Origin of the sequence: Brevundimonas intermedia (assembly GCF_027922165.1) — a bacterium.
Lineage (GTDB): Bacteria > Pseudomonadota > Alphaproteobacteria > Caulobacterales > Caulobacteraceae > Brevundimonas > Brevundimonas intermedia.
In genome coordinates, this window is sequence record NZ_BSFD01000002.1 from 277962 (window position 1) to 333584 (window position 55623).

Consider the following 55623-nt stretch of genomic DNA (forward strand, 5'->3'; position numbering starts at 1 on the left):
GCCGCTCAGGCCGACACCTATCGGCATGACTCCTCTGGCCAGCACATCCGTCCGCATCGGCCAATCGGTCGCCGTCATCTCGACCTGCATCGGCGCATAGCCGGCATAGGGCACGCCCGGCGGCAACACCCCGCGCCCGCCCGCCCCGAACCGGGCCTGCATCCTGGCGCGCAAAGCGCCGGTGATCCGATCCCCCGCCGTATGGCTGTCGCCGATTTGCAGGATGTGAACCGGCCGGTCCCGCGTCCCCGCCTCGGTCGCCGCCAAGGCTTCGAACACCCCCTCCAGCGCCTCGACGCCGCAGATCCCTTTAGGACAGACCGATGCCCCCGCCTCAGGAGCGGGCATGGGCACATACGGAACCTCGGTCCCGCTCTGCATCCCCAGCATCAGCACCGCCGCCCCCGCGCCCCCCAGATTCATGGTCAGCCGGTCGTCTGCGGTTGAGCCGCCGCCGCATCCAGGCCCGCGTCGCGCTTCAGCCGTTCCGCCACCGGCGCGCCGATGCGGCGATAGCCGGCCATGGTCATGTGAATCCCGTCATTGGCCCGCATCAGCTGCGGCCGCCCGTTGGCGCCCGGCAGATAGGCCGCGTACTCGCCCGCCGCATCGGCGGTGACGCCGGTCGTCTCGATCAGGGGCACGCCCAGGGCCGTCATCCGTTCGCGCACCACGGAGTTGATCACCGCCATCTTGGCGTCGAACCCGGCCCGCTTCATCTTCGGCAGCCCGACCCAATAGACGACCACGTCCCTGGACCTCATCAGACCGACCAGATCGTCGATCCGCTTCCCATAGGCCGCCTTCCAGCCGGGCGTGCCGAAATCATGGATGACCCCGTCCAGGCTGATGCCTTGGGCGTCATTGGTCCCGAACATCACCACCGCCGCATCGACCGGCGTCTCGCTCAACTGCCGCGCTGTCTTGGCCTGGATGTCCACATAGTCATAGCGCGACAGGCCGGTGGAGACCGCGCTGAACTGGGTCACCGCGACCCCCGTCTCGCCATGCAGGTCACGGTACAGGGCGGCCCACAGACCGTCCGCCATCGAATCCCCGAACACCCCGATCCTCAGTTCGCCCCGCGCGAGCCGCGTCTTCAGCGGCGTCACTGTCGCCTTGGCGGCAGGCGCGGGCGTCAGGCTTTCGACCGGGGCCATAGCGGTCGGCGGGCTGGCCGAAGCGTTGGCCGACCCACCCAGCATCAGGGTCGGATGCCGCAGCCAGTCGCGCCCGTCCGGCGTCAGCATCAGGCCAATCACGACCCCGACGACCAGGGCCGCCGTCAATCCGTTGATGCCTGCGCGCAAGACCGCCCCCGTCGAAAACAGGGTTAGCTATAGCTTAACGACCCCGACCTGCGCCATGCCGGTCCCGTGTCAGGCGAAAGACAGCCCGACGACAGCGACCTCAGCCGAAACGCCCCTCGGCCCAACGCGCGGCGAAATAGCCGCCGGTCGCCGACACTGTGGTCAGGACCGTGCCCCAGATCAGATCCACGACCGTCAGCTTGGTCTGCCAAATCTCCAGCGTCGCCTGGTTGGTCAGGTCGTAGGTGGCGTAGGCGACGAAGCCCAACGCCGCCCCATTGATCGCCGCCCGCGTCCAGCTTCCGTCCTTCAGGGCCGGGGCGATGGCCAGGAACACGGTCCCCGCGATGGAGATCAGATAGAAGAGAACCGCCGCCCTCATGTCCGGCTTGTCCGCCAGGATCGGCCCCAGCACGGGCTTGTAGAAGCGGTTGGTCATGGTGGTCAGCCAGACGGCGTCGATCACCGCGAAGGTGATCCCGGCGCCCAGATAGGCGAAGACATATTTGATCACGACAAACTCCTCAGGCGGGTTTCAGGCGATAGTGGCTGACCGCCCAGGTGCGGCCCTCGTCGTTGCCGAACAGACCGGCGGTCGCCAGGTAGAAACGCCGCCAGCGCCGGGTCCAAAGCTTGGCGTCGTCGCCATAGGTCTCGCGCATCAACACCGCGATCCGGGGCGCTTCGCGGTCCATATTGGCCAGCCAGTGATTGGCGGTTCGGGCATAATGGCCGCCGTTCCAGGTCCATTCCTGCTCGACCGCGAACAGGTCGGGAAACTGCCGGATCAGCCCATGGCTAGGCATGATCCCGCCGGTGAAGAAATGCTGGGCGATGAAGTCGCCGCTGTCGGTGTGGTCGAACCGATAGGGGGCGTCGCGGTGGGTGAAGACATGGATGAACATCCGCCCCTCGGGCTTCAGCCAGGACTTCGCCTTGGTCAGCAGGGCGCGCCAGTTGGCCATATGCTCGAACATCTCGACCGAGACGATCCGGTCAAACCTCTGGTCGGTGTCGAACAGGTTCATGTCCTGGGTCACGACCGTCAGATTGCTCAGCCCCCGCGCCCTGGCCTGGCCTTCGATATGTTTGCGCTGGCCATGACTGTTCGATACGGCCGTGATCCGCGCCCGGGGATAGGTCTCGGCCATCCACAGCGACAGCGAGCCCCAGCCGCAGCCCATTTCCAGAATGGTCTGGCCGTCCGCCAGATCGGCGTGGGCGCAGGTCTCCAGCAAGGCGGCCACCTCAGCCTGGTCCAGCGTCTCCGTTCCGGTTGGATACAGGCAGCACGAATATTTCAGCCGCTCGCCCAGACACAGGCGGAAGAACTCGGGCGGCAGTTCGTAATGCTGCCGGTTCGCCGCATCCGCATGTTCGGCGATGACCCGTTCGGCCATCTCGCGTGCGAACGCCGCCTGATCGTGGGGACCGTCGCGGTCCAGCCGCTTGCGCGCCTCCGTGACCAGACTGTCGATCGCCGGGCGGGTCACGAAGTCGGGAAAGGGCGCGTCCTGCAGCTGGCGAATGGCGACATTGGTCAGGCTCATGGGGCGTCCGTGGCTAGGCTTGTTCTCTCAATACGCCCGACCGTCATTTACGGATGCACGGGCCTTGAACGACGGGCGGCAGCGCCCACATCCGGGACAACGAGAACGAGGTTCTATAAGGCAGGCCACACGCAGATTTCCGACACTTCCGTCCCCGGCTCCGCACGTCGGAAAATACACGAAAATAGACTCAAAAATTATCGAGTGGATTCCGTGTAAAATGCAGCGCCTCTTCCTCCTCCCGACTTGCCCCCCGCCCCCCTCCGCGTTACGCGTGGTCAAACGCGCCGATATTCATCAGGCAGTGAAAAGGGAGAGCGATGGGTAAGATCTACGCTGACGTCACATCCGCGCTGGAGGGTTTGACCTTCGACGGCATGACGGTCATGTCCGGCGGCTTCGGCCTGTGCGGCATCCCCGAAAACCTGATCGCCGCCCTGCGCGACAGCGGCGTCAAGGGCCTGACGGTCATCTCCAACAACGCCGGCGTCGACGGCTTCGGCCTGGGCCAGCTGCTCGGCACCCGCCAGATCGCCAAGATGATCTCGTCCTACGTCGGCGAGAATAAGGAGTTCGAGCGCCAGTATCTGGCCGGCGAGCTGGAGCTGGAGTTCAACCCGCAAGGCACCCTGGCCGAGCGTATCCGCGCCGGCGGCGCCGGCATCCCAGCCTTCTTCACCGCCACCGGCGTCGGCACCCTGGTCGCCGAGGGCAAGGAGGTCCGCAACTTCAACGGTCGCGACTACGTCATGGAGACCGGCCTCATCGCCGACCTCTCCATCGTCAAGGCCTGGAAGGCCGACGAGCGCGGCAACCTCGTCTTCCGCAAGACCGCCCGCAACTTCAACCCGATGATGGCCACCGCCGGCAAGGTCACCGTCGTCGAGGTCGAGGAGATCGTCCCCGTCGGCTCGCTGGACCCCGACCACATCCACACGCCCGGCGTCTATGTCGATCGCCTGGTCCAGACGGTGTCCGAGAAGCGCATTGAGCAGCGCACCGTCCGCAGCCGGGAGACCGCATAATGGCTCGTACTCGCGAACAACTGGCCGAGCGCGCCGCTCAGGAGCTGCAAGACGGCTTCTACGTGAACCTGGGCATCGGCATCCCGACCCTGGTCGCCAACTACATCCCCGCCGGCATGACCGTGACCCTCCAGTCCGAGAACGGCATGCTGGGCATGGGCCCCTTCCCCTATGAGGGCGACGAGGATCCCGACCTGATCAACGCCGGCAAACAGACGATCACCGAGATCCCGGAGTCGTCCTACTTCAGCAGCGCCGACAGCTTCGCCATGATCCGCGGCGGCCATATCAACCTGTCCATCCTGGGCGCCATGGAGGTGGCCCAGAACGGCGATATCGCCAACTGGATGATCCCCGGCAAGCTGGTGAAGGGCATGGGCGGCGCCATGGACCTGGTCGCCGGCGTCAAGCGTGTGGTCGTGGTCATGGAACACGCCAACAAGCATGGTCAGTCCAAGGTGTTGAAATCCTGCACCCTTCCCCTGACCGGCACGGGCGTGGTCAGCCGCATCATCACCGATCTGGCCACCTTCGACGTCAAGCCTGACGGCGCGGGGCTGGAGCTGATCGAACTCGCCGACGGCGTCACCCTGGACGAGGTCGCCGCCAAGACCGAGGCCGCCTACACGGTGGCAGAGGGGCTGAAGGCGGCCTGATCTCCACCCGTTCGGGGGGCCGCCTAATCGAACCTTGTTGGGCGACGACGCGCCCGCTAGTGTCGATGACCCGCAGGTCCTTCGTGACCTCCGGGTGCGACCCCGGGGCGCCTTCCCCGTTTCCAACGGTGAACAGGCGACCTTCGTCACATGGCCACTTCGCTCCGGACGCGGCCCGCAGACTCCGACGGCCCTTCCTCGCCAGAAGCCCCGCTCGACCTCGGCGCCCGTCTGATGGCGCGCCAGCCCGGTGACCGCCGCTTCGGCGCCCCGATCCACGCCTGGTACCCCGTACGCGCCGCACGGGTCCGAACCGCCTCGCGGGCCCAGTTGCACGGCGAATGGATCGACCTGCCCGCCACGGTGGCCCCGGCCGCCGTCCAGACGACCGCCTGCGGCGGTTGGCGACTGATCAACCGGCTCGGACTGATCTGGGCCTGCCCCGCCAGCGACGTCGCCCCGCCGGACCTGCCTCCGACGCCCGAGGCGCCCCTGGCCCTGATCGCCTATTCCAAGGCCCCCGCGCGCGCCGACTACGACCAGGCGGTCCTGGGCCTGCTGGACCCGGCCCATGTGCCGATGATCCATAACGCCTGGTGGTGGCGCAGTCAGGCGCGACGCACCAAGACCAAGCGCTACAGCCCCTCGCCCTTCGGCTTCACCGCCGTCGCGGCCGACGCCTTCGCCTCCACCCCCGCCTATGATCTGGTGTCCGAGGACCGCAAGGTCAGTATCGAGTTCCGCCTGCCCTCGATCCGGCTGGAGCGCGTCACCGCGCGCGGGTTCGAACTGATCAACCTGACCACCGTCACCCCCCAGGCGGAAGGCGACGTCGTGATCCGCAACCTGATCCTCTGCTCGGTCGCCGCCCTGCGGTTCGGCAGCCCGCTGCTGTCGGCCTGGGGCCGGACCTTCCTGCGTCAGGACGTGGCCATACTGGAGCGGCTGGAGGGCCGCAGCCCGCACCTGCCGCTGGTCTTCGCCGGCGACCCGGATCGCCCGTCCGCCTTCTACTTCGCCTCAAAGGCCGCCCTTCTCCGCGCCCAGCGCGAAGACGCCGCCTATAGGAACCCGGTCGAAGCCGAGTCCCTCCAGTGGGTCACCTGAGCCTTCACTTCGCCGACTGAATCGTCCAGTCGGCGATCTGGGTATTGATGTCCCGCGTCGCCGTGTCGAAGGCGGCGACGATGGCCGAGACCCGGTTCTCCCCGGCCGGCTGGGTCACCGTGAAGACGCGCTCCACCGACCGCGCCTGTTCGGGACGGATCGCAGCGCCGCCCGCCTGGCGTTCAGGCGTCGACCGCAGCTGTGCGCGGGCCGTGATCACCACATCCGGCGTCGCCCCCGGCGCAGCATAGCGCGCCTCGAACGTCGTCACCGACACCTGAAGCACCAGCGGCGGCGTGCCGGGCTCGCGCCGGCCCAGGACGCGGATCTGGTCCGCCCGATTGGCGAAGGCCGCCTTCAGGCTGTCGTCGAACAGGGTCGAAGCCGGCGACACCCAGCGCGCGCCGCCGATATAGGCCGTCTCGGTCCCGGTGACTCCCAGAATCCGGTCGTCGCCGGTCGCCTCCGGAAACTCGATCCGGCGGATCGACACCGACAGGGGCGCGGGCGTGTCGCCCTCGACCGAGGGGGCGTCCAGCGGCAGGCCGAACCGGTAGTTCTGCACCGGATCCGGCGTGGACAGCAGCGAACAGCCGCTCAGGGAGACCACCACGCCGACGACGGCGCCCAGTTGGACCAGGGAACGGATCACGGCTGCACCTCCAGCTCTTTCGATTGCGGTTTGCCGATGAAGTCGCGCGGGCTGGCGCGGACGTCGTCGATCAGGGCCTGAAGCGACCGGGTCGCCTCCTGCAGTTCCTCTATGGTCCCGCTCAGTTGCGGCAGGCTGGAGGTGGCGAAGTCGCCCAAAGGCCGCTCCAGTCCGGTGATCGAGCGATTGGCCGAGGCGATGGCGACACGCGCCTCCGCCGTCGCCTGGTTGATGTTGGCGATGGCTTCACGGCCGTCTGTGTTGACGACGGCGCGCATGTCGGCCGCCAGTCCCTGATATTCCAGAATGGTGGCGTTGGCGTTCTTCACCGCCGCTTCCAACTCGGCAAAGATGGCCTTGCGCGCCTCAAGTTCGGTCGTCAGGGCCTCGACATTCTTCACGCTGGTCGAGAAGCTGCGGATGTTGTCGTCGGACATGACCCGGTTGATCCGGTTCAGCGCATCCACCGTCTGGGCCAGCACCGTGCCGGACCCGCTCAGCAGCTCGGCGATCGGCGACGGCTGGCTTTGCAGCACCGGCACGACATTGTCGGGATACTGGTCCTTCAGCAGGGCGCTGTTGGGTGAGCCGGCCGTGATCTGGATGTAGTTCAGCCCCGTGATGCCCTGCGGCTCCAGCTGGGCCCGCGAGGTCACGCGGACGGGCGTCGTGCCGTCCACCCGCACCCGGGCGATGACCTGGTCGCCGCGCTTGGTGTCGATGTTCAGGTCGGTCACCTCGCCGACGCGGATGCCGTTGAAGTGCACCTCGCCGCCTTCCGACAGCCCGTTGACCGGTCCGTAGAAGACGATGTCGTACAGGTCATAGTCGCTGTTGAACTGTAACCGGGCCAGCCAGATCGTGAACACCGCCAGAGCCGCCAACAGGGCGACGGTGGCGATGCCGACGGCGGCGTAGTGTGCGTCTCTTTCCATACGTGGCTCTCCTCAAGCCGCCTTGGTGGCCGCGCGACCGCGCGGCCCCAGGAAGTATTCCTTGATCCACGGATGATCGGAGCGTTCCAGCTCCTGCACCGTGGCCTTTTCGACGACCCGCTTGTCCGCCAGCACCGCCACCTTGTCACAGATGGCGTACAGGCTATCGAGGTCGTGTGTGATCATGAAGACGGACAGGCCCAGGTCGTCCGCCAACTGCCGGATCAGTTCGTCAAACGCCGCCGCACCAATGGGGTCCAGGCCCGCCGTCGGTTCGTCCAGGAACACCAGCTCCGGATCCAGCGCCAGCGCCCGCGCCAGCCCGGCGCGCTTCTTCATCCCGCCCGACAGCTCGGCCGGCTTCAGATGATGGTGCTCTGGCTTCAGACCGACCATGGCGATCTTCAGCTCGGCCAGTTCATACATGGTCGACTTGGGCAGTCTGGTATGTTCGACCAGGGGGGACGCCACGTTCTCCAGAACGGTCAGAGACGAGAACAAGGCCCCCTGCTGAAACAGTATCCCCGTCCTCTGTTCGATGTCCGCCGCCTGATCGCCGGTCAGGGTGGCGCGGTCATAGCCCAGCACCTTCACCGACCCGCCCTCGGGCTCCTTCAGGCCGATGATGGTGTTCAGCAGCACCGTCTTGCCCGCGCCGGAACCGCCGACCACCCCCATGACCTCGCCCCGCTTCAGGTCGATGTCCAGGTTCTCGTGAATAGTCCTGTCGCCGAACTGGCTCAGGAGCCCGCGCACCTCGATCAGGTTCTCGATCTGGTCCTCCGGCGCGGCGGCTGACATCGTCGCGTCGGTCATATGTCCAGCTCCAGGAAGACCAGGGCGAAGACGGCGTCCAGCAGGATGATGGCGAAGATCGCCTGCACCACCGCCGCCGTCACCCGCCGTCCCAGGCTTTCCACATCGCCCGCCACCGACATCCCCTGACGGCAGCCGATGGCCGCGATCACCAGGGCGAACACCGGCGCCTTCACCAGCCCCACCATCATGTGCTGGGCCATGTTCCCGTCCTCGACCAACCGCTGGAAGAAGAAGGCCGGTCCCAGGTTCAGCGATGTCCAGCAGACGATGAGCCCGCCCATCAGACCCCCGATCATGCCCATGAAGGTCAGCAACGGCAGCATCAGCACCAGGGCGGCCACGCGCGGGATCACCAGGGCCTGGAACGGATTGACGCCCATCACCTGCATGGCGTCGACCTCCTGGTTCATCCGCATCGACCCGATCTCGGCTGCGAAGGCCGAGGCCGAGCGCCCCGCCAGCAGGACCGAGGCGATCACCACGGCGAACTCGCGGAACATGGCCACGCCGATCAGTTGCACCGCGAACACCTGGGCGCCGAAGTCGGTCAGCAGGTCCACCCCGATAAAGGCCACCACCGCCCCGATGAAGAAGTTCGTCACCATCACGATCGGGATCGCGTCCAGACCCGCCCGCTCGCCCTGACTGACCCAGGCGGGCCAGCGGATGCCGCGGGGATGTTTCGCCGCCTCGACCACGGCCTCCATCAGGCGTCCCAGGAAGGCCAGGGACAGCATGGCCTCTGCCCCGAAATCATAAACCCCGCGCCCGATCTTGGCGAAGCTGCGGGTAAAGGCGTCCGGCTGCGGGGGCGGCGCTGAGCTCTTGCGCTCCAGCGTCTCGATCATCGTGTAGATGCGCCCGGCTTCGGGCCGATCCGTCCACGCCGACTTGGGCACGCCGCAATGCGACGCCTGCACAAGAGCCAGGGCGCCGGCCGTGTCGAACCGGCCCAGGTCTCGGGTGTCTACGCTCGCGATCTTGCGGCCGTCCAGATCCTTGTCCAGTCGCTGAGGCAGCCGCCCCAAGGCGGTCGTCGTCCAGTCGCCGACAAGGCGCAGCTTCGCCGCGCCATCGCCCGCATCCGTGATTTCGTAATCGGTCTGGCTCATCGCGCCCCGGAAGTCAGAACTGGCTTCAGGTGATCCCAACCCACGCAAGGAACAGCCGAAATCCTGAACCGCCTAATGGTCAAGGCTCCAGTTGAAGTCAACGTGCGATGACATTTGTGCGGCGCTTTCCTTTCGCACTGTGTCGAACCTGCGCGCCTCATCTGATCTCCCCTAACCGCCACGCTGGCGACCTATGCAAACGCCGCCGCCCGAAATTCGTTCGGGTCTTCAGCTCATAAGACGCTGCGTCGCGATCAGATCATCAACAAGTCCACGGCGCGCCTCGGCCTTCGCCGCCACATCGGGCAGCCGTAGCAGATAAGACGGGTGAACCGTCACCAGTCCGACCGAGCCGTCGTCCAGCGCCAGCGCCCGCCCCCTCTCCTGCATCACCGCCGGCTTGCGCCCCAGCACAGCCAACCCCGCCGTCGCTCCCAAGGCCAGCACCACCTTGGGCTGGATCAGCCGACGCTCGGCGTCCAGCCACCAACGGCAGGCCTGGACCTCCCCCGCATTCGGCGTCTTGTGCAGTCGCCTCTTGCCTTGCGGCTCGTGCTTGAAATGCTTCACCGCGTTGGTGACATAGACGTCCGACCGATCAATCCCCGCCTCTTCCAGCGCGGCGTCCAGCACCTGGCCCGCCGGCCCGACGAACGGCCGTCCCGCCAGATCCTCCTGATCGCCCGGCTGTTCGCCGACGATCATCAATCGCGCCGTCTTCGGCCCCTCGCCGCACACCCCTTGAGTCGCGTCGCGATAAAGCGGACAGCGCCGACAGGCCTGAACCCCGCGTTCGACATCAGCCAGACTGTCTGCAACCGCCTCCACGTCCGGTCGCGCCGCGTGCAGGTCTCGCGCGACAACGCGGGCGAAACGGACGTTGGGTTCGGGGGCGGGCGTGGCGACCATGACATCGGTCCGAACCGACGACGCCGCCACCAGTTCCGGGATCAGCGCCGCCTCGGGCAGGTTCTTCCAATAGCCCTTGGCCATCTCTGCCTGCATCGTCTTCACCTTCAACCGTGCGGGATTGAAGGTCGAGGCGTAGTAAGTCTTCCAGAATTCCTCAATCTCGTCCTCAGCCGGCGCCATGTCGCGTGTGGCCGGCGGCCCGAAGCTCAGCCGCTCCCTATCCCAGTGGGCCGAACCGTCAGGCGTCAGGATCGACCACCGCATAGTCGTGAACCGCCGCTGGAAGAAGGGGGCGGTCTTCTCCAGCACCCGGTGCGGCGGCTCGAACCAGGCGACCCAGGCTTCGCCCTGCGCGTCCTCGACCTGACGAAACCGGACGAAGGCCTTCATCTTGTGCGAGGCCCGACTGACGTTCTTGGCCCGCTCCAGCGCATCCGCGACATCCCGGTCCGAAATGACCTTGATCAGGTCCGGCTCGTCCCTCAGCCGCCACAGGAGTCGATACAGCAGGTCGAACCGGTCGGCCGACCGATGCAGGATCACCTCACGCGCCAGATCCACGAAGGCTTTCGGAACCGAGAATTCTCGCTCTTTTCGAGGACAACGAAGTGTGGCGGGCGGGTCAGAAAACTTCGCCGCCTCCTCGAACAAGCCACCTTGAACAGCCGCTCCCTCCACCACGAACCGCCCCGCCGCAGGCTCCACCCCCGCCAGCCGCATCTCGCGCGCTGCGGCCCTCCACCCCTCGAAATCCGTCTCCGACGTCAGCACCGCCGTCCGCATCAGAACAGGCTCAACTGTTCCGGCGCCCGCGTCGTCAGCCGCGCCTTCAGGTCCACTGCGTCGGTCAGCCCTCCCGGCGTCCAGTCCAGCGCCGTAATCCACGGCCGCAGCTTCTCCACCGACCGCGTCAGCCGTCCGACATCCTCCAGCCTCAGCGTCCGATATCGGCGCACCGCCACGATCCGGTCCGTCGCCTTCACCCCCAGCCCGGGCACCCGCAGCAGCATCTCGCGCGGAGCCCGGTTCACATCGACGGGAAACTGGGCGCGCTTGTTCAACGCCCAAGCCAGCTTCGGGTCGATCGCCAGGTCCAGCATTCCCCCGTCGGTCGCCTCCCCGATCTCGGGCGCGGAAAAGCCGTAGAAGCGCATTAGCCAGTCGGCCTGATACAGCCGATGCTCCCGCATCAGCGGCGGCTTGGACAGCGGAAGGATCGAGCTGGAATCCGGGATCGGGCTAAAGGCCGAATAATAGACCCGCCTCAATCCATAGCCGCCATACAGGGACGCGCTCCGGTCCAGGATCTCGGTATCCGGCGCGCCGTCGGCGCCCACGATCAGCTGGGTGCTCTGACCGCCCGGCGCGAACTTGGGCGGCTTGATCTTGTCGCGCTTGCCCGGCTTGGCCGCCTCGACACCCAGCCGCACCTGGCTCATCGCCTTCTTGATGACCCCGACGTCCTTCTGGGGCGCCAGCCGCGCCAGCGCCTCGTCGCGCGGCAGTTCGATATTGGCTGACAAGCGGTCGGCGTACAGCCCCGCCATTTCCACCAGTTTCGGATCGGCCTCAGGGATCAGCTTCAGATGGATATAGCCGCGGAAGTCGTGGACCTCCCTCAGCGTCTTGGCCACCAGGACCAGTTGTTCCATCGTATAGTCGCTGGTCCGGATCACGCCGGACGACAGGAACAGCCCCTCGATATAGTTCCGGCGGTAGAAGTTCAGCGTAAGGTCAACCACCTCGTCGACGTCGAACCGCGCCCGCTCCACATTCGACGACGCCCGGTTGATGCAATAGGCGCAGTCGTAGATGCAGAAATTGGTCAGCAATATCTTCAGCAGGCTGACGCATCGCCCATCAGGCGTATAGGCGTGGCAAATGCCCATGCCCTCGGTCGACCCGATCCCCTTGCCCCCGACCGAGTCCCGCTTGGAGGTTCCGGAGGACGAGCAGGAGGCGTCGTATTTGGCTGCATCCGCGAGGATCGACAGCTTTTTCCGAAGATCGAGACGCGCCATATGTTCATGATACGTTCTCGACGCATCATCGTCCAGCTGAGCCGTATCTTTTCCTTCCAGACCGACCGCTTAGCGCAGAAGATCAAGCAGCGACGTATTGCGGAGCGAGTTGATCACCTGGGCCGAGGCTTCGATCGCCACCTGGGCCGCCTGCAGGTCAGTGATCGCCCGGGCCGGGTCATAGCCAGCCTTGTCGGTCATCAGCTTGTCGAGGGCCAGCTTCTGGGATTCGTGCGCATCTAGCGCCGCCTCAACCTGGTTTTGAACCAGTCCGTTCTTGGCGGTCTGATTCGTCAGACCCTCGTTGGCTTTGCTGAATTCGCCCATTTGGGCGGTTAGGAAAGCGACGACGGTCGCACCGGGCTGCCCGGTCAGGGTTCCCGGACCTGTCGGCGTATAGGTGACGCCGCCGATGATGACCGGAGTTCCGTTCTGATAGGCCTGCATGTTGCGGAACACCTCCGTCAGAGGCCCGCCGATTTCATTGGCCAGAAAGCCCGTCTCGACCATGGTGTTTTCGTCGATGCGCGACTTCTGCTTCAGGTCGTCATTGGCGAAGGTCGAGGCGGTCGAAGGCGCGGCGGCCAGGGCCGCCATTGTCGCGGCTGTCGCCGGCGGCGCATCACCGCGCCCGCCGCCGAACAGATAAGCGCCTTGATGCTCGGCGTTCAATCCGCTCTGGACGGTCTGATACTGAAGACCCAGCTCGGTCATCATATTGGTGATGTTGCCCGCCGCGATGCCGTTAGCGATGGCCTCCCGCGCCGCCGAGCCGGCGTCGTAGATGCGGTTCATGGCCAAGTCCTGCGCGCTCAGCCGCGCCGCAGCGCTCTCTCCGGCGCCGATGAACCCGTCCAGCCGCGCCTGTGTCGAGGTCAGACTGGTCAGTTGCTCGGCGCCTCGACCATAGCCGGACATGTCGGTGGCGATGGTCCCGCTGTCGATCCGCTGCTGAGCCTGCTCGGCGCGGTTCTGGGCGCTCATCAGGTTGAGCAGCGCGGACTGATAATTTCCGAAGGTGGCGACACGCGTCATTGCAGGATCCCGATCAGCACGTCGTACATGTCCTTGCTCGCCTGGATCAGGCGAGCGGAGGCGTTGTAGGCCTGTTGGAAGGTGGTCATATTGACCAGCTCCTCGTCCATATTGACCCCCTCGGAGGCGTTGCGACGATTATCGGCTTCCTGGGCGATAGCCGTTGCAGTCTCGCTGGCGGTTTTCGCCGCCGAGGCCTTGCCGCCGATGTCGCCCGCGAAGTCCGCCGCATAGGCCGACAGGCTCTTGGTCCCGCCGCTGTTGCCACCGGCGGCGGCGAAGCTGACGTTCTTGCGGCCAGCGTCCGCCAGCAGCAGTCCGCCGCGACCGTCATTCTTGCTCAGGGCCGAGGTGCCCGCCGCCGCCGACAGGTTCAACTGGGCCAGGGCCAGCTTTTCCGGATCCTTCTGGATGTCGCTGCGGACGGAATAGGCGCCGGCGCGCGTCGCACCCGTCTCGCCCAGGCCGAACAGTTGCGACATCGTCACGCCCGAAGGGGTCTGGGTCGTATTGTCCTTGACGACGCTCAGGGTCGTGGAAGCGGCGTCATAGGCTTTGAAGCTCAACGTCCCAGCAGAATCCAGGCTGAAGGCGCCGTACCGCCCCACGCCCGCAACCGGATCGTTCAGCGCGGTCAGCAGTTCGCCCATCGTGCCCGTTCCCGTCGGCACGGGAATGGTGACATCTCGCAACCGGGCGCCGGAGGCGCTGCCGATGCGGAAAGTCAGGCTTTCCCCAGCGTCAAAGCCATGCTGCGACGTCAGCGTCAGGCCGGTGTCGTAAAAGGTGGGCGTCGTCGTGCTGACCAGATCATTCAGCCCGAACCAGTGGGAGAAGCCGCGTCCGCCCTTGCTGCTGGGCGTGGTCGCATTGTCCGCCACAGCGACGCCGTTGCCGCCCTGGCCCTCGATCCGCAGTTGCCCGTCAAAGAAGCCGACCGTGGCTTCGCCCCCCAGTTGAGCGTTGACCGTGGCCAGGAAGGTCGTCGGATCTGCGGCCACGCCGTTGACGGTCATGGTGGCGCCGGAAAAGACGATCTGGGCCGAGGCCTGGACCACCCCCGCGCTGTCCACCGCCGTGATCGTGGTCGTACCGGTGAAGCCGGTCAGGGCGGTCGTCAGAGACTGACCGGTGTTTCGACCACTCAGCAGGGTCGGAGCGGGCACGCTGCTGTTCGCGTTGTGCGCCCGGTTCAGCTCGTCCGCCAACTTGGCCGTCAGCTCGCCCAGGCGGGCTGCCGCCGCCGGGGCGTCGGTGTCGCGCAGTTCGACAAGGCCGCGGATCTCCCCTGACGACACGCCGTCCAGCAGCGGCCAGCGCGTCCCGTTGGGCTCTGTGACCATAATGTCCGAGAAGGCCGTCATGGAATCGACGGTCCCCGCAGCCTTGTACGACAGCACCGCATGCCCGTCGCCGACCAATGTCATCCCCGTCCCGGTCCGCAGCGTCACCCCGCCGTTCGCCCGCGGCTCGATCTTGACGTCCATATACTGGGACAGCTCGTTGATCAGCGTCTGCTGGGCGTTTTGGGCCCCGGTCACGTCCTGGTTGATGATCGAGCCGGCGGCGATCGTCTTGTTCAGCTTGTCGATCTGCTCCAGCAGCGGATTGACCGCATCGACGGCGCTAAGCAGACGACTGTCCGCCTCCTGCCGCGCCGTCTGGATCTGCGCCGCAATGTTCGCCGCTTCATTGAACATCGCCTGGGTCTTGTAGACCGTGTCCTGCCGCGCCGCCGAAGACGTCGGGCTTTCGCCCAGGGTCGCATAGCTGGCGAACAGCTTGTCGATCTTGGCGAAGAAGCCCCCGTCGCCGCTGGGGTCGCCGAACTGGGTCTGAATCTGGTCGTACAGTTCGTACCGCACATTCTGGCGGGCGGCGTCCGCGTTCGCGCCCATGCCTGCGGCTTGCAGAAAGCGGTTGGTGGCCAGACGAACGCGCGAGACATCGACGCCCGCGCCATAACCCTCGGTGACTGCGGCGGCCTGATCGGCGACCTTGCGGACATAGCCGGCCGTGTTGACGTTGGCGATGTTGTCCGACGTCACCCGCAATTGGGTCTGCGCGGCCTGCAGACCCGTGGTGGCGATGTTCATGATGGACGTCAGCGACATGGAACCATCTCCCTCGCCTCACCCGGCAGGCCCTGCCCTGCGGCGCGCAAATCTTGCCCGGCCACGCGCCGCCCCCGCTCAAACAGAGCGTTGTTTTCACACGACATTGCGGATCGCGCAGTCTTCATGACCCGTGAGGTGCGCAAGCCTCGGGCCAAATGTGTCGATAGCGATACCCAAGGCTCCACCTACTGACGAACTCGACACAGGACCGATGCATTCGATGCCGGGCAAAAAGTAGCGAAGGGACGGCAAGAAACGCCTCTCCGGTCGCCCCGCCCCTCAGCCAAGTTTGATTTTCTCGTGTAATATCAACGTTGACGAAACTGGCCCGCGCCTTGCGACAGGCGGTTCGAATAATCAGGCGCAGCAGGCGCCGCCCAGACCTGAAAGTCGCCTGCACTCCATGTCGTCCGCATTCGCCCTGTTCGCCTCAGCGCCTCCGGCCTCCGCCGGAACGCCCGCTGTTGCGCCCGGCAGTCAGGACAGCGAGGTCGCCGATCTGTTCTCCTCCAAACTCGCAGAGGCCTTCCAAGGTTTGGGTCAGGCCGACGCTACAAAGCTCGAAACGCCGCAACGGGCGCCGGGTCGTCTCTCCCTGCAAACGATCTCGACCACCGACCTGGCGGCGGTAGAAGCAGAAGAAGACGCGCCCGTGGCCCTCGACCTGACCGCCGAAGCTGCGGACCAAGTCGCGGCTTTACCGGCGCCATCAGAGCTCCTTCCGTCAAACGACGATGCGGAAACGGCGGACGCCGCCATCGCGGCTGCGGACGTCGTCGTCGCCGCTCAACCAGTTGCTCCACAAGCCGTCGTCCCAGCGCCCGTCCAAACTCCTGCTCTTGTTTCTGCGCCAGCTCCGGCATCCGACGCGCCCGCCCTCGGCGACGTGACCGAAACCGCCCGCCTGACGCCGGCCGGTCAGATCGGCCAAGACATAAGCATCGCCGACCTGGCTTCAGATCTGAAGGCCGACAGCGCTGCGGCGGCCAGGCCAGCCGCAGCAACGCCGGAACCCTCTCCGGCTCGACAGGCGGCCTCCAAAGACCATACGCCCGCCGTGAGCGCATCGCCGACGGCTACCACGGTCGTCGAGTCGCCCCTGTTCACGCCGAGCGTCGCTCCGGCGCCCCCGCCCCCGCCCGCGACAATGGACACGACGACGACGTCACCACAGTCGCAGCCGAAATCCGCCGAACCGACGCTCGTCAAAGTCGATCGGCCCGCAGCGGCCCCGTCCGGCGTCTCCAGCCCCTCCAATCAGACGGCGACCGAAGCCGCCGTCGCGTCCTTGCTGACTGCACCCGAAAAGCCGGCGGCGAAGCCTGGCTCCAACACAGCCAAGGCCGAGGTCGCCGAGGCGGTTCGCCTGACCGACCCATCCTCGCCCAAGCCTGAGGTGAAGATCGCCGTCCAGGTCGCAACCGCCGCCGCCCAGACCGTCGCGCCGGTTCAGACCGCCGCCGTCGTGTCCAATCTTGTCATCGCCGAAGCGGTCAGAGCGATCGAAACCCAGGTCGAAGCGCCTCAGCAAAACGCTTCCGAAACCGACCTTCCCGTGATTGAGGCCAATCAGTCGTCGCAGACCCCGCCGACCAAGGTCGCAGCGACCACACCCGCGCCCTCGACGCCCTTGCGCTCCGCGCCTGAAAACACAGCACCGACCAATAGCGCTCGGCCGATGCTGAACGGATCGGACGTCCTCGCCACGGATCATGTCGTCATGGCCGACGCCGCACCGAGCACGAGCCAGACCCAACAGGCCAGCCTGGGTCAGATCGCACCGGCGACCGACAGCATCACGCCCACCGCAGCGCCGCTCATAGACGCCTCGGTTCCGCCTCTCGACCCGACCACGCCCGTAGACACGCCGGCGGAAGTCCGTGCGCTCGATGGCGCGACCACCACGACCCAGACCGCCGCCTCGTCCCTGTCCCGCGCCACCATCGAAACGACGGCCCATCTCGCCGCACAGATCGCACGCAAACTGGAAGGCCGCTCGACCCGGTTCGACATGGTCCTGACGCCCGAGGATCTGGGTCGCGTCGACGTCAGCCTCGAGATCGGCGCCGACGGACAGCTGGCCGCCCGTCTGGCCTTCGACAATCCGGCCGCCGCCGCAGAGCTGCGCGGCCGGGCCGACGAGCTGCGCCGTCAGCTTCAGGACGCCGGCTTCCAGGTCGCCAGCGACTCTCTCGACTTCACCCAGCGCGATACGTCGTCCGGCGGCGGTTTCGACCGCGAGCAGCAGCAACGTCAATCCCTGTTCGCCGGCGCCGCGCGCCTGACCAACCAGGCCGATCTTTCCGCCACGCCCCCTCCGGGCGCCTGGACCAACCATTCCCAGACGCGCGACCGCGTCGATGTGAGGGTCTGACCCTATGGCCACCGCCGTTTCATCCGTCGACGCCGCCGGCCGCCTGAACAGCGGCACGACAATGCTGGCCTCGAATTTCGAGACCTTCCTGACCCTGTTGACCACGCAGATGAAGAACCAGGACCCGCTGTCGCCGCTCGATTCCAATGAGTTCACCGCCCAGCTGACCCAGATGGCCGGGGTGGAGCAGCAACTGCTGACCAACGACCTGCTGACCAGCCTGGTCGCCGCCCAGTCGGCCGGCGGCCTGGACAACGCCTCCAACTATATCGGCAAGGAAGTAACCGCAGCCTGGACCGCCACGTCGCTGGAAGACGGCAAGGCGACCTGGAGCTACGAACTGGGCGCCACCGCCGACAAGGTGAAGCTGCAGGTGGTCGACAGCACCGGCAAGGTGGTCTGGGAAGGTGACGCCCCCGAGAAGGGCATCGGCCTGCACGACTTCACCTGGGACGGCAAGATGACCGGCGGCGACACGGCCGAAGACGGCGGCGTCTATACGCTGAAGGTTGCGGCCACCGACGCCAAGAACGCCAAAATCGACAGCCAGGCCCTGATCCGCGGCCGCGTCACCGGCGTCGAGATGTACGACGGCGCCCCCTATCTGGTGATCGGCGATTCCATACTCCCGCTTTCGACGGTGATCTCGCTGAACGAGAAGGCCGCCGACGCAGACAATGACGATACGGAGAATCCGGACGTCCCGACCGAGCAGGCGGCCGCATGATGCGCTCCGCCGCCTTCCCGATGACTTCCATTCAAGGAGCGTATTCATGAGCTTGAACAGCGCAATGCTGGCCGGCGTGTCCGGCCTGGCCGCCAACTCCGCCGCCCTGGCGGCGATTTCCCAGAACATCGCCAACGTCAACACCGTCGGCTACAAGCGCTCGCAGGGCGAGTTCCAGACTCTGGTCAACAGCCAGACCCGCGCCGGCGGTTCCTTCTCGGCAGGCGGCGTCATGTCCGCCACCCGGACGTTCATCAGCCAAGAAGGCCAGCTGCAGCGCACGACCGAGAACACCGATCTCGCCGTCAGCGGCCAGGGCTTCTTCGTCACCACTACCCAGGCCGAAAACGTCGGCGCCACCGATACGCGCCTGTTCACCCGCGCCGGCGCCTTCCGCGTCGACAACCTTGGCTATCTGAAGAACAGCGCCGGTCTTTATCTGCAGGGCTGGCCCGTCGATTCCAACGGCGACATCTCGACCGACCCTTCGGACCTGTCGCGCCTGCGGTCGATCAATATCGGTCAGGTCGGCGGCACGGCGGAGCCCACGACGCGCGTCCAAGTCAACGCCAACCTGCGTTCGACCCAGACGGTCTCGAGTGCGGCGGGCGCAAACAAATACGCCGGCGTCGACGACGCAGCCGTTCCCCCCGTCGAGCATGACGTGGAAGTCTCCTACGTCCGGACCGGCGCCAACACCTACGACGTGACGATCAAAACCGGCATCACCAAGATCACCGGCACCGCGACCTATGCGGCCGGCGCTTTGACTGGCTTCGTTCCCTCAGGAGGAACCAACGGTTCGGCCACCGCCACGGCGACGGCCATCACCATCACGCCGACCAGCGGCACGCCGCCTGTCGCGGGCACGCCGTTCGCCCTGAACTTCGCCGACATCGGCATCACCACGGACGGCATCGCCAAGACCAAGTATGACCCTTCGGTCAACTCGATGGCGATGTACAACGCCGACGATGACAACCCGGTCGGCGTCAAGCCCGACTTCAAGATGAACATCCCGGTGTCGGACTCCAAGGGCGGTCAGCGCAACCTGGAAATCCGCTTCCTGAAGAGCGCCGAACCGAACCAGTGGTACGCCGAAGTGGTCGCGGTCCCCGCCGATGACGTCGTGACCGGTGCGCCCTACTCCAACGGCCAGATCAAAACCGGCCTGATCGCCTTCACCCCGTCAGGCCGTCTCGACATCGAGACGATGCAAGCCTGGCCGGCCGGAACCGGCTTGTTCGACGACCCTGAACAGGCGACGCTGTCCTTCCTCGAGTCCGATCCCAACAACACGATCGACCCCGCTGACCCGACCGACAACGGAAAAGTCAAATGGGCCGACGGCCTGGGCATCGCGGCCCAGACGGTGACCCTTGATCTGAACACCTCGGCTGGGGGCCTCAGCCAGTTGAACACCGCCTCGGTGGTCCAGTCGACGGTCACCAACGGTACAGCCTTCGGCAATCTGAGCGAAATCACCATCGACGAGGGCGGATTCGTCACCGCCATCTTCGACAACGGCGTCATGCGCCGCATCGCCCAGGTCGCCATCGCCACCTTCCCCAGCCCCGACAGCCTGAAGGAAGTTTCCGGCAACGCCTACGCCGTCAGCCTCGAAAGCGGCACCTTCAACCTGAAGGCGGCCGGCACCGGCGGCGCCGGCACGGTGGAGGCCCAACAGCTGGAATCCTCGACGGTCGATTTGTCGGCTGAGTTCACCGGCCTGATCACCACCCAACGAGCCTATTCGGCCTCGTCCAAGATCATCACCACGGCGGACGAAATGCTCGCCGAGCTGATCAACATCAAACGCTGATCGGCGAGTAAGTAAGCGTTAGTTTCAATGAATCGTCGCTCAAGGAAGGTTTACAGAGTCGTTCGGGTCGGGAAGGATTTTATTCGTTCCTTCACCACGACGCTTAAACCGACCTTAGCGGGCCCCGCCTACATTCATGACACTACGGTGTTGGTGAAAGAGGCATAAGCCCATGTTGCAAGAGCGACGCCTGAATAGCAAAGGCGAACAATACGTGGTCGGACCGACTGGCACGCCCCTGACCCTGAACGATCTTCCGCCGTCCAATACGGACCGGTGGGTGATCCGCCGCAAGGCCGAGGTCGTCGCCGCCGTTCGCGGCGGCCTGCTGAGCCTGGACGACGCCCTGGCGAAGTACCGCCTGACGGCGGAAGAATTCCTCGCCTGGCAGAAGGCTATCGACAAATGGGGCATGCAGGGTCTGCGTACGACGCGGATCCAGAGCTACCGCTCCTAAGGGTTCCCCCGAAGACGAGGAGGGCCGCATCCGGCGACGGATGCGGCCCTTTTCGTTGACCGGCCTCGAAATCGCGCCGGTTCCGCACTAAATGGCGGCCATGACCCTGGTCGAAGACATCTGTCCCGTCCCTGACATCCGCCGCACCGACATGGATGCGGCGGTCGAGAGCGCGCGGGCGGCGGTCGGCCTGCCTGTCGGCGCGCGCATTGTTGCAGCCATGTCGGGCGGGGTGGACTCGACCGTCGTCGCCGCCCTGCTGCACAAGGCGGGCTATGACGTCGTCGGCGTGACCCTGCAACTCTACGACCATGGCGCGGCCCTGAAGAAGAAGGGCGCCTGCTGCGCGGGCCAGGACATCCACGACGCCCGTCTGGCCGCGGAGATGATCGGCATTCCGCACTATGTCCTGGACTACGAAAGCCGGTTCAAGGACGCGGTAATCGACCAGTTCGCCGACTCCTATCTGAAGGGCCAGACCCCGGTCCCCTGCATCCGCTGCAATCAGACGGTCAAGTTCCGAGACCTGCTCGACGTCGCTCGCGACCTGGGGGCCGAGGCGATGGCGACCGGCCACTACGTCCGCCGCGCCGCCGTCGGCAATCGCTCGCAGATGCGCAAGGCGATCGACCATTCGCGTGACCAGTCCTATTTCCTGTTCGCCACCACCCAGGACCAGCTCGACTATCTGCGCTTCCCCTTAGCCGATCTGGAAAAGCCCCAGGTGCGCGGCGTCGCCGCCGAACTGGGGCTGAAGATCGCCGCCAAGCCGGACAGCCAGGACATCTGTTTCGTCCCGTCCGGCGACTATCGCACCCTGATCGACCGCCTGCGTCCGCAAGGCCGCGAGGCCGGCGAAATCGTCCATATGGACGGCCGGGTGCTGGGAAGCCACGCCGGCATCACCGACTACACCATCGGCCAGCGCCGGGGCCTGAACGTCGCGGTGGGCGAGCCCCTGTTCGTGGTCAAGCTGGAACCGGAAACCCGCCGTGTCATCGTCGGCCCGCGCGAAGCCCTGCTGACCGCCAGTCTGACGCTGGAAGAAACCAACTGGCTGGGCGACGAAGCCACCGTCGTCGAGGCCGCCGCGTCCGGCCTCCCCGTCCTGGCCCGCGTCCGCTCCACCCGCCAGCCCTCGCCCGCCCGCCTGGCCCTGATCGACGGCGACGTCCGCATCGTCTTCGACCAGGGCGAAGAAGGCGTCGCCCCCGGCCAGGCCTGCGCCCTGTACGACCCCGCGGATCCCGACCGCGTCCTCGGCGGGGGCTTCATCCGCGACACGACGGCGGTCGCGGTCTGACCTTCAGCGCGCGGATCGCCCACCCTCGCGCGGCCGATAATCCAGCCTCACCCGGAACTCGCGGGTGCGCCAGGTCGTATCGGCCGGCGGTCGGGGAAAGGGTTCTGCGGCCCTGATCTGGCTCAGAGTCGCGGCGTCCAGCGCGGCCCGGCCGCTGCCGGTCAATACACGCTCGTTGCTGACCCGCCCCCGCCGATCCAGGGTGAAGGCCACAGTCACCGTGCCGATGACGCCGCCGGGGTGCCGCTTGTGCGTTTCCACCCACCGCAGAACCTGGGCGTAATAGTCGTCCACCTGGGCGCCCGCATTGGCGCCGGACGTCGCCGCCGCGCCGCCGCCCGTCATACCCCGGCGCGAGTCTCGCGCGCCCTCGGCCCCCGCCTCTCCCCGGCCCGTCCCTTCCGTCTGGATCGTCGCGAGAGGTGTGGAGGCGACGGACGCCAGAGCGACGGGCGTCGTCTCCAGCGGAAACACCGGCGTCGGCGTGACCCTCGGCGTCGGCAGCATAGGCGCAGTGCTGGGCGTCAGAGTCTTCCGGGCCGTCGCGGCAGGCGCTTCGGCCTTGGCCGCTGTCGAGTCCGCAGATCCGTTCTCGCTGTCAAAGGCCGCACGCGGCGTCAGCGTCAGCTCGATTACCGGCGCACCGCCCTGGTCCGGCGCAGGCGGTTGGACGGCGTCTACCGCCAGCCCCGCCAGCAGACCCAGTTGGACGACCGCGACGACCAGACCGGTCGCCGCCTTGGCGAGCGGGGAAGCAAACTCGGACGGCATGAGGGTCGCATAGAACCTGATTGTTGAGAACGCAACTGAGAATGAGTTGCATATAGATTTTATCAGGAGTACCTCGCGCCCCCTTCAGCTTGGGTTTGGGTCGCCATCATGCGTATCGTTCTCGTCTCTTCCGCCAGCGCGGCGGCGCTTCTGTTGGCCGGCGCCGCACAGGCCCAAACCACACCCTCAATCGAGGACGCCATTCCAACCGTGGTGGTCGCTGACGAGTCCAAGGCCTCCACCGCCTACAGGTTCGGCTCCGCCGTCGAGTCCGGCACGACAGTCTTCAGCGGCGACTCGGTCCATGACCGGGCTCCCGGCTCGGGCGACGCCAACCAACTCCTGAAGCTGGCGCCGACCGTCCAGTTCAGCGCTGACGAGGGCATGGCTGACGACGAGAGCCTTCAAGACCTGCGGCCCTCGCGCATCTCGATCTCCGGGTCCAGCTACCTGGACAACCTCTTCGTGCTAGACGGCGTCGGCGTGAACTCGCGCCTCGACAGCTTCAACACCAACGCACAGCACTATGACGAAGTCGCCGGCGCGGCCTCGGCCCAGTCCATCTGGGTCGATTCCAGCCTCATCGGCGAGATCAAGCTGATCGATTCAAACGTCTCGGCGGAGTACGGGGGCTTCCTGGGCGGGGTGGTCGATATCAAGACCCGCGCCCCCGCCCATGCCTATGGCGCGACGGCCTATTATGGGTTCACCCAGACGGACATGGCCAGTTACCGGATGACCGACGCCGTCCGCGCCGAGTTGGAAGGCGTCTATCCCGAAAAGCCGGACTACGAGAAATCGCGCTACGGCTTTACCGTCGATTTGCCGATCAATGAGCGTCTGCGACTGCTCGGCGGCTACAACTACTCGGAGTCCACCGTCACCTACTACCGCGGCGCCACTTACGGCGGCGGCCCCTTCGGCCAAACCAGCAAGTCCGAGAACTTCCTTCTGAAGGGCGAATATGATCTGGCGGGGGACCTGACGCTGGAGGGGCAAGTCACCTGGAGCCCCTACGAGAGCATGAACGCCTCGGGCAACGGTATAGACAACCAGATGTACCAGCACGGCGGCGGCCTGGCCTCGAACCTGCGTCTGCGCGGCAAGCATGGAGCCGCCGAATGGACCGTGCAGTTGACCTATGCCGACTCCGACAATGACCGCGACGCGCCTGCCGTGAATCTCAGTCTTCCGTCGTCCGTCGCCAGCGTCAATTGGTGCACCAGCACCAACTGCACCATGGGCAGTTTCGGCGATCTGGAACAGTCGCAGCAGGACTACGGCCTCAAGACCACCTGGTCGCAGCCCCTGGCCGGCGGCAAGCTGACCTCCGGCTTCGACTTCACCCATACGACGGCGGAAAAGAACCGGCCTCAAGACAACTACGCCTATTCGCGCAGCACGGTCAGTTCGGCGATCAGATGCCTCTACCCGGAAGAAGCGGCGGCTCTCACCTGCGTTCCCAGCTCCTATGTTCTTACGCAGTATTCGGTCTACAGGGCTTACCAGACCGAGGTGGATCTCCAGACCTACAGCCTTTGGGCCAATTACGACCTCGACTGGCGCGGCTTCGATGTCCGAGCCGGTCTCCGCTACGACCATGACACCTTCCTCGGCAATCATGACTTCTCGCCGCGCCTGTCGGTCGCCCGCGACCTGCCCTGGTTCGGCATGACCGCGACGCTCGGCGTCAACCGGTACTACAGCCGCGGTTTCCTAGGTTACGCCCTTCGTGAGAACGCCCCGGACAATTACATCTATCGCCGCACGCCCGTCGGCGGCGTCTACGGCGACTGGACACTCTATTCCCACACATCGACGGCCCGCTATTCGGACTCTGATCTTAAGACGCCCTATTCCGACGAACTGACGGCGGCTGTGAGCGGCGGCCTGCTGGGCGGCGAATACCGGATCAAGGGCATTCTGCGCGAAGGCAAGGATCAGTTCTCCCTGACCGAGACGACCGAAACCTACGTCAGCGACACCCTGGGCACGCGCACCCGCACCGTCTCGACAGCCGATAACGACGGCTCGTCCAGCTATCGCGGCCTGTCGGTCGAATGGATGCGGAACTTCGGTCGCCATTCGATCTCGTTCAACAGCAACTTCTCCCACACCGAGTCCTCGATCACGGACTACTACGACGAACTCGAGGATACGGCGTCCGAGATGGTCTATTACAAGGGCGAGGTCGTGTCGCTTTGGACGGCGTTGGCCGACAACCAGCGCCCCGACTACGCCTCTCCCATCATCATCAACGCCGACTGGGGCTCGACCTGGTTGGACGGTCGGATCCGCACCAACGTCAACGCCCGCTTCAAGGACGAGTTCACCCAGATCGAGGACACGGGTGAGAACATCACTGTCGGCGGCTCGTCCTACGACATCTACGGCGAGGTCCAATACGACGCCTCCATAGACGCCAATCTGTCGCTCCAGGCCGAGATCGCCCGCACCCAGTTCGGCACGGCGAGCCTGGACCTGCGAGTCAACAACCTGTTCGACACCATCCGAAACAACAACTCGACCGCGACGACCCAGCCCTATCAACTGGGCCGGAACCTCTGGGTCACGCTGAAGTACAAGTACTGAAGACGTTGAACCCCGCCCGCGACATCACCGCCCTCGTCATCGCCGTCCTCGCGCTCCATCTGGGCGTGGGGGCGGCGGTATCACGGGTTCAGACGCCGTCCTCAGACGGCGAGCTTCGGCTCGCCTACGCCGGCGCGCCCGAGACTTGGCCGCGTCCGGACCTCCTGCCCGGTGCGACCTTCGCCGAGTTCGCCCCCCTGCCCCCGCCGCCCGAACCGGCCGAGAATCCGACTACGCCGGAAAAGGCCGCCCTGGGCCGGCGCCTGTTCGAGGATCCGAAGCTGTCCGCCTCAGGCCAGATCGCCTGCGCATCCTGCCATGCGCAGGAGCTGGGCTTCGCCGACGGTCTCCGCACCTCCTTCGGCCATGACCGCCAGAGAGGCCGGCGCAACGCCCCCTCGGTCGCCACCGCCGCCTGGGCGACCAGTCTGTTCTGGGACGGCCGGGTCAGGACCCTGGAAGAGCAGAGCCTGCACCCCATCGTCGACGCCAAGGAGATGGCCGCCGACCTGCCCGTGGTCACCGCCCGCATCGCCGCCGACCCATCCTACGCCGCCCCCTTCGCCCAGGCCTTCGGCTCGCCTGAGGTCACGACCGACCGCATCGCGAAGGCCCTGGCCGCCTTCCAACGCACCCTGAAGCCCCGCAGCGGCCCCTACGCCCGTTTCTTGGCCGGCCGGGCCGACGCCCTGAACGACCAGCAACTGCGCGGCCTGCACCTGTTTCGCACCAAGGCCGGCTGCGCCAACTGCCACTCCGGCCCCCTGCTCAGCGACCAGAAGTTCCACAATCTGGGCCTCAGCTTCTACGTCCGCGAGCGCCAGGACCTGGGCCGCTACGACGTCACCCGCGACCCCGCCGACGTCGGCGCCTTCCGCACCCCCTCCCTGCTGAACATCAGCCGCACCGGCCCCTGGATGCACAACGGCCTGTTGCCGACCCTCGAGGGCGTGGTCGCCTTCTACGACGCCGGCGGCGCCCGCCCCCGTCCCGACCCGGACCAGAAGGACGACCCCCTGTTCCCGACCACCGATCCCCTGCTGGTCAAACGCGATCTGACGCCCCACGAGCGCGCCGACCTCGTCGCCTTCCTGGGGGCGCTCTAACCCTGCAGGATTAAATCGAAGACAGGCCGCATCCGCCGTGGTCTTCTGACGCCTCTTACGGTCATCATCCCTGACAAGAGGTTCCGATGCGCACCGCCGCCTGCCTGGCTTCCGTACTGGCCCTGATGGCCGCCCTGCCCGCTTCGACGTTCGCCGCCGAGGCTGCGGCCCAGCCCGCCGCCGTCCAGCCGGCGACGCCGACCTATACGGCGGCTCAGTTCTTCGACACGACCAGCTACGGCCTGGCCTACGGCGGGGCCAAGGCCTTCTCGCCCGACGGTAAATCGGTGCTGATCCGGTCGGACAAGACGGGCGTCTTCAACGCCTACGCCCTGCCCGTCGCGGGCGGCGAGCCCGTCGCCCTGACCGCCTCGACCACCAGCGCCGCCGACCCCGTCAGCTATTTCCCCACCGACGCCCGCATCCTGTTCAGCCAGGACGGCGGCGGCGACGAGCTCAATCATCTGTTCGTTCGCGCCGTCGACGGAACCGTCACCGACCTGACGCCGGGCGACAAGCTGAAGGCCGACTTCCTGGGCTGGAGCCGCGACGGCAAGACCTTCTACGTCATGTCCAACGGTCGCGACCCCGCCGCCTTCGACGTCCTCGCCTATGACGCCGCCACCTATGAGCACCGGATGGTGTTCGAGAACACGGGCGGCTTCTCGCCCGCCGCCCTATCGCCGGACGGCCGCTGGCTGGTGCTGGACAAGGCCCTGACCAGCGCCAACAACGACCTCTATCTGGCGGACCTGACCCAGCCGGGCGAACCTAAGCTGCTGACCCCGCATGAAGGCAATGTCGCCTACGCCGCCTACGACTTCACGCCGGATTCCAAGGCCGTCCTGATCGGCACCGACCAGAACGGCGAGTTCCAGCAAGCCTTCCGCCACGACCTGACAACCGGCGCCGTCACGCCCCTGATCCAGGCCGACTGGGACGTCAGCTTCGTCTTCTATTCGCCGAGCGGCCGCTACCGGGTTTCGGGGCTGAACGCCGACGCCAAGACCGAACTGACCCTGCTGGACGCCACCACGAACCGGCCGGTCGCCCTGACCGGCCTGCCCGACGGCGACATCGGCAATGTGCGCTTCAGCGAAGACGAGAAGACCATCGCCTTCACCGTCTCGTCCGACACCTCGCCGGCCGACATCTTCGTCGCCGACCTGACGACCGGCCAGGCCCGCCGCCTGACTCACGCCCTGAACCCCGCGATCAATGAGGATGTCCTGGTCGAGGCGACCATCGTCCGCTACCCCGGCGAAGGCGGCGTGATGATCCCGGCCGTCCTCTACAAGCCCCGGGGCGCCTCGGCCGCCCATCCGGCCCCGGCCATCGTCCTGGTCCACGGCGGCCCCGGCGGCCAGACCCGGCGCGGCTATTCGGCCATGGTCCAGCATCTGGTGAACCACGGCTATGCCGTGCTGGGCGCCAACAACCGGGGCAGTTCCGGTTACGGCAAGACCTTCTTCCACATGGACGACAAGAAGCACGGCGAGGCCGACCTGCGCGACATCGTCGCCGGCGGCGAATGGCTGCGTCAGCAGGACTGGGTCGCCGACGACCAGGTGGCGGTGATGGGCGGGTCTTACGGCGGCTACATGACCGCCGCCGCCCTAGCCTTCCATCCGGACGCCTTCGCCGCAGGCGTCAACATCTTCGGCGTGACCAACTGGGTGCGCACCCTGGAGTCCATCCCCGCCTGGTGGGGCGCCAACCGCATCGCCCTTTATGACGAGATGGGCGACCCCGCGACCGACGCCGAACGCCACCGCCGCATCTCGCCCCTGTTCCATACCGAGGGGATCACCAAGCCCCTGCTGGTCGTCCAGGGCGCCAACGACCCGCGCGTGCTTCAGGTCGAGAGCGACGAACTGGTCGCCGCCGTCCGCGCCAACGGCGTGCCGGTGGAATACGTCCTCTTCCCGAACGAGGGTCACGGCTTCACCCGCCGCGACAACCGCATCACCGCCCAGGACGCCTATCTGGCCTTCTTGGACAAGTATGTGCGCAAATGACCGCTGGGCGGCGCGTGTTCGAACACGCGCCGCCTCACGCCGCCGCGAACACCCTCAGCCGGTTGCCGTCCGGGTCGCGCGCCACAAAGCCGCGCCCGGCCTCCATCTCCGTCGGCGGGATCAGGATGCGCGCGCCCCGGTCCCAGCAGTCGATGTGAGCCTGTTCGACGGCGGCCGGGTCGTCGAGCGGAAACTCCAGCTCGCGCCCCTCGCCCGCCTCAGCGCCGGCCCGCCGCATCAGGCCCAGCGCTCGACCCGAGCGCATCATGAACAGGGCGCGGTCCGGCCCGGCCATCAAGGGCCGGCGCCCCAGAAGGCCGGAATAGAAGCGGGCGCTGGCCTCGGGATCGGCCACCGCCAGAAGAATGTCGTCAATGTCGGTCATGTTCGCCCTCCGCCTTCTACGAGAACAAACCTAGACCGGACTACTGCCAGTTCCTGTCAGCATGATCCCGCCTCCCCCCGTTTTTCCTGCGCCTCGCGCCAGGTCTTCAGCAGGGCTTGGCGTCGGGCGGGATAGCGCGCCTCCGTCACCTCGGCTTCAACGATCCGGTCGGTGCGGAAACTGCGAAAATCCTGCCGCAGCTCGCACCAGGCCAGCAGCAGCCGCACCCGGTCGAAGAAGACCAGGGCGAAGGGCCAGACCACCCGTTCCGACGCCGCCCCCGCCTCGTCGCGATAACACAGCCTCAGCCGCCGCTCGGTGCGGATCGCCTTCCTCAGCAGGGCGGGATCGACCAGATCGGTCGGAAACGGCGCGCCGGGCACGACCAGCAGGGCCGAGGTCTCCATCTCGTCGCGAAGGTCGGGCGGCACCACCGCCGCGATCCGCGCCAGTGCGCCCAGGGCCGCCTCGCGCATCCGCGCATCGGCCCGGTCGGCCACCCAGCGTGACCCCAGCACCAGGGCCTCCACCTCCTCCGGCGTGAACATCAGCGGCGGCAGCAGGAAGCCCGGTTTCAATACATAGCCGACCCCCGGCTCTCCCTCGATCGTCGCCCCCTGAGCCTGCAGGCTGGCGATGTCGCGATACAGGGTGCGTAGACTGACCCCCATCTCCTCCGCCAGCGCACGACCGCTGACCGGCCGGCGACGCCGCCGCAGGGCGTTCAGAAGATCGAGCAGGCGTTCGGACCGGGACACCACGCGAACCTAGCAGACCTGCTGCCAGAAAGCGGCAGCATCCATCCCCCTCAACCTCGTTCTGGACGCCATCTGTCGCACCGGCTTTTCGTCAGTCTGTCATATGGAGCCGCTAGGCCGGGTCGAACCCTTGCCGGACCCCGTCGCATGACCCTTCGCCCTCACGCCGCGATCCTGATCGCCCTGACCGTCGTCGCTACGCCGGCCTTTGCGCACGAGGGGCACGATCACCACCATCCGGCCCGCCTCCAGCCGGTCGCGCCCGCCGCAGCCGCAGCCACGGACGAAGCGCGCACCTGGCTGGCTGGCGACCACCATGTCCACAGCCGCTACAGCGTCGGCTATACGCCCGATCCGGCGAACCCGGACGCCCCGCCCACGGCGATCATCGCCGGCGACGCCGTCTATCCGATCCCCCAGAACGCCCGCATGGCCCATCGTTTCGGCCTGGCCTGGATGGTCTCCACCGACCACGGCGGCCCCAACCATTCCAAGCTGAACGCCGAACAGGCCTATCCCGAACTGCTGATGGCGCGGCGCGAGATCCCCGACCTGCTGCTCTTCTACGGCATGGAGTTCGACACGCCCGGCGGCGATCACTCCAGCCTGATCCTGCCCCGCACCGAGGCCGAGCGCGACACCCTGCGCGATCTCGAAAGCCGCTTCGCCAAGCGCGAGGCCTGGCCCGCTGACCCCGCCCGCGATCAGGAGCCGCGCATGGTCGAGGCCCTGCGGGTCATGGACGGTCTGAACGACCGGCCCGTGGTGATCGCCAACCACCCGTCGCGCTCGGCGACGGGCCTGGGCGAATACGGTCAGTACGATCCGGCGGAACTGCGCGACTGGAACGACACCGCCCCGCGCGTGGCGGTCGGCATGGAGGGCGCCCCGGGCCACCAGGCCGCGACCCTGAACCCCGACGGCTCGATCAAGTCCGACGGCGTGCGCGGCATCTATGGCCGCGCCCCCACCATGGGCGGCTTCGACCAGATGACCGCGCGCCTGGGCGGCTTCTGGGACTCGATGCTGGGCGAGGGTCGCCGCTGGTGGATCACCTCGACCTCGGATTCGCACCGCCACTACAGCGAAGGCGGCGCTGACTTCTGGCCCGGCGAATATTCCAAGACCTATGTCCTGGCCCGCCGCGACCACGCCGATGTGCTGGACGGCCTGCGCGAGGGCCGGATCTTCGTCACCACCGGCGACCTGATCTCCGAACTGGACGTGACGGCGCAATCCGGCGGCCAGTCCGCCGGGATCGGCGGCCGGCTTGCGGCCCCGGCCGACCAGCCCGTCGTCGTCACCATCCGTCTTCGCGACCCCGCCGGCCCCAACGCCTCTGGCAAGGACAGCGCCGTCGCCCGCCTGGACCTGATCCTCGGCGACGTCACCGGCCCCCGCCCCGACCGCGACGCCGACCACAACCCCTCCACCCGGGTCGAGCGCCGCTTCACCGCCGCCGACTGGACCCGCGACGGCGAGATCATCACCATCCGCCACACCCTCCCCGCCTCGCCCACGCCCCGCTACATCCGCGTACGCGGCACCAACGGCGCCGAGCTTGAGCCCACCCCCGACCCCGCCGGCGAAGACCCCTGGAGCGACCTGTGGTTCTACGTCAACCCGGTGTTCATCACGCCGCAGGGGTGAGGGGGAGCAGGTCTCTTGTGACCCCTCCTCGCGCCCGGCGGGTTGTGCAGACGGACTTCGGAGTGTAAACGCGCCCTCCGAAGACGAGAGACCCATGTTCACCCACTACGTCACCATGAATGCGCCCAAGAGCTTGGACCGACTGCCGGTCCAGGGCGAATGCGCATGCGCGAGGGGTAGTTAGGGAACGGCCGGTCATCGACTTCGGTTTTCCAGCAACCCCTCCCGCCACCGGCCGGAGGGGTTTCTTGTATCCGCAAGCGACGTCTCTCCGTCCGGTCCGGGAGGATCACAGACAGAGAAGGAGACGTCGGCCATGTCAGGCTATGACGTGATCGAAGGGTCGGGCGCGCCGATCAAGGCGTGGACCCGAGGGGTGCCCATCGAGGATGCGGCGCTGAAACAGCTGAAGAACGTGGCCTCGCTGCCGTTCATCCACAAACACGTCGCGGTCATGCCCGACGTGCACTGGGGCATGGGCGCCACGGTGGGGTCGGTGATCCCGACCGTGGGGGCCATCATCCCGGCCGCCGTGGGTGTAGACATCGGCTGCGGCATGATGGCGGTGCGGACCTCGATCCGCGCCGAACACCTGCCCGACGACCTGTCGGCCATCCGCTCCGCCATCGAGGCGGCCGTTCCGCACGGTCGCACCGACAATGGCGGGCGCAACGACAAGGGCGCCTGGGCCGCCGAACCGCCGGCCTCGGCCGTGACGCGCTGGGCCGATCTGAAGACGGGATATGACGCCGTGGTCGAGAAACACCCCAAGGCGGCGCACCCGCGCGGCTTCGGCCACCTGGGCACGCTGGGCACGGGCAACCACTTCATCGAGCTGTGCCTCGACGAGGCGGGCGACGTCTGGGTGATGCTGCACTCCGGCTCGCGCGGCGTGGGCAACCGGTTCGGGACCTATTTCATCGAACGGGCCAAGCACGAGATGCGCCGCTGGCACATCAACCTGCCCGACCAGGACCTGGCCTATTTCCCGGAAGGGACGGACGGCTTCGTCGATTATGTGCGGGCGGTGTCGTGGGCGCAGAAATACGCGCGCGCCAACCGCGAGGTGATGATGGACAGCGTGCTCGGGGTGCTGAAGGCCTTCTGGCCGGATCTGAAGACGACGCAGGAGGCGGTGAACTGCCACCACAACTACGTCTCGAAGGAGAAGCATTTCGGCAAGGACGTCTTCCTGACCCGCAAGGGGGCCGTATCGGCCAAGGACGGCGAACTGGGCATCATCCCCGGCTCTATGGGGGCGAAGTCCTTCATCGTGCGCGGCAAGGGCAATGCGGACTCGTTCTGCACCTGCTCGCACGGCGCCGGTCGGGCCATGAGCCGGACCGAAGCCAAGCGCCGCTTCACGATCGAGGACCACGTCCGCGCCACCGAGGGCGTGGAATGCCGCAAGGACGCCGAGGTAATCGACGAAACCCCGATGGCCTATAAGGACATCGACGCGGTCATCGCAGCGCAGACCTACCTGATCGAGGTCGTGCACACCCTGCGTCAGGTGGTGTGCGTCAAGGGATGACGGGAGCCGGTTGCGCGCGAGCGTGGCCGGCTTTCGTCATTCAGGTAACGGACGCCAATACAACCCAATGCGGCTCGGTGATCAGCGGCGGCATGGACGGAATGGGTGGTTTAGGAAGCGCCTCTGGCGCAGGTGCGAAGGACGCTTTTGTCCAATCGAATGCTCGGGTGTCCAGTCCACCCGTGAAGACCTCCAGCATTACTAAGACCCCCGTCTCATCCGCCCAGAACTGTGCGCCGACGACAGCTCTTAGATCGTCCATCAGAAACCAGGACATATGGTTGGTGATGTCGTTGACCGGACTTCTGGGGTGCTGGCTGCGAAAGGTGGTTACACCACCCACACCGGAGTTGTAGCGCGCGACGACTTCGGCGCCCTCGAAATGGCGGCGCAGTAGTCCTGCATCAGGTCCCGCCACGGCCAGAAGTTCATTTATCGCGGCAACTTCCAAGGTGGAAAAACCCGGCCCCTGAATATCCTGGAACTTCAATCCTGAAAACCAGAGGCGATAGTTGCGAATGATCCCCTGCCGCCAAGCCAGGAAAGCCAGCGTCCAACCGAACACATAAAGGCCGAGAAACCACGGAATCGACGCGTTCTTGAATACAATCATGACGGCAAAACAGCCTGCGGCGAGCATGAAAGCCGCCACAAAGAAGATCGCCTTCCGCTCCCGCACCTTCCGGCTGGGACGTCGATTGAACTTATCCAAGGCTAAAACCCTGGCGGCGCACACATGCCACGCCCCTAAGCCGCCTCATCCTTCGGCATCACATCCCCCACCGTCGGCCGGTTCTCCGCGCGAGTCAGCAGGATCTCCTTCGGCTTGACGATCTCGCCGCAGCAGCCGCAGGCGATGCGCGGCGTCAGGGTCTGGCCGCAGGTCGAGTGGACCATGTCGATGCCGCAGTCGGTCTCGCCATAGACGTGTTTGGCGCCCCAGCCGTGCAAGGTCACCAGAACCCCGTACAAATCCTTGCCCTTGGCGGTCAGCACATATTCGTTGCGCGGCGGACGCTCGGAATAGGGGCGCGGCTCCAGCACCCCGTGCTGGACCAGGCTTTTCAGACGCGCGGCCAGAACGTTCCGCGCCACGCCCAGATTGTCCTGCCACTGCTCGAATCGGCGCACCCCGTTGAAGGCGTCGCGGATGACCAGCAGGGTCCACGGATCGCCGATTACCTCCAGTGTGGCGGCGATGGAGCAGCTTTGGCGGCTGTAGTCTGCGGTGCGTCCCATGCGACAAAAGTGACCTCGCGTCAGCCGCTTGGCAAGAGGGTTGCCAAACCGAACCCGCTAAGTCAGTCTTGTTTGGCAACGGACTGACGGACCTCCCGGTTCGCCGCCCTTGTTCCCGACTGGCGGAAGGCTGTCTTTTAGCCTTCCGCCCCTTCTTCGCCTGACGCAGGATCGCGCCCATGGCCCATATGACGACTCCCATCTCCCTCGACGCCGCCCTGGCCTTTCACACGCTGGACGACGGCGGCCTGTCAGCGCCCGTGCCCGGTCATTTCTCCAACGGCCCCTCGGGCCTGGCGCCGGAAAAAGGCTTCCCCTTCGGCGGCCTGCTGGCGGCCCTCTGCGCCCAGTCGATGCGTCGGGGCCTGTCCCTGACCGCGCCGCTGCGCACCCTGTCGGTCCAGTATCTGTCGGCCGCCCGGTTCGGCGATCAGGTCGCCTTCCGCCCTCGTCTGCTGAAGGGCGGCCGCAATGTGATCTATGCGGCGGTCGAGGCCGAGCAGGACGGCCGCATGACCCATCACGCCACCGGCGCCTATGGCCTGGACGGGGCTGCGCCGCCCCTGACCCCGCTTCATCTGCCGCCGCCCCCGCTGGACAGTCTGAACCCCGCCGCCACCATCCAGGGTCCGATGTCGCCCCACTTCGCCCAGCACGTCGAATACCGCTTCGACGGCGGTCCCAACATCCTGGGCGGCAATACGGGCAAGCCGGTGATCGAGCGCACCTGGATGCGGATGGCCGACCGCCGGCCGCTGGACGAGGTCGGGCTCTGCTATCTGCTGGACGCCCTCTACCCCCCGGCCTGGACGGCTTCGTCCACCCCGGCGCCCATGACCACCGTCGATCTGCGGATCGACATCCTGACCGACCCGACGCCGCAGGAGGCCCCCGAGGGCTGGGCCTTCTTCGAGTTCCGGATGCTGGACCTGGGCCTGGGCTGGACGGTGGACGAGGCGACCGCCTGGGCGGCGGACGGAACCCCGCTGGCGATCTCGCGCCAGCGCCGCAAACTGCTGCCGCAACGCGGCGGCTGATCCCGACAACGGTCAGGCCCCGTTCACCATTCGGCTGTAGTCTCCACATCTCACGAGAGATTCGTCCCATGACCGAACGCCGCCCCCTTCGCGCCGCCGCCCTGCCTCTGCTGCTGGGGTCGGCCCTTCTCCTCCAGGGCTGCGTCGTCGGAACCGTGGTCGGCGGAACCGCCGCCGTCGTAGGCGGCGCGGCCAAGGCCGGCGGCGCGGTCGTCGGCGCCGGCTTCGACGCCGTCACCACCTCCGACGAGGAAACCCGCGCCCGTCGCGAACGCGAGCAGCGCGACCACGAGCGCGAACAACGCCGCTGCGAACAGCGCCAGCGTCAGGGCAAGAGCTGCTGATCGGCTGATCCCACAGTCTCTCGTCTTCCGGCCCGAAAGCGGTTTCGTGCTACGGTCCTCAAATGACCCCGACCGTCCTGATCCCCGGCCTCGCCTGCACGGCCGAGATGTTCGCGCGCCAGACCGTCGCCCTGTGGCCTCACGGCCCGGTGACCGTCGCCTCGACGCTTGAGGGCGACAGCATCGCCGCCATGGCGGCCGCCATCCTGCGCGACGCCCCTGCCCGTTTCGCGCTCGGGGGCATTTCCATGGGGGGCTATATCGCCCTGGAGATCCTGCGCCAGGCGCCGGAGCGCGTGTCAAAACTGGCCCTGCTCGACACCTCCGCCCGCGCCGACACGCCCGAGCAGATCGAGGCGCGCCGCCTGCTGATAGAACGGGTCGGGAACGGCGAACTGGAGGCGGTCCTCGCCCAGGTCACGCCCAATCTGCTTCATCCCGCCCATCGCGACCGTCAGGATCTGATCGACATCCAGATCCGCATGGGCCGCGACGTCGGCCCAGACGGCTTCATCCGCCAGGAAGCGGCGATCACCAAGCGCATCGACTCGCGTCCACACCTTGCAGACATCAAGGTTCCGACACTGGTCCTGGTCGGCGACCGCGACCCCTTGACCCCACCGGACCGCGCAAAGGAAATCGCCGAGGCCGTCCCCGGCGCCCGACTTGTCGTCATCCCCGACTGCGGCCACGCCTCCACGCTGGAACAGCCCGAAGCGGTCAGCGCCGCCCTAGTGGAATGGCTCTCCGCCTGAGGCGCCCCGTCGGCCGCCGCCCCGGCGATGACGCCCGCTCTCGATTTAATCGATTGCACCCTCGCGTTGTCTGCGGATATCCAGAGCAGGGGATACAGTAGGGGGATACGTTTTGACCGACAGTACCGATGACGCGCCGACGCCGGCGCGCCCGCTTGCCGACGCCTTGGGTCCGATTTCCGATCCGGACGAAGGCGCCGAGACCCTGGTGTTCACAACCACGCTCCAGCCGTCGAAATTCCTGGGCCTCAGCCTGAAGAACGGCCTGCTGAACCTCGTGACCCTGACCCTCTGGCGGTTCTGGGGCAAGACCGAGGTGCGGCGTCGGATCTGGCGCGGCGTGCGCCTGAATGACGAGGCCTTCGAATACACCGGGCGCGGCGTCGAACTGTTTGTCGGATTCCTGCTGGCCCTCGTCGTGCTCGGCGCGCCCTTCCTGCTGATCGTCTTTGCGGTTCAGTTCAACCAACCGGGCTTGGCGGCCCTCATCATCTTCCCCTTCTATCTGTTCCTCTACTGGCTGTGGGGCTTCGGCGTCTTCAGCGCCTTTCGCTACATGGCCAGCCGCACGACCTGGCGCGGCATCCGTTTTCGCCTGACCGGATCGGCCAGCGGCTACGGTCTCCGCTTCCTCGGCTACCTCTTGCTTTCCGGCGTCACCGCCGGCTGGTTCTGGCCTGCGGCGGAACGCAAGTTGGCGGCGTCTCTGTGGGACGGACTGCGCTTCGGCGACCGCAAACTGACCTTCCGTGTGGGTCGCGCGGAGAGCGAGAGCGTCTATGGTCCTTATGCTATCGGCTGGTTCGGCACCATCGGGGGCTATATTCTGCTGCTCGCGGTGGTCGGCATCGTCTTCGCCGCCCTCGGTCTCGCCGGCCTGCTGCCGGAACCGGATTCCGGCGGCGCCCCGCCGGACGTCTTGATCATCGTCGGCGTCTACGGCGTGATGGCGCTGCTCGCCCCGATCTTTCTGCTGGTCTGGGCGCCCTATCAGGCAGCCATGCTGCGCTCGATCGCCAAGGGGGTGTCGATGGACGGCGCGGACTTGACCCTGAACGTCAAGGCTCTGCCCCTGTGGTGGCTGACGGTCAGCAACCTGTTCCTGGTCATCGTCACCCTGGGCTTCCTCATGCCCTGGGCCCAGGCGCGGACAGCGCGCTTCCTGATCCAGCGGCTGAAGTCGACCGGCAAGGCCAAGGTCGGGCTGGCGCATCAGACCGGCCGCGGCCCCGGATCGGGCGAAGGCCTAGCCGACGCCTTCGGCTTCTCGGCCATCTGAGATGGACGGCCGCTTCTACGACGGCAAGAGCGCCCGGTCTCATCCGGCCGTCGTCTCCGTCGATGCGGAGGCCGTGACCATATCGACGGAGGAGAAGGCACGTCGCTGGCCGTCGAAGGGCCTGTCGCTGACCTTCGAGGCGAACGAGGCCCGCCTGTCGCACAGCGCCGAACCGGACGCCCGGCTGGTGGTTTCGCGCACGGACTGGACCCAATCAGGCGGTCTGCTGGCCAAACAGACCGCCCGCCGCGACCGTTCGCGCGAGCGGCGCCTGGCCCTGACCCTCGCCGTCGTGGCGGCGGCCGTGACCGGCTTCGTCTTCTTCGGCATCCCGGCCCTGTCAGGTCCGCTCGCCCGGGCGACGCCGGTCGAATACGAACGCAACATGGGTCGGAACTTCGACCTGCAGATGAACGCCCTCTTCCCCCGCTGCGACGGCGAGGACGGCCAGGTCGCCCTCCAGGCCATGACCGACCGTCTGGCCTCCAACGCCGACACCGTGTTCGACATTCGCATCCGCGCGGTCCAGGCGCCGATGATCAACGCCTTCGCCCTGCCCGGCGGGTCGATCATCGTCACCGACGACCTGATCCGCTCGGCCGAAACCCCGGACGAGGTCGCGGCCGTGGTCGCGCACGAAATCGCTCACGTCGAAAAGCGCCACGTCATGCAGGCGGTGTGGCGCAGCCTCGGGTTCGGCCTGATCCTCGACGCCGTGGTCGGCGGCGGCTCCGGCGCAGGCCAGCAGGCGGTGATCCTGGCCGGTCAGGCGACCGACCTCAGCTACGGCCGCGCGGCCGAACACGAAGCCGACGACCGGGGCCGCGCCCTGCTCCACGAAGCCGGCTTCAGCTCAAGGGGCATGGCCGCCTTCTTCGACCGCCTGTCAAAGATGGAGGATCAGAAGCTGGCCGAGGCGGCCGAGTTCGCCGCCACCCACCCGGCCTCCGGCCGTCGCGCCCGCGAGGCTCGCGCCGCCGAACGCCCCGGCGCCCCCGCCCTCTCCGCCGAGGACTGGCGTCTGGTCAAATCGGCCTGCAAGGCCGAAGATCCGACGCTGCGCGTGATCCGCCGCAATCTGGGCCTATAGGCTCAGCACGCACCGCTCGTTGATCGTCGGCCGCGCCACCTGCACCCGGCACAGGCCCGGCCAGTCCGGCTTCAGCGTCTTCACGAACCACAGGCACAGGTTCTCCAGGCTGGGCAGTTCCAGCCCCTCGTGCTCGTTCAACATGCCGTGGTCCAGCTGTTCCGCCGCCGCCTTCAGCGCCCGGTCCAGCGCGCCCAGATCGGCGACCCAGTTATGCTCGGCGTCCAGGGTCTCGGACCGGATCGTCGCCTCGACCGTAAAGGAGTGGCCGTGGACGCGACGATAGATGCTGCCCTCGGGTTCGTTGGGGAAGTGGTGGGCCGCGTCAAAGGTGGCCTGTTTGGTGATTTCGAAGACGGGCATTAGCGGACGCCGATGTACTTATGGGTCTGGACGCTCAGGCGCCACTGGGGATGGGTCAGGCAGTATTCTATGGCGGCGGCGGTGTTGGCCGCCTGGTCGGGGCCGTCCATGGGCTGGAGCCAGAACCGCTCGAACGCCATATGCTCGAACCGCTCGGGCGGGGCCTTGGGCTGCGGATAGACCAGCTTCAGCTCCTGGCCCTTGATCTGGATCACCGCCGCATCCGCCTTGGGACTGACGCAGATCCAGTCGATTCCGTCCGGCGCCGCCAGGGTGCCGTTGCTCTCGATGGCGATCTCGAAACCGCGCGCGTGCAGGGCCTCGACCAGCGGCGCGTCCAGTTGCAGCAGAGGCTCTCCCCCGGTGCAGACCACCAGTTTCGGGTCTCCCGCCCGCCCCCGCCACATCGCCGCGACATGATCGGCCAACAGGTCTGCGGTGGCGAACTTGCCGCCGCCGTCCCCGTCCACGCCGACGAAGTCCGTATCGCAGAAGCTGCAGACGGCGCTCGCCCGATCCTGCTCGCGCCCGCTCCACAGATTGCAGCCGGCGAACCGCAGAAAGACCGCCGGCCTCCCCGCCTGTCCGCCCTCGCCCTGGACGGTCAGAAACACTTCCTTGGCCGAATAGGTCACGTCTTGGCGCCTTGGGACGCGACCCAGTCTTCATACCCCGCCGCGCGCAGTTCGCACGCCGGGCATTCGCCGCAGCCATAGCCCCAGGCGTGGCGATGCGTCCGATCGCCCTGATAGCAGGTGTGGCTGTCCTCGATGATCAGTTCGATCAGAGCCTCGCCCCCGATCCGATCCGCCAGTTCCCAGGTCTGCCCCTTGGTCAGCCACATCAGCGGCGTGTCGATCACCACCGGCTTGTCCAGCCCCAGCGACAGAGCGCGCGCCATGGCTTCCATCGTCTCATGGCGGCAGTCGGGATAGCCGGAATAGTCGGTCTCGCACATGCCGCCGACCAGCACCTCCAGCCCGCGCCGGTCCGCCAGGGCCGCAGCCGCCACCAGGAAGATCAGATTCCGACCAGGGACAAAGGTCGTCGGCAGGCCGCGCGCGTCCATCTCGATCTTGCGGTCGGCGGTCAGGGCGCTCTCCGCGATCCGGCCATAGCCGGTCAGGTCCACCACATGATCGTCGCCCAGCCGCTCGGCCCATTGCGGCAGGGCCGTCTTGATCCCGGCCCGTACCGCCTGGCGCGCCTCCATCTCGACCAGATGACGCTGGCCATAGTCGAAGCCGACCGTCTCCACCCGCTGGAACCGCTCCAGCGCCCAGGCCAGGCAAGTCGCGCTGTCCTGCCCGCCGGAGAACAGAACCAGGGCCGATGTGGCGGTGTTTTCCAGGATAACGCTCATGACAAATCTGCGGTCGGCCGGTCGGCCGCGCGCATGCACAAAGGGATAAGGACCCTATATGGGTCGGGGCGGCCTTCTACACCAGACCCGGCTTTGGCGCAAAACTTCGAATGACACCGCTGGTAACCGGCGAAACTTTTTGATCCGGCTTAACTAATCCGCAAGCGCTACCGGTGCATATGGAGCTCGAGTAAGGAGTTCCAGGCAGTATGCCGATTATCGAGACCCTTTCAGAGCAGGCGCTGCCGGTCGCACCCTCGACCCTCGGCTGCCAAGTCCTCGCCCGGTTCGAACGCGAACCGGACACGCTCGTTATTCCGGTCGTCGAGAACGACCGCCCCGTCGGCCTCGTCGAACGCACCGCCTTCCTGCAAAAGATCGCCGGCCGCTTCGGCCACGCCCTCTACGACGGGCGCCCCATCAGTTGCGCCATGGACCCTGAGCCGGCGGTCGTCGAAGGCGATGTCGAGATGGACGCCTTCTGCGACATCATTCTGAAGGGCGGCCCCGCCGCCCTGCTGCGTGGCTTCATCGTCACCAAAGCCGGCCGCTATCACGGGGTCGGCACCGCCGCCACACTGCTCAAGGTCGCCACCGATCGCCAGCGCGCGCACGACGCCCTGATGGCCGACCAGGCCGCCATGCTCGACGACACCCGCGCCCAAGCCCTCGCCGCCGCACGCGCCAAGAGCCAGTTCCTGGCCATCATGAGCCACGAGTTGCGCACGCCGATGAACGGCGTGCTGGCCGTCGCCGAACTGCTGCGCCGCCAGCCCCTGAATGCGGCGGCCCAGGCCCATGTCCAGACCATCGTCGACTCGTCGGAAAGCCTGCTGCGCATTCTTCAGGACGCCGTCGATCTGTCGAAGGCCGAGGCCGGCGAGCTGGAGCTGAACCCCGCCCCCACCCCGCTGCGCGCCGTCATGGACGACATCCAGGCCCTCTGGGAGCCGCGCGCGTCCCAGGACGGCGTCACCCTGATGGTGGGCTACGAGGGCGACACCGAACTGGCCGCCGTCATCGACGGCATGCGCCTGAAACAGGTGTTCAGCAATCTGATCGGCAACGCCCTGAAATTCGCTCGCAACGGCCTGGTCGAGGCCGGGCTCAAGGCCTGGGTCGAGGGCGATCAGGTCCGGATGGAGGCCCGTGTCCGCGACGACGGCCCCGGGGTGGACGCCGACCGCGTCGATTCCATCTTTGAACCCTTCGTCCATGGATCCGGCCCCGACGGCGCGGGTCTGGGCCTGTCCATCTGCCGCCAGGTGGTCGAACGAATGGACGGCCGTATCTGGGCCGAGAACAACAAGGGGCGCGGCGCCACTTTCGCCTTCGACCTGACCGCGCGACGCGCCGTCGCCGCCGTCGAGACGCCCTCGAACGTGTCGGACCTGTCTGAACTGAATCTTCAGTCGACGCCGCACATCCTCATCGTCGACGACAACGCCACCAACCGCGTCGTGGCCCAGGCCCTGTGCGAGATGTTCGGCTGCAGCTCCGAACTGGCCGAGGACGGGCTCGAGGCGCTCCAGGCCGTGCAGGAAAACCGCTACGACCTGATCCTGATGGACATCAAGATGCCGCGCATGGACGGCGTCCAGGCCACCCAGGCCATTCGCGCCCTGGACGGTCCCGTCAGCCGCATCCCCATCGTCGCCCTGACCGCCAACGCCGACCCGGAAGACGCCAAACACTATCTGTCCGTCGGCATGGCCGCCGTGGTGGAAAAGCCGATCAAACCGGAACGCCTGCGGATGGCCATGAACGCCGCCTTGGCCAGCGCTGAACGGGGCGAACAACGCCAATCCACCTCCAGGCGTAAGGCGGGCTGATACGCCGTCAGTCCGGCCGGACCTCCAGCGTCTCTTCGTCCTCCTCGTCGTAACCGATCAGACGAAGCGCACGCGCCTTCTGACCGTTCAACTCGGCCCAGCGCAGCAGCCCCTCCTCGCGGCCGTGGGTGATCCACACCTCATCCGGCTTCAGCTCTTCGAAGGTGGCGATCAGCTCGCTCCAGTCCGCGTGGTCCGAGATCACCAGGGGCAGCTCCACCCCCTTCTGGCGCGCCCGCGCTCTCACCCCCATCCAGCCGGAGGCGAAGGCCGTCACCGGATCGGCGAAACTGCGCGCCCACCGGTCCTGGATCGCCGACGGCGGGGCGATCACCACGTCGCCGCCCAGCGCCCCTTTTCCCAGACCGCGCGCCGGCAGGATGGGCCCCAGTTCGACCCCTTCGCGTTCATACAGGGCGTTAAGCCGCTCCATCGCCCCGTGGACATAGATGGGCCGCTCCCACCCCGCCTCGCGCAGGCTCCTGATGATCCGCTGCGCCTTGCCCAAAGCATAGGCGCCGACCAGATGCGCTCGCTCGGGAAACTGACCCAGAGACCGGACCAGCCGCCCGATCTCCTCCTCGGCCGGCGGATGGCGAAACACCGGCAGGCCGAAGGTCGCCTCCGAGATGAAGACATGACAGGGCGTGGGCTCGAACGCCGGGCAGGTCGGGTCCCGCCGGCGCTTATAGTCGCCCGACACCACTATGGTCAGGCCCTTCCACTTCACCTCGACCTGGGCCGAGCCCAGCACATGGCCCGCCGGGGACAGCCGCAGGTCCACCCCATTGATCGCGGCGGCTTCGCCGTATTCGACCCCCTGCTGTCGCCCCGCGAAATCGACGCCGTAGCGTTCGGCCATGATGGCCAGGGTCTGGCGTGTGGCCAGGACCGCGCCATGCCCGGCCCGGGCGTGGTCCGAATGGCCATGGGTGATCACCGCCCGATCCACCGGCCGCACCGGATCGACGTAGAAGTCGCCCGGCGGACAGTACAGGCCGGCGGGCGTGGGGTGCAGCAGGTCTTCGGGGCGGATCATGGGACCGTAACGCTCTCGACGCCGTCGGGTCCCCCATCCATACAGGAGACGATCATCGGCTTCACGGGCGTCCCTTCGCATGCACGACAGTTTCGTCGACACCATCCTGCCTCAGCTCGCGGCCGGGGCGGCCCACACCGGGGCCCTGGGCTTCGTCTTCGACGGGCTGCACGACGGCGAGCCTCGCATCCGCGTCCCCTGGCGCGAAGATCTGGTGGGGGATCCGGACACGGGCGTCCTGGCCGGCGGCCTGGTCACCACCCTGCTGGACCATATCGGCGGCTTGGCGGTCTGGACCGCCATGGACGAGTTCCAGCCCATCGCCACCCTGGACCTGCGCGTCGACTATATGCGCGCCGCCCATCCGGGCGTGGATCTGCTGGCCCAGGCGAAATGCTTCCGCCTGACGCCCACAATCGCCTTCGTCCGCGCCTGGGCCTTCGAGGTCGATTCGTCGGACCCGGTCGCCGCCGCCCAGTCCGCCTATGTGCTGAACCGCACGCGCGCCGCGCGGGACGAGGTTGCAGCATGAGCGACCTTCTCGACCGCATCCCCTACGCCCGTTTCCTGAACCTCCAGACCCTGGTCAGCGGCGACGAAGTCACCGTCATCCTGCCCTTCGCCGACCGGCTGATCGGCAATCCCATGCTGCCCGCCCTGCACGGCGGCTCGACGGCGGCCCTGCTCGAGATGACGGCCATGGCCCAGGTCGCCCTGGCCTTCCCCAGCCCGCGCCTGCCGCGCCCGATCAATGTCACGGTCGCCTATCTGCGCACCGGCCGACCGGTCGACGTCTTCGCCCGCGCCAGCATCAGCCGGGCCGGCCGCCGCGTCGCCCATGTCCAGGCCGAGGCTTGGCAGGAGGCCCGCAGCCAGCCCATAGCCTCCCTCACCGCCCACTTCCTGCTGGATAATCCCTAGGGATTTCCAGCGCCTCCGCTCCCTCGTCAAAAGCTTTACAAGACAAGGATCGACGAACGCCGCGTCTCGATGCGCGATTGCTTGAAAGATTAACAAGACTCTATCGAATATGGTTAAGCCGTGTTAAGATTCATCCATTGTAAACCTTAGTTTGAGGGGCTTTTCTAATGGAACGGACTGAAGTCATCGCCAGCGTCGCCGGCGATCTGCACGCGACTGAACACGCCATCGACGCCGCCATCACCCAGGCGACCGTGCTGGTGCAATCCTTCATCGGCGCCCGCGCCGCCCTCTCGCTTTCGCCCGTCGCCGCCACGGCCTCGCAGGCCAAGGCCATGGAAACCATCGCCGCCCTCGCCGCCGCGCGCGAGTCCATCGTGGCCTGCCACGCCGAACTGCAAAAAGATCACCGCCGCCTGGGCTTCGGAACCTACGCCGCCGGTCCGATCGCAAAACCGGACGACTGGCTCGACCCCAAGGATGCTCGCTTGACCAGCCATCTCCGGTCGGTCGGGTGAATTCTTGGTAAGCTTAGCAGACTGACATTTCCGCTTAACCGGAATTGGGTCATTATCGCCTCCGTGCACACAGCGCGGGGGCGATTTGCATGCTGAATGTAGGTTATGCGATCGCCGGTGGCGTCTTCATGGTTGGAATGACGCTGTTCGCTTTTCTAAAAGGCGGGATACGCGAGAAGATCGGCGCCGGAGTATACATAGCTGCTTGGTTTGGCTCGTTGGTTGCGCAAGAAAATCTCGGCTTCCGAGACTGGCCCTACAGTCTATTCGCAATCGATACCGCTACTCTTGTCGTGTTTGTCGCCATCGCGTGGAGGTCCCCCCACGCTTGGCCTACCTGGGCCGCCGGCCTCCAACTGATAGCGGTCATGGGCCATATCATGATCATGACCACGAATAAGGCGCCCACGACATCGATCTACACGGCCATGAATCTCATCGGCTACCTGATCATCGCCTGTATTGGCGTCGGCACCTTCTGGGTCTGGCAAGACCGCAAGGCCGCTACAGAATATGCGGAACGGACGATTAGGTAGATATTCCTAAGCCCCTCCCCTAAACTCCCCCGACTCACTGTCGGGATCCCCATGCCCCTGTCGCACGCCAAACTGTGGAAGGCCGTGGACGCCCTGGCGCGGCGCGAGGGCTTGTCGCCCTCGGGGCTGGCGCGGCGGGCGGGGCTGGACGCCACCAGTTTCAATCCATCCAAGCGGTTTGGCGCCGGCGATCCGCCGCGCCCCCGCTGGCCCTCGACCGAGAGCATGACCCTGATCCTCCAGGCGACCGGGGTCTCCCTGGCCGATTTCGCGGCCTTGGCGGACGACGCGCCGGCGACCCCGGCCACCGTGCCCCTGCTGGGCCTGGCTCGGGCCGGTCTGGACGGCTTCTTCGACGATGCGGGCCTGCCGACCGGCGACGGCTGGGACCAGACCGAGCTGCCCCGCGTCAACGCCACCACCTTCAGCCTGCGGATCAGCGGGGATTCGATGGCGCCCCTGTACCGCGAGGGCGACCGGGTCATCGTCGACCGCGGCGACCCTGCCGTACGGCGCGGCGACCGGGTCGTAGTCCGACTGACTTCCGGCGAGGTGGTGGCCAAGGAGCTGACCGGCCTGACCGCCCGCGCCGCCACCCTGTCCTCGATCAACCCCGACTACCCGCCCCGCGTCGTGCCCCGGCGCGAGATTGAATGGATGGCGCGCATCCTTTGGGTCAGTCAGTAAAAGGCCCCGCCCGGCGAACCGGACGGGGCCAGGCTCCAACGGCGAACCGCGAGCCTTGCGACGGTACCGGCGGCGGGAACTGGACGGGGCATGAACGGTCCCGCCGCCGAAACGGTCTTGCCGAAAGCGACCCTTAGCGGGTCACATAGTTGGCGTTGACCCAACCGCCGCCGGCGATCTGGATCCAGTCGCCTTGCGAGGCGACGGCCGTGAACTGTTGACCGGCCGACAGGCTGCCCGCCTGGCGGAAGCCGGTGCCGGGGCCGCTGCGGATGCGCAGGTTCGTGCCGGCGCGATAGGTATTGGCGTTGGCTTGGGCTGCGGCGCGGGTGCGTTGCTGGTTGCAGCCGATGTAGGAGCCGGCCGCCGCGCCGGCGCCGGCGCCGACCACGGTCCCGGCCGTCCGCTCATTGCGCGCCAGGTTCGACCCCACCACGCCGCCGACCACGGCGCCGATCAGGGCGCCCGCGCGCTGGCGACCGCCGGGAGCGTCGCAGTTGGTCACGCCATTGGCCTGGGCCTGGGCGGCCATGGGGGCGGCGGTCACCAGGGCCGCCAGAGCCGCAGCCGTGGCCAGACCCGTCTTCAGAAACTTGCTCGACATCACTGTATCTCCTGTCATCGGGTTTGCCGATGAGGACACAATGCCCGGCCGAACCTGAAGGCTCCCGGAGCTTCGCCGTTATTTTCGGTTCATCTTAGGGGCCGCAGGGCGCGTCGGCGTTCGATCAATCGGCGTGCGGCCTCGATGTCGCGCTCGACCAGGTGCTTGCGGCGCACGAACTGGAAGTCCATCACCCGGGCCCACAGGTGCAACAGCCGATCCTGGGTGACGAAGACCGTGACCGCCTCCACCTTTGGCGGCGGCCCCCAGGCCTCGGACAGCTGGGCCAGATGCTGGGTTCCGGCGTCGTCGGGCAAGGGCTCGCATTCGACGATCCAGTCCCAGCCGCACAGCTCCGGACGGGCTGTAATCAATCCCAGAATCACGTCCAGAATTCTGTCCGCCGCGCCGCCTGAGACGAGGTCCATCGACAGGATTCGCGCGCGCTCGTCGATCTCGTATCGCAACGTCGCCTCCCCGGCCACGCCGCCATCCAAGCCGAGCCGGGTTAAGAAGTCTTCCCCTAGGTCAGGCTTGCGCCAATTCGCCGCGCGCGCCCGCCTCGATCAGGGCGATGGTCTGCGGCAGGCCGTAAATGGCCGCGAACGAGCCGAAGCGCGGCCCCTGCGACGCGCCCAGCAGCACCTCGTACAGCGCCCCGAACCAGGCCCGCAGCGGCTCGAACTCATGCGCCTTGCCCACCGCATAGACCTCGTTCTGGATCAGCTCGCCGTCCGTCGTGTCCGCCGGCAAGGCCTTCAGCCGTTCCGCCAGATCCAGCAGCGCCGCCTTCTCCTTGTCGTCCGGCAGGCGATACGACTTCGAGGGCTTCACGAAGTCCTCGTAATAGTTCAGCGCCCGGTCCATCAGCTGGTCCAGCAGCGGCTCGTTCTCCGGCGTCGCCTCGGGCAGATATTTGGCGAAATAGGCCCACAGCTGGTCCTTGGTCGAGGCGTTGGCCACCCCCACCAGGTTCAGCAGCAGGGCGAAGGACACCGGCGAGGTATGGGTCGGCGGCTCGCCCGCATGGATCGACCAGACCGCGTTGTCGATCCGCTTGGCCGGCTCCTGGGTCTTGTAGCTTTCGATGAAGGCCAGATAGTCGTCGATGGCGCGCGGAATGACGTTGAAGTGCAGGCTCTTGGCCGACTTCGGCGACTGGAACATGTACCAGCTCAGGCTCTCCGGCGTGCCGTAGCGCAGCCATTCGTCCATCGTCAGGCCGTTGCCCTTGGACTTGGAAATCTTCTTGCCTTCGATATCCAGGAACAGCTCATAGTTGAACCCCTCCGGCGGCGTCCCACCCAGGGCGCGACAGATCTTGCCGCTCTCGCGCACGCTCTCGATCAGGTCCTTGCCCGACATCTCGTAATCGACGTCCAGCGCGACCCAGCGCATGGCCCAGTCCGGCTTCCACTGCAGCTTCACATGGCCGCCCGTGACCGGCAGCTCGGTGCGGCCGCCTGCCGGGTCGTCGAAGACGATGGTCCCCTTCTCGACATTCCGCTCCAGCGTCGGGACCTGAAGCACATGGCCCGTGATCGGGCTGACCGGCAGGAAGGGCGAATAGGTCGCCCGCCGCTCTTCGCCCAGGGTCGGCAGCATGATGGCCATGACCGCGTCGAACCGCTCCAGCAGGGTCAACAGGGTCGCGTCGAAGACGCCGGACTTGTAGGTCTCGGTCGAGCTCATGAACTCGTAGTCGAAGCCGAACCCGTCCAGGAAGGCCCGCAGCCGCGCATTATTGTGCGCCCCGAAACTGTCGTGCGTCCCGAACGGATCGCGCACCCGGGTCAGCGACAGGTGCAGGTCCTCGCGCAGCATCTCCGGATTCGGCACGCCTTCCGGCACCTTCCTCAACCCGTCCATGTCGTCGCTGAAGGCGATCAGTCGCGTGCGCCAATGGTCGCCGGTCAACGCCCGGAAGGCGTTGCGCACCATGGTGGTCCGCGCCACCTCGCCGAAGGTGCCCATGTGCGGCAGGCCCGAGGGCCCGTATCCGGTCTCCAGCACCACCGGCCGCCGCAGGGCCTCGAACTTCGCCAGGGCCTCGTCGGCCTTGCCCGCATCGATCAACGCCCGCGCCTCGGCCCGCTCGCTCTCGCCCAGCCGCTTTTTCAGAACATGGGCCAGCAGATTGCGGGCTTGTTCGAACGGCCAGGACTTGGCCTCACGGGCGAGGATTTCGAGGTTCTGAAGCATGGCGGCGGTTTGCAGTCTGCAAACCGCCGGGTCAACCGTTCCGCGTCCAATACCACCCCCGTCCGTCACCCTCGGGCTCGTCCCGAGGGCCCACAGCGGACACGAATGCGAGCATCACCGCATTGGCGACCTGCCGACCGTCATCGTTCGAATCCTGCGGACAGGTGGGCCCTCGGGACAAGCCCGAGGGTGACGGGTTTTAAGGGTTTCACCCCCTGGCGGCGATGACGATCACCTCGACCTTGTAGTCCGGCGAGGCCAGCCGGCTCTCGCCCGTGGCCCGAGCCGGCGGATTGGCCGTATCGACCCAGGCGTCCCAGACGCTGTTCATCGCGTCGAAATCGGCGATGTCGGCCAGCCAGATCTGGGCCATCAGGATCTTCGACTTGTCGCTGCCCGCCTGGGCCAGCAGGGCGTCGACCTCGGCCAGCGCCGTCTTCGTCTGGGCGATCACATCGTCGCCGGGCTCTCCGACCTGACCGGCCAGATAGACGGTGTCGCCGTGAACCACGGCTTCGCTCATGCGGGCGCCGGGCTGGATGCGGGTGATCATGGGGAGGGCTCCTGAGTGTTTCGTCCGCCTACCACACTCCGCCCACTCGGGCGTGTGCCGCATGGACCGATAATGGCCTGTGTAATCCAAAGGTCTATATTTAGGCCCTGTGCTCCTGGCTGCATACGACCCGTGCAGACACCGGATGGTCTTTTGAAAACGCAACGGGGAGCAATACAAAGCGCTTCAATGATCGGGCGCAAACCTATGGAGCCAGTTGATGCCTCGCTACGGATTTGATGAACGAAACAGCGGGCTTTATGTCCTCATTTGCTGGCTTTGCATGGCAGTCAGCACATTTCTGGCAATCATATCGATGTCGTCCAATCGGCTGGATTGGATGAATGATGGGCTCATACCAACCCTGTCATTCGCGATGGTAGCAGCGCTTTGCCTTGCGATAATCACTTTGATGCCGAAGCTGGCATACTTTCGAACTGCGGGAATAGGCGCCGTGTTTCTCACGTTCGGACTCGCCTATTTGATCTCGGGCGGCGCGGAGCGATTGGCATGGTTGTTTATCGCTATTGGATGCCTGTCCATCCTAATACCCGTGGCTCTCGGCAAGCGTAGCGATGAGCAGTCATCAGAGCGAACCCTGCGGATACGACTGCCGTGGACGTAAGAATAATCCAACGGCCGCTGCCGGTCATGGCGCCGTGGGCAAACATGGACTGCCCGCCATCCGATCACGAGGCTTATCCCGCGGGTCACGGGTTTTAAGCCCGCCCCCGCTCAGCGCCGTTGATCGAACGCGCCGACCGCCCAACTCACCACCGCCGCCCCGGCCGCCACGATGATCACGTCCTCGATCAGGCCGCTCTTCGTCTGCCCGATCCGCTTCATCGCCTTTTTGCGCCCCGCCAGCCCCAGATAGGCCAGCGGCACGGCCGTCCCGACCGCCAGGGCCGCGCCCAGTTTCTCACGCCCGCGCGGCGCTAGGGCCGAGCCGGCGATCCCCGCGCTCATCACCCGCGCCAGCAGGCCCAGGAACACCGTCCGGTCCGGCGCCGACTTCATCTTGTCGCCGAACAGTTCGCCCACCCCCATGGCCAGGCCGCCGAACTTGAACAACGGATGATCCAGCAGCAGCAACCGCCCCGGCGTGTTCCGGTGCGCCAGCCGCGCCCCGGCTATGGCGGCCATGGGCGTCATGGACCGGGCGCTGGCGACGGCGCCGATGAGGACGGACGGGAGGAGTGCGAGGGTTTTCATGCCCCATCAACACCGAAAGGGGACGGAGGTTCAGCCCTCGGCGCCCTCTTGTTCCCCCGCCTCGCCCCCCGTCTCGCCTGGACCGCCCGTCAGCCCCGGCACCGCGACGCACCTCTGGCGCGTCCCGCCGCCCTGCGCCGGCTCGACCCGCGGGGCCACCGAACTGACCGTCGTCCCGTCGGCGCCATAGGTGGCCAGGAACTGACACCCGGTCTGCAGATCGGTTAGCACATAGACGCCCGGCTGATCGGTCGCCGTCTTCGACAGGGTCGCCCCGACCACGGCCTGCAAGGCGCCGGCCGGGTTCTCGATGATCTGCTGCGCCTGGGCAGAGCGCGTATTGATCTGATCGGCCGTCGCCTGGGCCTTGGCGGCCGTATCCTGGATCTCCTCCAGGGCGGAGGTGTCGATCTCGCAGGCCGAGACGGCGAAGGCGAGCGCGGAGAGGACGACGGCGGTGCGGATTTTCATCTCGCCACCCTGCCCGACCGCTCCGCCTTCGTCAGCCGGACACAAGGTCACGGCCTGCGGTGCGGACCACCTTGACCCGGCCGCGCCTCCATGGCCTTTGCGCCGCCTGATGAAGACCGCCGATTTCGACTTCGACCTGCCCGAGGACCGCATCGCCCTGCGGCCCGCCGATCCGCGCGATTCCGCCCGGCTGCTGGTGGTGAACAACGGCGTCCTGGACGACCGCATCATCCGCGATCTGCCCGACTTCCTGAGGCCCGGCGACGCCCTGGTGTTCAACGACACCCGCGTCATCCCCGCCCGCCTGTCGGGCGTCCGCACCCGCCCCAACCCTGTTCCCGGCGCCGAGACGGAAACCCTGACCGTCGAGGTCGAGGCCACGCTTCACCACCGCGACGCCCCCGACGTCTGGTCCGCCTTCATGAAGCCGGGCAAGCGGATCAAGCCGGGCGACCGAATTGCTTTCCAGACGCTGGAAGCCACCGTCGCGGCCAAGGGCGACGACGGCCTGATCACCCTCAAGTTCGACCTGTCCGGCCCCGCCCTGGACGACGCCATCCGCGCCGTCGGGGTCATGCCCCTGCCCCCCTATATCGCCGCCAAACGGCCCGAGGACGACCGCGACCGGTCGGACTATCAGACCGTCTTCGCCGAACACGACGGCTCGGTCGCCGCCCCCACGGCGGGCCTGCACTTCACCCCCGCCCTGCTGGACGCGATCCGGGCCAGGGGCGTCTCCACCCACGCCGTCACCCTGCACGTCGGCGCAGGCACCTTCCTGCCGGTCAAGGCCGACGACCTGGCCGACCACAAGATGCACAGCGAATGGGGCGAGGTCTCGCCCGAGACCGCCGCCGCCCTGAACGCCGTCCACGCCGCCGGCGGCCGCATCGTCTGCGTCGGCACCACCTCGCTGCGCCTCTTGGAATCCGCCACCACCGAGGCCGGCGAGATCCGCCCCTTCCATGGCGACACCGCCATCTTCATCACTCCCGGCTACCGCTTCCGCGCCGTGGACGTGCTAATGACCAATTTCCATCTGCCCAAGTCGACCCTCTTCATGCTGGTCAGCGCCTTCGCCGGGCAGGCCACGATGAAGACCGCCTACGCCCACGCCCTCGCCGACGGCTACCGCTTCTACTCCTACGGCGACGGGTCCCTGCTGTTCCGGGCCTGACCTACCGCCCCACGGCGTGCAGGGCCGCGCCATGGTCCTTCAGCCATTTGCGCCAGGGCTTGTGATCCCCCACCAGCCGTTCGACCACGGACCAGTAGGCCGGGCTGTGGTCGGCGTGGACCAGGTGGGCGACCTCGTGGGCGGCCAGGTAGTCGATGACCGGGGGCGGGGCCATGATGACGCGCCAGGAATAGCGGATGGTGCGGTTGTGCGGGCTGCACGAGCCCCAGCGCGACCGGGTGTCGGCGATCGACATCTTCACCGGCCCCTGGCCCAGCGCCCTCAGATGGACGTCGGTGCGGGCCAGAAGCGTGTCGCGCGCCTCGCGCTTCAGCAGGTTCTCGACCCGACGGGCATAGGCCTCGCCCTCCCCGCCCGAGCGGATGACCGTCCCCTCCTCGACCAGTCGCGCCGCCCCGGCGCCGGGCGTCGCCTCCAGCCGCACAGGCTTGCCGCGCAGGGATATGACCTGGCCCGGCTGCAGCGGCCGCCCCTTGGACCGCACCGCCAGCCGTTCTGAGATCCAGACGCTCTTGGAGCGGGCGAAGGCCACGGCCTGGACCAGCCCGCGCTCGGTCGGGGCGATCACCACGGCCTCGCCCGCGCGCGCGTCGATCCGCACCGACAGACGTCGGGCGCGGGGATTGACCGACAGTCTCAGCGTGGGGCCGGAGCCCCCTTCGTCAAGCGGCAGACGCTGACCGTTGCGATACGCCACCGAGGGCCTCGTTCTGGGCGATGAAGTCGCGGACCCGGGGATAGATTTCCTCACGGAAGCGACGACCGTTGAAGACGCCGTAATGGCCCACGCTCGGCTGAACGTACAGCACCCGTCGGTCGTCGGGGACATTGGGGCACAGGCCATGCGCCGCCTGGGTCTGGCCGACGCCCGAGATATCGTCCTTCTCGCCCTCGACCGTCATCAGGCCGATGTCGGTGATCTTGCTCAGATCGACCTTGCGCCCGCGATGCTCCAGCAGGCCGCGCGCCAGCAGATGCTGCTGGAAGACGATGTCGATGGTCTGGAGGTAGAATTCCTCGGTCAGGTCCAGCACCGACATGTATTCGTCGTAGAATTCCTCGTGCTTGTCGACCCCGTCGCCGTCGCCGTCGATCAGGCTGTTGAAATAGTCCCAATGGGCGTCGCGGTGGCGCGCCTCGTTCATCGACATGAAGCTGTAGAGCTGGACGAAGCCCGGATAGACCCGCCGCCCGAAGCCCGCATACGGCAGGGGCACGGTGTGGATCATGTTCGACCGGAACCAGGTGAAGGGCTTCTCCTCCGCCAGCTGATTGGTCACGGTCGGCGACAGGCGGGCGTCGATGGGCGAGCCCATGAAGGTCATGGAGGCGGGGCGGTTGTCGTCGCCGTCCTCGGCCATGACGGCCCCGGCGGCCAGCACCGGCGGCCCAGGCTGGCAGACCCCGACCACATGGGCCCGGCCGCCGATCTCGGCCAGCATCCGGCGCACGTGATCGATATAGTCGAAGAAGTCGAACCGGCCTTCCAGCACCGGCACCTGGCGGGCGTTGATCCAGTCGGTCACATAGACGTCGTGGTCCTGCAGAAACGCCTCGACCGTACCGCGCAACAGGGTGGCGTAGTGGCCCGACAGGGGAGCCACGATCAGGACGGCGGGCCCGGCGGCGGGTTTTCCGGCCCGCTTCAGGTCGCCGATGTTGCGGGCGAACCGGACCAGGCGGCACCAGGGGCTCTGCCAGATCACCTGTTCGACGGTGCGGACCGACTTGCCGGCGATCTCGATCGTCTCCAGCTTCCAGTCGGGCTTGCCGTAGCGGCGGGTGACGCTCTCGAACAGTTCGGCCGAGGCGTAGGCGGTACGGCCCACCGCCGTATCGGACGCCGGGTTGAAGGGCGAAGACCAGAATCGCCGGGCCATCTGGGCCCCGACCCGGAACGGCAGGGCCGACTGGTAGGCGAGTTCGTGAAACGCGTAGAGCATGGCGATCCATTACTGCGCCGGGCGAACCCGACGACCTTTTGCTGCACAGCAGCATACAGGGTTTCCGGTAAATCGGCAGTTATTCGCAATCCCGTCCAATTCCCGCTCCGGTTCGACCTTCTCGCCGCCGCGCGAACGTGGTCAGATAAGCGCGATGTCCGGGGGGACGTCGATGGAGTCTTTGATGGTGGTCGCCCTGACCCTCGCCAGCCTGCTGATGCAGACCGCCCCTAATCCGGGCGCCCATTCGGGTGTGGGCCTCGTCTCCTATGAGGAGGCGGTGCGCTGCGCCGGCCTGACCCAGGCCGCGTCCGAACTGGAAGGCGGCGAAAGCACCGAGGGACAGCGCCTCTATGACGCCGCCCTGTTCTGGTCGCTGGCGGCCATGCAGGCGGGAACCGCCGCAGGCAAGCCCGCGCCGGCGGCCGAGGCGGACCAGACCCGCGCCCGGATCGAGGCGGTGCGACGCCTGAACGCCGACGCCCCCGCCGCGCGCGCGGCCTTGCAACGCTGCCTCCAGAAAACGCCCGACCTCAACTGAACAATCATCCTTAAGGCCAGGCTGAACCCCGATGGCGGCGTCGCGTTTGCAATGGAACCCTCATGGGACGCATCGGTCGTCCCGAACCGGGATTTAAAGGCGCCCAGCGTATGTTCGAGTTCGGCCGTGACCTTCGCAAACTCTTCTCCCAGGCCCGTGAGAGCGAGGATCTGGGCTGGGTTGAGCTGATCGGCGTCGATCTGCTGGCGGCCGAGGCGCGTCGGGAAGCCACCGACGCCGGCCGGGTCTCCTGCAACCGCCCGTTCGAGACCGAGCGCCGCGCCGCCGCCCTGTGGCGCGAACACGCCCGGCGCAGCGGCGCCGCCGACAGTCTGGACCGGGCCGAACGCTGCGCCGACAGCCTGATGCGCGCCGCCGTGGGCGAGGTCCAGATCGCGCGGGCCGCCGTCGACAAGGCCCAGGTTCTGATGCTGCGGTTCGACCTGTGCGGCGAACCCGCCCGCCTCGACCGCGCCCTCGCCGTCCTGGCCGGGGCAGCTCCGACGCGCCGATCCGCCGTTTCCGGCGAACTGTCCTCGGTTCATGCGCGCCTCAAGGCCCGTCAGGCGCGGCTGTCCGGCGACCCTGCGGCCCTGATGGACGCCGCCGCCCTGATGGACATGGCCCAGCACGAGGCCGGCGCCGGGGATGTCGAGCTGCGGCTGGACCGCGCAGGTCTCGCCTTGGAGACCGGGGTCGTAAAACGCGACGCCCGCCTGCTGGATCAGGCCGGACGCGATCTCGGCGTCCTGGTCGAGTCCGCCTCCCCCGACTATCGCCCCCTGACCCGAGCCCGCGCCCTGGCCCTGTGCGGAGCGGGCCTGTCGGCTCTGGCCGCCGTGGCCAGCCACGTCGAGGCCCAGGATCAGGGCCGGATGATGTTCGACGCCGCCGCCGACCAGTTCACCCCGGACCACAGCCCGCTGGACTGGGCCGTGATCCAGGTGCTGCGCGCCGGGGACGACGCCACGCCGCTGATGCTGCTGAACCAGGCCGAGGCCCTGACCCAGGGTCGCGGTCTGATCATCGGCGCCCTGGTGCGCGAGCGCCGCATGGCCCGCGAGATCGCCCTGGCCGAGGCCGTGCGCGACCTCGCCGGACTGGATCTGCTGGAAGACCGCCTGCGCCGCCGCCTGGTCGGCGCC

Annotated in this window: 56 protein-coding genes (2 of these 56 running past the window's edge); 27 read left to right on the forward strand and 29 right to left on the reverse strand. The window is 67.0% G+C overall.

Translation table 11 applies throughout. The features are described 5' to 3' along the window. The 4 genes from PKE72_RS03970 to PKE72_RS03985 all read right to left on the reverse strand — a co-directional run. A protein-coding gene (locus PKE72_RS03970) for a GDSL-type esterase/lipase family protein (protein ID WP_271164092.1) crosses the window boundary here: on the reverse strand, positions 1-423 show its start. Its footprint begins 825 nt before the window's first position; 423 of the gene's 1248 nt are visible here — the first part of the coding sequence; it begins with the start codon at positions 421-423; its stop codon lies off the left edge, out of view. A 2-nt stretch (positions 424-425) separates the two neighbouring features. Beyond that, positions 426-1310, reverse strand: a complete 885-nt coding sequence (locus PKE72_RS03975; RefSeq protein WP_271164093.1) for an SGNH/GDSL hydrolase family protein — start codon at positions 1308-1310, stop codon at positions 426-428. A gap of 100 nt (positions 1311-1410) precedes the next feature. After that, entirely contained in the window at positions 1411-1824 is a 414-nt protein-coding gene (locus PKE72_RS03980; protein WP_271164094.1) for a DUF2177 family protein, read from the reverse strand. Between the two features lie 10 nt (positions 1825-1834). Continuing rightward, complete coding sequence (locus tag PKE72_RS03985; protein ID WP_271164095.1) at positions 1835-2860, reverse strand: SAM-dependent methyltransferase; 1026 nt, start codon at positions 2858-2860, stop codon at positions 1835-1837. 320 nt (positions 2861-3180) lie between these two features. On the opposite strand from PKE72_RS03985, the gene PKE72_RS03990 reads away from it, so the two are divergent. From PKE72_RS03990 to PKE72_RS04000, 3 genes are all read left to right on the forward strand, one after another. Beyond that, positions 3181-3885, forward strand: a complete 705-nt coding sequence (locus tag PKE72_RS03990) for a CoA transferase subunit A (RefSeq protein WP_271164096.1) — start codon at positions 3181-3183, stop codon at positions 3883-3885. Continuing rightward, entirely contained in the window at positions 3885-4541 is a 657-nt protein-coding gene (locus PKE72_RS03995; RefSeq protein WP_271164097.1) for a 3-oxoacid CoA-transferase subunit B, read from the forward strand. Before PKE72_RS03990 ends, PKE72_RS03995 begins: the two co-directional genes overlap by 1 nt. 150 nt (positions 4542-4691) lie before the next feature. Continuing rightward, the gene (locus tag PKE72_RS04000; protein WP_271164098.1) at positions 4692-5648 is read left to right on the forward strand and encodes a hypothetical protein; all 957 of its coding nucleotides are present in this window, start codon (positions 4692-4694) and stop codon (positions 5646-5648) included. A gap of 4 nt (positions 5649-5652) precedes the next feature. On the opposite strand, the gene PKE72_RS04005 is transcribed toward PKE72_RS04000, so the two are convergent. The 8 genes from PKE72_RS04005 to flgK form a co-directional block, all read right to left on the reverse strand. Then, complete coding sequence (locus tag PKE72_RS04005) at positions 5653-6300, reverse strand: ABC-type transport auxiliary lipoprotein family protein (RefSeq protein WP_271164099.1); 648 nt, start codon at positions 6298-6300, stop codon at positions 5653-5655. Then, positions 6297-7235 (reverse strand): MlaD family protein, encoded by a 939-nt coding sequence (locus PKE72_RS04010; protein ID WP_271164100.1) that lies wholly within the window; start codon positions 7233-7235, stop codon positions 6297-6299. The genes PKE72_RS04005 and PKE72_RS04010 overlap by 4 nt, the downstream gene beginning before the upstream one ends. Before the next feature lie 12 nt (positions 7236-7247). Continuing rightward, a complete protein-coding gene (locus tag PKE72_RS04015; RefSeq protein WP_271164101.1) occupies positions 7248-8051 on the reverse strand; it encodes an ABC transporter ATP-binding protein in 804 nt (267 codons plus the stop codon). Next, complete coding sequence (locus PKE72_RS04020; protein ID WP_271164102.1) at positions 8048-9166, reverse strand: MlaE family ABC transporter permease; 1119 nt, start codon at positions 9164-9166, stop codon at positions 8048-8050. The genes PKE72_RS04015 and PKE72_RS04020 overlap by 4 nt, the downstream gene beginning before the upstream one ends. Before the next feature lie 228 nt (positions 9167-9394). After that, complete coding sequence (locus PKE72_RS04025; protein WP_271164103.1) at positions 9395-10861, reverse strand: UdgX family uracil-DNA binding protein; 1467 nt, start codon at positions 10859-10861, stop codon at positions 9395-9397. Beyond that, positions 10861-12099 carry a putative DNA modification/repair radical SAM protein gene (locus PKE72_RS04030; protein WP_271164104.1) on the reverse strand — a complete coding sequence of 413 codons (1239 nt, stop codon included), beginning with the start codon at positions 12097-12099 and terminating at the stop codon, positions 10861-10863. Before PKE72_RS04030 ends, PKE72_RS04025 begins: the two co-directional genes overlap by 1 nt. A gap of 69 nt (positions 12100-12168) precedes the next feature. Next, a complete protein-coding gene (locus tag PKE72_RS04035) occupies positions 12169-13134 on the reverse strand; it encodes a flagellin (RefSeq protein WP_271164105.1) in 966 nt (321 codons plus the stop codon). After that, positions 13131-15248: a flagellar hook-associated protein FlgK gene (flgK, locus tag PKE72_RS04040; protein WP_271164106.1), complete on the reverse strand. Its 2118-nt coding sequence runs from the start codon at positions 15246-15248 to the stop codon at positions 13131-13133. The genes PKE72_RS04035 and flgK overlap by 4 nt, the downstream gene beginning before the upstream one ends. A 406-nt stretch (positions 15249-15654) precedes the next feature. Between flgK and PKE72_RS04045 the strand changes: the two genes are divergently transcribed. The 5 genes from PKE72_RS04045 to mnmA all read left to right on the forward strand — a co-directional run bounded on the left by PKE72_RS04045 (position 15655) and on the right by mnmA (position 21934). Next, positions 15655-17625: a flagellar hook-length control protein FliK gene (locus tag PKE72_RS04045; protein WP_271164107.1), complete on the forward strand. Its 1971-nt coding sequence runs from the start codon at positions 15655-15657 to the stop codon at positions 17623-17625. Between the two features lie 4 nt (positions 17626-17629). Then, positions 17630-18352, forward strand: a complete 723-nt coding sequence (locus PKE72_RS04050; protein ID WP_271164108.1) for a flagellar hook assembly protein FlgD — start codon at positions 17630-17632, stop codon at positions 18350-18352. Positions 18353-18398: 46 nt separating this feature from the next. Beyond that, positions 18399-20174, forward strand: coding sequence for a flagellar hook protein FlgE (gene flgE / locus PKE72_RS04055; protein ID WP_271164109.1), 1776 nt, complete (start codon positions 18399-18401; stop codon positions 20172-20174). A 172-nt stretch (positions 20175-20346) separates the two neighbouring features. Then, complete coding sequence (gene sciP, locus PKE72_RS04060) at positions 20347-20631, forward strand: CtrA inhibitor SciP (protein ID WP_026108337.1); 285 nt, start codon at positions 20347-20349, stop codon at positions 20629-20631. A gap of 100 nt (positions 20632-20731) precedes the next feature. Beyond that, a complete protein-coding gene (gene mnmA, locus PKE72_RS04065; RefSeq protein ID WP_271164110.1) occupies positions 20732-21934 on the forward strand; it encodes a tRNA 2-thiouridine(34) synthase MnmA in 1203 nt (400 codons plus the stop codon). 3 nt (positions 21935-21937) lie between these two features. Here the strand turns inward: mnmA and PKE72_RS04070 are convergent, their stop codons facing one another. Beyond that, the gene (locus PKE72_RS04070; RefSeq protein WP_271164111.1) at positions 21938-22705 is read right to left on the reverse strand and encodes a TonB family protein; all 768 of its coding nucleotides are present in this window, start codon (positions 22703-22705) and stop codon (positions 21938-21940) included. 108 nt (positions 22706-22813) lie between these two features. On the opposite strand from PKE72_RS04070, the gene PKE72_RS04075 reads away from it, so the two are divergent. The 3 genes from PKE72_RS04075 (at position 22814) to PKE72_RS04085 (ending at position 28421) form a co-directional block, all read left to right on the forward strand. Then, positions 22814-25297 carry a TonB-dependent receptor plug domain-containing protein gene (locus PKE72_RS04075; RefSeq protein WP_271164112.1) on the forward strand — a complete coding sequence of 828 codons (2484 nt, stop codon included), beginning with the start codon at positions 22814-22816 and terminating at the stop codon, positions 25295-25297. Positions 25298-25302: 5 nt separating this feature from the next. After that, positions 25303-26403: a cytochrome-c peroxidase gene (locus PKE72_RS04080; RefSeq protein ID WP_271164113.1), complete on the forward strand. Its 1101-nt coding sequence runs from the start codon at positions 25303-25305 to the stop codon at positions 26401-26403. Positions 26404-26489: 86 nt separating this feature from the next. Beyond that, entirely contained in the window at positions 26490-28421 is a 1932-nt protein-coding gene (locus PKE72_RS04085) for a S9 family peptidase (protein ID WP_271164114.1), read from the forward strand. Positions 28422-28455: 34 nt separating this feature from the next. Here the strand turns inward: PKE72_RS04085 and PKE72_RS04090 are convergent, their stop codons facing one another. Together PKE72_RS04090 and PKE72_RS04095 are read right to left on the reverse strand one after the other, a co-directional pair. Next, entirely contained in the window at positions 28456-28806 is a 351-nt protein-coding gene (locus PKE72_RS04090; RefSeq protein ID WP_271164115.1) for a VOC family protein, read from the reverse strand. 56 nt (positions 28807-28862) lie between these two features. After that, entirely contained in the window at positions 28863-29564 is a 702-nt protein-coding gene (locus PKE72_RS04095) for a helix-turn-helix transcriptional regulator (protein WP_271164116.1), read from the reverse strand. Positions 29565-29711: 147 nt separating this feature from the next. On the opposite strand from PKE72_RS04095, the gene PKE72_RS04100 reads away from it, so the two are divergent. Continuing rightward, positions 29712-31214: a CehA/McbA family metallohydrolase domain-containing protein gene (locus tag PKE72_RS04100; protein WP_271164117.1), complete on the forward strand. Its 1503-nt coding sequence runs from the start codon at positions 29712-29714 to the stop codon at positions 31212-31214. 316 nt (positions 31215-31530) lie between these two features. Beyond that, a complete protein-coding gene (locus tag PKE72_RS04105) occupies positions 31531-32748 on the forward strand; it encodes an RtcB family protein (protein ID WP_271164118.1) in 1218 nt (405 codons plus the stop codon). A 40-nt stretch (positions 32749-32788) separates the two neighbouring features. Here the strand turns inward: PKE72_RS04105 and PKE72_RS04110 are convergent, their stop codons facing one another. Both PKE72_RS04110 and PKE72_RS04115 read right to left on the reverse strand, forming a co-directional pair. Further along, the gene (locus tag PKE72_RS04110; protein WP_271164119.1) at positions 32789-33460 is read right to left on the reverse strand and encodes a hypothetical protein; all 672 of its coding nucleotides are present in this window, start codon (positions 33458-33460) and stop codon (positions 32789-32791) included. Between the two features lie 35 nt (positions 33461-33495). Continuing rightward, complete coding sequence (locus tag PKE72_RS04115) at positions 33496-33987, reverse strand: winged helix-turn-helix transcriptional regulator (protein WP_271164120.1); 492 nt, start codon at positions 33985-33987, stop codon at positions 33496-33498. Positions 33988-34166: 179 nt separating this feature from the next. On the opposite strand from PKE72_RS04115, the gene PKE72_RS04120 reads away from it, so the two are divergent. The 5 genes from PKE72_RS04120 (at position 34167) to PKE72_RS04140 (ending at position 38492) form a co-directional block, all read left to right on the forward strand. After that, positions 34167-35024, forward strand: a complete 858-nt coding sequence (locus PKE72_RS04120) for an acyl-CoA thioesterase (protein WP_271164121.1) — start codon at positions 34167-34169, stop codon at positions 35022-35024. A 68-nt stretch (positions 35025-35092) separates the two neighbouring features. Further along, positions 35093-35368 carry a hypothetical protein gene (locus PKE72_RS04125; RefSeq protein WP_271164122.1) on the forward strand — a complete coding sequence of 92 codons (276 nt, stop codon included), beginning with the start codon at positions 35093-35095 and terminating at the stop codon, positions 35366-35368. 62 nt (positions 35369-35430) lie between these two features. Beyond that, positions 35431-36123: an alpha/beta fold hydrolase gene (locus PKE72_RS04130; protein ID WP_271164123.1), complete on the forward strand. Its 693-nt coding sequence runs from the start codon at positions 35431-35433 to the stop codon at positions 36121-36123. A 112-nt stretch (positions 36124-36235) separates the two neighbouring features. Then, positions 36236-37402 (forward strand): YjgN family protein, encoded by a 1167-nt coding sequence (locus PKE72_RS04135; RefSeq protein WP_271164124.1) that lies wholly within the window; start codon positions 36236-36238, stop codon positions 37400-37402. A 1-nt stretch (position 37403) separates the two neighbouring features. Then, complete coding sequence (locus PKE72_RS04140; protein ID WP_271164125.1) at positions 37404-38492, forward strand: M48 family metallopeptidase; 1089 nt, start codon at positions 37404-37406, stop codon at positions 38490-38492. On the opposite strand, the gene PKE72_RS04145 is transcribed toward PKE72_RS04140, so the two are convergent. From PKE72_RS04145 to queC, 3 genes are read right to left on the reverse strand one after another with little or no spacing between them, the layout of a single operon-like run. Beyond that, positions 38487-38855: a 6-pyruvoyl trahydropterin synthase family protein gene (locus tag PKE72_RS04145; RefSeq protein WP_154726734.1), complete on the reverse strand. Its 369-nt coding sequence runs from the start codon at positions 38853-38855 to the stop codon at positions 38487-38489. The genes PKE72_RS04140 and PKE72_RS04145 overlap by 6 nt on opposite strands. Then, on the reverse strand, positions 38855-39490 hold the full coding sequence (gene queE, locus PKE72_RS04150) for a 7-carboxy-7-deazaguanine synthase (protein ID WP_271164126.1): 636 nt from the start codon (positions 39488-39490) through the stop codon (positions 38855-38857). The genes PKE72_RS04145 and queE overlap by 1 nt, the downstream gene beginning before the upstream one ends. Next, a complete protein-coding gene (gene queC / locus PKE72_RS04155; protein ID WP_271164127.1) occupies positions 39487-40218 on the reverse strand; it encodes a 7-cyano-7-deazaguanine synthase QueC in 732 nt (243 codons plus the stop codon). Before queC ends, queE begins: the two co-directional genes overlap by 4 nt. Before the next feature lie 209 nt (positions 40219-40427). Between queC and PKE72_RS04160 the strand changes: the two genes are divergently transcribed. After that, a complete protein-coding gene (locus PKE72_RS04160) occupies positions 40428-42050 on the forward strand; it encodes a response regulator (RefSeq protein WP_271164128.1) in 1623 nt (540 codons plus the stop codon). Between the two features lie 7 nt (positions 42051-42057). Here the strand turns inward: PKE72_RS04160 and PKE72_RS04165 are convergent, their stop codons facing one another. Next, positions 42058-43089 (reverse strand): ligase-associated DNA damage response exonuclease, encoded by a 1032-nt coding sequence (locus PKE72_RS04165; protein ID WP_271164129.1) that lies wholly within the window; start codon positions 43087-43089, stop codon positions 42058-42060. Positions 43090-43168: 79 nt separating this feature from the next. On the opposite strand from PKE72_RS04165, the gene PKE72_RS04170 reads away from it, so the two are divergent. The 5 genes from PKE72_RS04170 to PKE72_RS04190 all read left to right on the forward strand — a co-directional run bounded on the left by PKE72_RS04170 (position 43169) and on the right by PKE72_RS04190 (position 45751). Then, complete coding sequence (locus PKE72_RS04170; protein ID WP_271164130.1) at positions 43169-43621, forward strand: PaaI family thioesterase; 453 nt, start codon at positions 43169-43171, stop codon at positions 43619-43621. After that, the gene (locus tag PKE72_RS04175; protein ID WP_271164131.1) at positions 43618-44010 is read left to right on the forward strand and encodes a PaaI family thioesterase; all 393 of its coding nucleotides are present in this window, start codon (positions 43618-43620) and stop codon (positions 44008-44010) included. The genes PKE72_RS04170 and PKE72_RS04175 overlap by 4 nt, the downstream gene beginning before the upstream one ends. 167 nt (positions 44011-44177) lie before the next feature. After that, positions 44178-44528: a hypothetical protein gene (locus tag PKE72_RS04180; protein ID WP_271164132.1), complete on the forward strand. Its 351-nt coding sequence runs from the start codon at positions 44178-44180 to the stop codon at positions 44526-44528. A gap of 89 nt (positions 44529-44617) precedes the next feature. Beyond that, positions 44618-45064: a hypothetical protein gene (locus tag PKE72_RS04185; RefSeq protein ID WP_271164133.1), complete on the forward strand. Its 447-nt coding sequence runs from the start codon at positions 44618-44620 to the stop codon at positions 45062-45064. 51 nt (positions 45065-45115) lie between these two features. After that, entirely contained in the window at positions 45116-45751 is a 636-nt protein-coding gene (locus tag PKE72_RS04190) for a S24 family peptidase (protein WP_271164134.1), read from the forward strand. A 133-nt stretch (positions 45752-45884) separates the two neighbouring features. Here the strand turns inward: PKE72_RS04190 and PKE72_RS04195 are convergent, their stop codons facing one another. The 6 genes from PKE72_RS04195 to PKE72_RS04220 form a co-directional block, all read right to left on the reverse strand. Further along, positions 45885-46355, reverse strand: coding sequence for an SH3 domain-containing protein (locus PKE72_RS04195; RefSeq protein WP_271164135.1), 471 nt, complete (start codon positions 46353-46355; stop codon positions 45885-45887). An 89-nt stretch (positions 46356-46444) separates the two neighbouring features. Continuing rightward, entirely contained in the window at positions 46445-46840 is a 396-nt protein-coding gene (locus PKE72_RS04200) for a hypothetical protein (protein ID WP_271164136.1), read from the reverse strand. A 43-nt stretch (positions 46841-46883) separates the two neighbouring features. Next, positions 46884-48557 carry a lysine--tRNA ligase gene (locus tag PKE72_RS04205; protein ID WP_271164137.1) on the reverse strand — a complete coding sequence of 558 codons (1674 nt, stop codon included), beginning with the start codon at positions 48555-48557 and terminating at the stop codon, positions 46884-46886. A gap of 208 nt (positions 48558-48765) precedes the next feature. Continuing rightward, a complete protein-coding gene (locus PKE72_RS04210; RefSeq protein WP_267514057.1) occupies positions 48766-49110 on the reverse strand; it encodes a RidA family protein in 345 nt (114 codons plus the stop codon). A gap of 735 nt (positions 49111-49845) precedes the next feature. Then, on the reverse strand, positions 49846-50325 hold the full coding sequence (locus PKE72_RS04215) for a hypothetical protein (RefSeq protein WP_271164138.1): 480 nt from the start codon (positions 50323-50325) through the stop codon (positions 49846-49848). A 30-nt stretch (positions 50326-50355) separates the two neighbouring features. After that, a complete protein-coding gene (locus PKE72_RS04220; RefSeq protein ID WP_271164139.1) occupies positions 50356-50796 on the reverse strand; it encodes a hypothetical protein in 441 nt (146 codons plus the stop codon). Positions 50797-50905: 109 nt separating this feature from the next. On the opposite strand from PKE72_RS04220, the gene queA reads away from it, so the two are divergent. Further along, on the forward strand, positions 50906-51973 hold the full coding sequence (gene queA, locus PKE72_RS04225) for a tRNA preQ1(34) S-adenosylmethionine ribosyltransferase-isomerase QueA (RefSeq protein WP_271164140.1): 1068 nt from the start codon (positions 50906-50908) through the stop codon (positions 51971-51973). Between the two features lies 1 nt (position 51974). Here queA and PKE72_RS04230 read toward each other — a convergent pair whose 3' ends face one another. Then, positions 51975-52691 (reverse strand): M48 family metallopeptidase, encoded by a 717-nt coding sequence (locus PKE72_RS04230; protein WP_271164141.1) that lies wholly within the window; start codon positions 52689-52691, stop codon positions 51975-51977. Continuing rightward, positions 52657-53937, reverse strand: coding sequence for a polyhydroxyalkanoate depolymerase (locus PKE72_RS04235; protein WP_271164142.1), 1281 nt, complete (start codon positions 53935-53937; stop codon positions 52657-52659). Before PKE72_RS04235 ends, PKE72_RS04230 begins: the two co-directional genes overlap by 35 nt. A 184-nt stretch (positions 53938-54121) precedes the next feature. Between PKE72_RS04235 and PKE72_RS04240 the strand changes: the two genes are divergently transcribed. Further along, positions 54122-54478, forward strand: a complete 357-nt coding sequence (locus tag PKE72_RS04240) for a hypothetical protein (RefSeq protein WP_271164143.1) — start codon at positions 54122-54124, stop codon at positions 54476-54478. Positions 54479-54588: 110 nt separating this feature from the next. Next, positions 54589-55623, forward strand: partial view of a hypothetical protein gene (locus PKE72_RS04245; RefSeq protein ID WP_271164144.1) — the 5' portion only. The gene runs 201 nt beyond the window's last position; only the first 1035 of its 1236 coding nucleotides appear in the window; its start codon is at positions 54589-54591; its stop codon lies beyond the right edge, outside the window.

Bases quoted from the DNA above. Each gene is read 5' to 3' on its own strand.
- PKE72_RS03985 (WP_271164095.1), bottom strand. From the start codon at position 2,860: ATGAGCCTGACCAATGTCGCCATTCGCCAGCTGCAGGACGCGCCCTTT.
- PKE72_RS03990 (WP_271164096.1), top strand. From the start codon at position 3,181: ATGGGTAAGATCTACGCTGACGTCACATCCGCGCTGGAGGGTTTGACC.
- PKE72_RS03995 (WP_271164097.1), top strand. From the start codon at position 3,885: ATGGCTCGTACTCGCGAACAACTGGCCGAGCGCGCCGCTCAGGAGCTG.
- PKE72_RS04000 (WP_271164098.1), top strand. From the start codon at position 4,692: ATGGCCACTTCGCTCCGGACGCGGCCCGCAGACTCCGACGGCCCTTCC.
- PKE72_RS04010 (WP_271164100.1), bottom strand. From the start codon at position 7,235: ATGGAAAGAGACGCACACTACGCCGCCGTCGGCATCGCCACCGTCGCC.
- PKE72_RS04015 (WP_271164101.1), bottom strand. From the start codon at position 8,051: ATGACCGACGCGACGATGTCAGCCGCCGCGCCGGAGGACCAGATCGAG.
- PKE72_RS04020 (WP_271164102.1), bottom strand. From the start codon at position 9,166: ATGAGCCAGACCGATTACGAAATCACGGATGCGGGCGATGGCGCGGCG.
- PKE72_RS04025 (WP_271164103.1), bottom strand. From the start codon at position 10,861: ATGCGGACGGCGGTGCTGACGTCGGAGACGGATTTCGAGGGGTGGAGG.
- PKE72_RS04030 (WP_271164104.1), bottom strand. From the start codon at position 12,099: ATGGCGCGTCTCGATCTTCGGAAAAAGCTGTCGATCCTCGCGGATGCA.
- PKE72_RS04035 (WP_271164105.1), bottom strand. From the start codon at position 13,134: ATGACGCGTGTCGCCACCTTCGGAAATTATCAGTCCGCGCTGCTCAAC.
- flgK (WP_271164106.1), bottom strand. From the start codon at position 15,248: ATGTCGCTGACGTCCATCATGAACATCGCCACCACGGGTCTGCAGGCC.
- PKE72_RS04045 (WP_271164107.1), top strand. From the start codon at position 15,655: ATGTCGTCCGCATTCGCCCTGTTCGCCTCAGCGCCTCCGGCCTCCGCC.
- PKE72_RS04050 (WP_271164108.1), top strand. From the start codon at position 17,630: ATGGCCACCGCCGTTTCATCCGTCGACGCCGCCGGCCGCCTGAACAGC.
- flgE (WP_271164109.1), top strand. From the start codon at position 18,399: ATGAGCTTGAACAGCGCAATGCTGGCCGGCGTGTCCGGCCTGGCCGCC.
- sciP (WP_026108337.1), top strand. From the start codon at position 20,347: ATGTTGCAAGAGCGACGCCTGAATAGCAAAGGCGAACAATACGTGGTC.
- mnmA (WP_271164110.1), top strand. From the start codon at position 20,732: ATGACCCTGGTCGAAGACATCTGTCCCGTCCCTGACATCCGCCGCACC.
- PKE72_RS04070 (WP_271164111.1), bottom strand. From the start codon at position 22,705: ATGCCGTCCGAGTTTGCTTCCCCGCTCGCCAAGGCGGCGACCGGTCTG.
- PKE72_RS04075 (WP_271164112.1), top strand. From the start codon at position 22,814: ATGCGTATCGTTCTCGTCTCTTCCGCCAGCGCGGCGGCGCTTCTGTTG.
- PKE72_RS04085 (WP_271164114.1), top strand. From the start codon at position 26,490: ATGCGCACCGCCGCCTGCCTGGCTTCCGTACTGGCCCTGATGGCCGCC.
- PKE72_RS04090 (WP_271164115.1), bottom strand. From the start codon at position 28,806: ATGACCGACATTGACGACATTCTTCTGGCGGTGGCCGATCCCGAGGCC.
- PKE72_RS04100 (WP_271164117.1), top strand. From the start codon at position 29,712: ATGACCCTTCGCCCTCACGCCGCGATCCTGATCGCCCTGACCGTCGTC.
- PKE72_RS04105 (WP_271164118.1), top strand. From the start codon at position 31,531: ATGTCAGGCTATGACGTGATCGAAGGGTCGGGCGCGCCGATCAAGGCG.
- PKE72_RS04115 (WP_271164120.1), bottom strand. From the start codon at position 33,987: ATGGGACGCACCGCAGACTACAGCCGCCAAAGCTGCTCCATCGCCGCC.
- PKE72_RS04120 (WP_271164121.1), top strand. From the start codon at position 34,167: ATGGCCCATATGACGACTCCCATCTCCCTCGACGCCGCCCTGGCCTTT.
- PKE72_RS04125 (WP_271164122.1), top strand. From the start codon at position 35,093: ATGACCGAACGCCGCCCCCTTCGCGCCGCCGCCCTGCCTCTGCTGCTG.
- PKE72_RS04130 (WP_271164123.1), top strand. From the start codon at position 35,431: ATGACCCCGACCGTCCTGATCCCCGGCCTCGCCTGCACGGCCGAGATG.
- PKE72_RS04140 (WP_271164125.1), top strand. From the start codon at position 37,404: ATGGACGGCCGCTTCTACGACGGCAAGAGCGCCCGGTCTCATCCGGCC.
- PKE72_RS04145 (WP_154726734.1), bottom strand. From the start codon at position 38,855: ATGCCCGTCTTCGAAATCACCAAACAGGCCACCTTTGACGCGGCCCAC.
- queC (WP_271164127.1), bottom strand. From the start codon at position 40,218: ATGAGCGTTATCCTGGAAAACACCGCCACATCGGCCCTGGTTCTGTTC.
- PKE72_RS04160 (WP_271164128.1), top strand. From the start codon at position 40,428: ATGCCGATTATCGAGACCCTTTCAGAGCAGGCGCTGCCGGTCGCACCC.
- PKE72_RS04165 (WP_271164129.1), bottom strand. From the start codon at position 43,089: ATGATCCGCCCCGAAGACCTGCTGCACCCCACGCCCGCCGGCCTGTAC.
- PKE72_RS04170 (WP_271164130.1), top strand. From the start codon at position 43,169: ATGCACGACAGTTTCGTCGACACCATCCTGCCTCAGCTCGCGGCCGGG.
- PKE72_RS04175 (WP_271164131.1), top strand. From the start codon at position 43,618: ATGAGCGACCTTCTCGACCGCATCCCCTACGCCCGTTTCCTGAACCTC.
- PKE72_RS04180 (WP_271164132.1), top strand. From the start codon at position 44,178: ATGGAACGGACTGAAGTCATCGCCAGCGTCGCCGGCGATCTGCACGCG.
- PKE72_RS04185 (WP_271164133.1), top strand. From the start codon at position 44,618: ATGCTGAATGTAGGTTATGCGATCGCCGGTGGCGTCTTCATGGTTGGA.
- PKE72_RS04190 (WP_271164134.1), top strand. From the start codon at position 45,116: ATGCCCCTGTCGCACGCCAAACTGTGGAAGGCCGTGGACGCCCTGGCG.
- PKE72_RS04195 (WP_271164135.1), bottom strand. From the start codon at position 46,355: ATGTCGAGCAAGTTTCTGAAGACGGGTCTGGCCACGGCTGCGGCTCTG.
- PKE72_RS04205 (WP_271164137.1), bottom strand. From the start codon at position 48,557: ATGCTTCAGAACCTCGAAATCCTCGCCCGTGAGGCCAAGTCCTGGCCG.
- PKE72_RS04210 (WP_267514057.1), bottom strand. From the start codon at position 49,110: ATGATCACCCGCATCCAGCCCGGCGCCCGCATGAGCGAAGCCGTGGTT.
- PKE72_RS04215 (WP_271164138.1), bottom strand. From the start codon at position 50,325: ATGAAAACCCTCGCACTCCTCCCGTCCGTCCTCATCGGCGCCGTCGCC.
- PKE72_RS04220 (WP_271164139.1), bottom strand. From the start codon at position 50,796: ATGAAAATCCGCACCGCCGTCGTCCTCTCCGCGCTCGCCTTCGCCGTC.
- queA (WP_271164140.1), top strand. From the start codon at position 50,906: ATGAAGACCGCCGATTTCGACTTCGACCTGCCCGAGGACCGCATCGCC.
- PKE72_RS04235 (WP_271164142.1), bottom strand. From the start codon at position 53,937: ATGCTCTACGCGTTTCACGAACTCGCCTACCAGTCGGCCCTGCCGTTC.
- PKE72_RS04240 (WP_271164143.1), top strand. From the start codon at position 54,122: ATGGTGGTCGCCCTGACCCTCGCCAGCCTGCTGATGCAGACCGCCCCT.